We start from the raw sequence: 55161 nt of genomic DNA on the forward strand, positions 1-55161 counted from the left end.
ATGGTTAGTTGAACTAATCGGGCACTTACGGACACTTATCTTCCTCCTTTTACATTTTTGATTTCCCTTAAGCTACAGGAGGAAGATTTGTGCAGGATATATTGAAATTTTTCCAATTAATGGTCGCTGATTGTTTTTGTAAAAATGTGTGAGTAATCCTTTTTCTGTAACTAGCCCACTATCTTCTGTTACATCCTGTTAAAAAAGACGAGTTGACGGATAGACATTACTACCCACTTACTCGTCCAGAACTCCCTTCATAAATATCAATTCATCTCATCCTTTAATTCCAAAACCTCAGATTCCGTTAACTCTGTCATCTTAACGATAAAGTTAATATCTGCACCTTCCATTAACATCTTTTTTGCAATTTCCCGTTTGCCTTCTTTTATGCCTTTTTCTATGCCTTCTCTTATGCCTTCCCCACGAATGGAATTTATATCCTTTAATGCTTTTTCACGGGCTTCCGCCAACATCCGGGCTTCCCTGTCCATACTTACTGTGCGCAACATATCTACCGCATTTTCTATTATCGGGTCTTGATTTGCCATCTCTTCCCACCTCGCATCATCTTCATTTGTTAAAAAGCGTATCCATTTTGCCATTCGGTCATTCGGATGAATCAGATTTTCCTTGTCTTGCCTGACAAACTTCGGCATTTCAATAATACGTAACTTAACTCGTTCCTTTCATTATTTATTAGTCAAAATTTTGGCTTCAATGAATATGACTGAATTTTCGGTCACTTTGAAAAAAATTAGGATGCTTAGTACAGTAAAAAAACGTTGAAGGAAGGAAAATCTTTGGGGAATTTTATGTTTATCTTATTCGACAAAAAGACAAAAAATCCTTCAATTTTTTCAAAAAAATTATATAAAAATTTAAGGAAAAATCCCTACTCATTAAATCAATTAAGTAGGGATTAAGCGTTTATAAAGACATGTTTGTATAAAATTGTTACTTTTTGATTAAAAGTAGTCTTTATAAAAGGTGGATGGTTCGTTAACGGGCTTTTGTCTGCTTCCGGCCTTAAGAATGTAACCGTAGCAGCAAACGAAAAACAACTTTTATAAATTAAAGTTCAATTGTTTCTCCCGGTTGTAGCACTTTTCCATTGCCGTCTTCAAGCAAATTAATAAATCGACCGGGATCTTGTTTTATCACCGGAAAGGTATTGTAATGAATCGGGACAACGGTTTTTGCATGAAGCAATTTGGCTGCATAGGCCGCATCTTCCGGACCCATTGTAAAGTTATCTCCAATCGGTAAAAAGGCCAAATCGATCGGATGTCTTTCTCCAATTAATTTCATATCGGAAAATAGAGATGTGTCCCCTGCATGATATATCGTTTTTCCTTCAATGGTTATAAGAAGACCGGCCGGCATACCTGTATAAATAATCGTTTGTTCCCCCGTTTCTACACCGGTACTATGGAAGGCTTGAGTAAATTTCACTTTTCCAAATTCAAATTCATAAGAACCTCCGATATTCATTCCATGGGTTTTTACACCTTGCCAGCTTAAATAATTTGCCAATTCTACCATTGCTATAACAAGAGCATCTTTCTTTTTTGCCAGTTGAACAGTGTCACCTACATGATCCCCGTGTCCATGGGTTAATAAAATAAAATCCGGACTTTCATTTTCAACTTTTAGATCCGTATTCCCATTTCCGGTGATGAAGGGATCGATAAGAATTTCCTTTCCATCTGTTACTATTTTTACAACTGAATGACCGTGATAGGATACTTTCATTTATAAATACTCCTTTCCAATTATTGAGGGTTATTAAATTACTTCTATATCTGACGGTTGAAATCCTGCTATTTTTCCTTATATTTACTTTTTACTGCATAAGTGCTAACTTAAACTTGTAGTGATTTTGCTAATGATACCAATACATATTCAAATGATACGGATAATAATAAAATGAACAAAATATTGGTAGGCACACAAACAATTTTTATTTTAATACGAGGTGACAAGAAATGAAAAAAAGAATTGAACGATTTGCCAAGTGGCTCGAACAAGAAACGATCGATGCGGCCATTTTGACTTCCACGGAAAACGTCTTTTATTTTAGTGAATTTTATAGTGACCCTCATGAACGTCTGTTAGCCATCGTCCTTTTCCCCCATGCTGAACCATTCCTTGTTTGTCCGCAAATGGAGGAAGAAACCGCAAAAGCAGCCGGTTTTGAACAAATGATTATCGGTTACAAAGATACAGATGATCCTTGGGAAAAAGTTTTTGCTGAAATGAAGAAACGAGCTTCAGGTTCAGTTGCGAAGATTGCCATTGAAAAAAGCCATATGAATGTAGAAAGATATGAAATTTTACGAAAAGCTTTTCCATCTGTACTGTTTATCCAAGCGGAAGAAAAGTTAAACGAGCTTCGAGCCGTTAAAGATCCGGGAGAACTTAAAAAATTGAGGAAAGCGTGTGAGCTTGCCGATTTCGCAATTGACGTCGGTGTACACGCAATTAAAGATGGTGCTAGTGAATTAGCCATTGTAGCGGAGATCGAATATGAATTAAAGAAAAAAGGTGTCGAACAAATGTCTTTCGCAACCACCGTCCTTTCCGGTCCAAAAGCGGCCTCTCCGCACGGTAGTCCCGATTTGACAAAAGTACAAAAAGGGCAACTTGTTCTATTCGACCTTGGTGTCATTTATGAAGGTTATTGCTCAGATATTACTAGGACAGTCGCTTTTGGTGAGATTGATGATGAAGCGGTTCGCATATATGAAACGGTCCGAAAAGCTCAGGAAGCTGCTGTTTTAGCCACAAAGCCGGGGAAGACGTGTGCAAATCTTGACTTAACTGCTAGAAAAATTATTCAAGATGCCGGTTATGGTGAATACTTTACCCATCGTTTAGGGCACGGTCTCGGTATTAGCATCCACGAATTTCCGTCAGTTACCGAAACAAATCCGCTTGTCCTTGCTGAAGGGATGGTTTTTACAATTGAACCCGGAATTTATATTCCAAATCGGGTTGGTGTTCGGATTGAAGATAGTGTTGCCGTTACTGCAACAGGTGTGGAAGTCTTGACAAAATATCCGAAAGATCTGCAGTTCGTGTAAACAGAGCAAATAGAAATTTTTTAAAATGGGGAAGTGTAGGCTTCCCCATTTCTCCTTATTGGCATATATTATCGTATATTACCTTATCCCAAAACCAAGGAATCGTTTTCTTTTTTCATATAATTGTAAAATTTTTGCTTTCAAATTCTCTCATTAATAGTATAATAATAGGTAAAGGAGGGGGTTTTATGTCAAATTATAAAAAAATTATTGTTGCAATTGATGGTTCAAAAGAGGCAGAGTATGCGTTTAAAGAAGCGATAAAAATTGCCAAAAAAAACGATAGTACCTTGCTTCTCGTCCATGTTATCGATTTACGCACCTTTGCGACAATTAATGCATACGATCAATCGATTGTAGAGCGAGCTGATTCATATGCGCAAGAATTATTGGAAACCTATAAAGAAGAGGCGATCAATGCCGGAATTGAAAATGTTAGTATTATTATCGAATACGGTTCGCCTAAAGTGAAAATTTCTAAAGATATTGCGCAAAAATATGAAGCGGATTTAATTTTGTGTGGTGCGACAGGACTAAATGCAGTCGAACGTTTTCTAATCGGAAGCGTTTCTGAATATATCGTCCGTCATGCAAAATGTGATGTCCTCGTTGTGAGAACAAATAAACAATAGCTTAAAAAGATTTTATTATTATTAAGGGTTTCCAAATTTAAAGATTGGAAAGCTATTAAGCAAATGGGACTTATTATTGGCTGAAAAACATTCGCTTTTTTTCGATTTATGCGTCTTGTGCATTTATGGGCTGAAAAAATACTAGCAAAAAAGGGTTCTGACCAACTGTTTGGGTAAGTGGTCGGAACCCTTTAACGATCTGATTTCCCGAGATCTCCGAAACCATCCAATATCTAGTAGTTCAGATTGGTCAAAATCTATCTGGTAACACTCAAAAAGGGTTTATGAAAAATATTTCACTGGATAAGGTCTTGGCTAATCCGATACAACTTAATGAAAGATTTTGAAAAAAATAATTGGTTTGTTAATGATTATCTAGTTTCTCTTGCAATAATCGATATTGATAAAACCTTTTTGCAAATGACACCACTTTTTTTGTAATCGCATAGTTGATACCGGCACTGAATACAATACTGAACAGCGAATTACTCGTTTCTTTCTTTTTATTAAAAAGGTAGATAAACCATCCCTTCAATATTTGCGACAATGGTCGTGTCAGCCAGGAAGCGTCTGTAATTTTTTCATTTCCTTCATATAAAAACGGAATACTTGCATTAGTCACCTCTTCCATTAATTCCTGCCAGAACATTTTTTGAAATCTCTTTGGTAATGTTGCACAATAAAAAACTTTTAAAGCAATCATCATTTCAAACGGATATCTCATATCGTAACCATAAGTCGAGCCAATTAACTGTACGGCACGTAAATTAATGGTTAACATTAACGGCAAATCTGCCCCTAGTAATAAGGTATGGCCGGATCCGGACATCCCTCCTTGAAAAAGCGAAAGCAGTTGATGATTGGAAATTTGTTGATTGGCAAAATGATTCAACTGTTCAATTGGTAATAATTTTAAATCGGCGACGGTTTGAATTTGATTGTTATGTATTTGGGCTTGTGTCAATATAAGTTCTATTTTTTCATTTACATTTTGCGACTGTTGGATCGCATTTTGCACATAAAACAACCATTGATCTAAATTATTGAAAAATCTTTCTCGGAGCTCATCAGGTATCAATTCTATCGACTCTTCCAACCAATAATCATACATCCGCTCAAAATCATTGGTTTCTTCCACAAAAAACGCTTCTTCCCAATTCTGCAATTCACGATACAATTTCAACTCATAATCAGATAACCCCATGCGATTGCCACCTCCAAATGAAAGGTTTTTGCCTATTATATCATAAGCCCAATGGCAAATACTATTAATGGAAAAAGGCTACAGCTATGAGGAGTAAATTTATCAATTTTCGGTAGTATTATGCAATTACGACTTATCCACAGTTGGTAAAATTTTCCAGTTAAATTTATTTACAAAAAGGGTCAAAAAGAACCAATTTTGCTTATTTTTTTCAAAAAATGTGGATAACTTATTTTTGCTTATTTTTTGTTGTGGATAACTTTTTTTCTTTGCCAAACATCACATCCTTTGGTACAATTAAGTCGCGAGGTAAACCTAATTTGCATAGGTTTTCCCAGTTGTGCGATATCCTCGTCTGTTAGTGTTTGCCCGCGAAAGGCTTCTAACAATCGCGAGGATATTTCTTTTATCGTTTTCTTCATGCTTCTCAATATTTGACCCATGCTCATGTAACACCATGATAATCTCTGTAATTTGGGTTAATAGGTAGTGATTTTTCATAGCATTGTAATCTTGGCTGCTTGCGTGTTCAATGTGGTAGCGCAGGTTTTTTTGTCTGTTAAACCCCTCATTCTCTATTCTCCAGCGGCTTCTGCCAGCGTTCATCAGCTTCTTTGCATTGTTTTTTGTGATTTTTATATCTGTGATAAAGGTAAATTTTTGTTTTTTATATTAAAATGACCTTCTACCCTGTAAAAGTCGAGTAGAAGGTCAATTACTTTATTTGCTCAAATTATTTAATTTCTTTGCCAATCGTATAACGTCACGTGCAATCATGACTTCTTCGTTAGTTGGGATGACTAAAACTTTTACTGGTGAAAATGGATAGCTGATAAATCTTTCTCCTCCACCTTCTCGATTCAAATCTTTATCCCAATATACTCCCATAAATTCAAGACCACGTAAGACACGTTCACGTACAGCCGCACTATTTTCACCAATACCTGCAGTGAAGATTATGGCATCCACACCGTTCATTCGTGCAACGTAGGAACCAATATATTTATGAATATGGTTGGCAAAAATAGTTAAGGCAAGTTCCGCACGTTCATTACCTACATTTGCAGCTTCTTCAATATCACGTAAGTCGCTGGAAAAGCCGGTAATGCCTAACAAACCGCTTTTCTTGTTTAACACATTAATAACTTCTTCTGCAGATTGACCGGTTTTTTTCATAATAAATGGAATAAGTGCCGGGTCAATACTTCCTGAACGTGTACCCATTGTAATCCCTTCAAGTGGTGTAAATCCCATGGATGTATCGATGGATTTACCGCCATGTACAGCTGCAATACTTGCTCCATTTCCTAAATGACAGGAAATCAGGCGTAATTCTTCAATCGGCTTCCCTAACATTTCTGCAGCTTTCAAGGTTACATACTTATGACTTGTACCATGGAAACCGTATTTACGAATACCATATTTTTCATAGTATTCATACGGAAGACTATATAAATATGAGCTTTTTGGCATTGTTTGGTGGAATGCTGTGTCAAATACAGCTACTGCCGGAACATTCGGCAAAATGTGACGGAATGCCTTAATTCCGGTTACGTTTGCCGGATTATGCAATGGCGCCAAGTCTGATAAATCTTCAATTTGTTTTAAAACTTCATCCGTAATCAGGACAGAATCATCAAAGACTTCGCCACCGTGAACAACTCTATGACCAACTCCATCAATTTCATCAAAGGAATTAATGATACCTGTCGAAATTAATTGATCTAAAAGAATTTGTACGGCTACATCATGATCCGGAATATCTTGTACTAATTTTACTTTTTCCCCGTTTACCGAAATAGTAAAAACTCCATCATTCAAACCGATTCGTTCAACAAGTCCTTTGGTAATTACTTCTTCCTCAGGCATTTCAATTAATTGAAATTTAAGAGATGAACTCCCGGCATTAATTGCTAAAATTTTTGACATGCTTTTCGCTCCTCATTATAAAATCATTATATCATTATTATGTGCGTTTCTTGAAGAAAGATTTAAGTGTGAATGAATATACAAATGATACCATCCTTCATTTAACCACGATAAAAATAATTATTCAATCATTTTGGGTATTTTTTACCTAGATATTCACAAAGTAATTTAATTGTGATATTTTTAACAAAAACTAGTATTGAATGAATTCTGAATCGCTAAGAAAAATCTATAATTACTGTAAAAAAACGCTTGGAACCTCCAAGCGTTTTTTTAACCAGATGAGCGATTATCTAACTCATGGCGCCATGTGCTTTCTTGTAACACGCATTTAACGAGCTTTATTTTCTCGAAACCAAATGTCGATTTTCGCCATAATTGTTTCCATTTGAAATTTGTTACTTAGGGAAGGCAGATTAACCAGCAAAACCTCTTTCGGGGGTTTTACTCCTTCCTTTTGTTTTTGTAAAACTAAAATACTTTTTGCGGCCTGTTTGTTTTTGAACATTGATTCCGGCAACTGCAACAAAGCTTGAATATGCATATGCTTTTTCATATATATGTGGAGTTTCATTGCCTCCGGACTTTCAAATAACCCATTTGGAATAACAAAAAATAAATAACCGCCGTCAACCGTATGCAGACAGCTTTTTTCAATAAAAAGATGGTGGGCATAGGAGTGACCGGAGTCAGCCTTTAATTCATATTCTGCAGCCCTTATATCATTTGGATAATATCCAACCGGTAAATCACAAACAACGACGTCCACCGGGTCAATAAACAACGGTTCAAGGCTATCCTGACAATCCAGTTGCAACGGATGTTCTTGTAAATTTGCACTGACATAAGCAAGTCTGATTAATACATCATCGACATCCACACCATAAGCATCGATTGTATGGTTAGGCAAATAATTCATAATGGTTGTTACAAGATTTCCGGTACCGATCGCCGGATCAAGCAGTGTAAATGTTTTTTTCGCACCAATGAATTTGTTAATTAAATAGCTGAGGAAAATTCCGATTGAATCCGGAGTCATTTGGTGGTTAGGTTGGACATTTTCCCGCATCCCTTTTAAACAAGCTAATTGGAACGCTTTGCGAATATCTTCGGCCGAATAGTTCATTTTTACTAAATCACGATAATACTTCTCTAACCGTTTCTTCGTCATTTCACTAATGTTCTCTTGCCTTATATCATCTTGAAATATATTCTCACCCGTCTCCGCCAATGCCTCAAGATAGGTACATTCCAACTCATTGACAAGCAGCCGGGTGGTTTCATTGAATGTTTGAAATAATACTTCTACAGGTGTTTGTGTCAAATTTGAAGCCTCCTTACTTCCATTTACATATTCCAATTTATTTTAATAAATTTGGCATAAAATAACAAAGGAATTTTTGCATAAAGAAAACTCGCTGGTGGGCGAGTATTAGGATGAGTATGACCACTGTTCATCGAAAAACACTACTCGATATAAGTAGATAAAATGGCCACTAATTCTCTTTAAAAAGCCTTTAATCAATGAAATATTCGATTCACCTCATTTAATAAAAGCGGGAAACTTTCTCTTTAAAAAAAGCCTTTAATAAATGAAACCCCGATTAAGATCGGGATTACTCGTTTTTATATGGTATATGCTTAACACTGGTGGTCATGTACCGGATTTTTTCTATAGTTCACTTGGATCGTACAATAAACAAGAAACAACTCCTATTTGGCTTGTTTCGCTGCTTCAATTGCTGCTGTATAATTTGGATGGTTCGTAACTTCATTAACAATTTCTTTATATGTAATCTTTCCTGTTGAATCAACAACAAAAATGGAGCGAGCTAATAATCTTAACTCTTTCATAACAACCCCGAACGCTTCACCAAAGGAAAGATCGCGATGGTCGGACAGCACTTGTACATTTTCAATACCTGCTGCAGCACACCAACGTGCTTGTGCAAACGGTAAATCACAGCTGATTGTCAAAATTTTAACCCCCGGAAGGCTGGCCGCTTCTTCATTAAAACGACGAGTCTGTGCATCACATACACCTGTATCAATCGACGGAACTACACTAATTAATCGAACATGTCCTTCACTATCGTTTAAAGTCACTTCAGATAAATCATTGGCCAATACGGTAAAATTTGGAGCCGTGTTCCCCACCTTTACTTCATTTCCTACTAAAGTGACCGGGCTACCTTTAAATGTAACTGATGTCATTTTTTCCAACCTCCAATTTTAAAAAATCCTTCAATATTTATCATAAACAAATTCAATTCTTCTTTCAAATTATTACCATCGTATTAACAGTAATTTGGAATATAACCGAGTAGTTTGAGCAGATTTTAGGAGGTTCCCTTCCAAATTCACACCTGCTTTTAGGGTATCTGTTAATCCTTCATGAAAAAGAGGGTGCCCAGTCAATCGGAGCAACCTCTGCTTATTTTTACCGCAATTTTCGCTAAAAAACTTGAAATCTTCATATCAGAAGTCAGATTTGGCGATTTGCCATTGCCCAATTCTGATCGTCTCTTTGTTTCAAAAACGAGCAACAATTTTTAAATAATGAAATCCGCTTATTGTGATGAATTTCCGGAATTATTCGATTGCTGGTCACTTTTTTGGTTTCCATCTTGTTTTGTTTGATTTTTTGACAACATTTGTTGAACTTTTTCAACTGCACTAGGAGCAAGATCTAAGATTTTTTCAACAAGATGAGTACTTTCATCAATATGTAACATTTTTACTCCCTGACTGTTAACAATTAAAAATGCTATTGGGGTTATTGACACACCGCCACCACTACCGCCGCCAAATGGAAGCTCATTTTCTTTGCTTGACCCGTCAACGGAAAACTGTGAGCCGCCAGCTGCAAATCCAAAACCAACTTTTGAAACAGTTAAAATTACACTGCCATCCGGAGTTTCAACCGGGTCACCTATGATTGTATTTACATCAATCATATCTTTTAAATTTTCCATCGCCGTTGTCATTAGACCCTTAATTGGATGATCAGACATTTTAATCCCTCCTGATTATATTGATTGATCCTCTCTTTTTGATTCAGTTTGCATAGTCTTATAATCGGCATAAGCTTCTGAAACCTGCCGCCAATATTTAAATAATTTCATTCCTGCTAAAATAGCATGCCCTATCCTTATCTGAATCATACATCTTAAATATGTTTGAGAAGCAATATGATTAAATACGGGAGTGATTTGCATGTCCGGGTACACTTTTAACGTAAAATAGTGGCTGATTACACCGATTACATTACCTTTTAATGCCCACCCCGCCCCGCAAGCGATGGCAGACGAAGCGGCATCCCCTGTACCGATAGCTGATTTCCATTCAAACTGAATAATTTGTAACTTTTTTAAAAACGATTTCAAAATTTTGTACAGTTCTTGTAAATGGGGAAGAAGTTGTTTAATCGGCGCCAGTGATGATAATCCGTCTTCATTATCGGTCTCTTGAACCATTCCATTCATTCCTTTATCCCCATGATCCGCTTGTTTTTGCCGGTTTATTTTTTCAGAAGGAATTTTGATTCTGTATCGGAAAAGACCAAACAATGCTTTAATCTGAATTGTTGCCCACTGTTCTTTAGGCTCAAATTTATATGTGCAATCAACTTTTAGTTTGGTAAAAATGAGAATCATAAGTAAGAACATAAGTATGACAATCATGATTCCAATAATTTTTAGTATAATCACATTCCACACAACCCTTCAGCCTATTAGTATCGTCAGACTAAACGGAAAATAAACGCATGTATGGAAATAACTTGAATGGTCAAACAAATCGATGAACTTGGTGGGATAGGGGAAGCTGGAAACATTTTATGGTCTTTCGCTTAATGGGTCTTGAAATGTCACATTTCATCTTCGCCTGACTAATTACCGTATAAAAAAGGCCAAGGGAAACCCTGGCCAGCGCCAAAATTATTAAGAAACAGCTGCATTTTTTCTTGTTATATTTTTTCTTACGTAATTTTCATGGATCACGGTTGTATCTGCAAAATAATCATGCAATCCTTGTTTTTTCGGTAAAAAAGCTACTAATGCATATAGAATAAAAATACTTGCTGATATGTACCTGCCGATCCACTCCCGAAATAGGACCGTTTGCCATGACAATCGTTTTTCCTTTAAAGGGATAACTTTTATTCCAAAAATCATTTTCCCTAATGTTTGACCAAAATATTTAGTCAGCAAAACAAAGTATAAATAAAATACGACGGCCGATAAAATATTTGGTAAAGAAAAGATTCCATCAGCAGATTCCTGATCTAGAAAACCAAGAATGGGGCTTACGATTAATTGTCTCAATCCTGCAATAACAATAAGATCGACCAAATACGCCCAAAACCTCATCCAAAATCCGGCATAGGCATACAAATCAGCTGATTCTTCATTATCATTAACTAATTTGGTGCTGTTCATTTTGATGCCATCCGAATCATCCACAAAATCTTGATTATTCGTATCAAGTAGTTCCTCGTTCTTGCTCTCTTCATTGGTTCCGGTAACTATTTCATTTTCTTCTAACCGATCATCGCCATTATTCATGAAGTTACCCCCTATTCCGAATAAAGATACATTAATCGCGGTGAATTTCGATGGGACAATAACTGGATAAGGGAAGCCGTCTCAGCATCTTTTCCAAACCACTTGCCAACATTCATACCGAGGAATGAGCCTAATCCCCAGTAATCATCGACATAGCGAACCACTTGTGCATCATTTAGCTTTTGTTCCTTTTTCATTGCAGCAATGGTATCATCTAAATAACCAAATTCATCAATCAAATTAATTTCCTTGGCTTGTCGTCCATCATAAATCCGTCCATCTGCAATTTGTCTCACCTGTTCTTCAGGCATTCCGCGCCCGTTAGCAATTACCTTAACAAAATCACCGTAAGCATTGTCTATCATTTTTTGTAAAATCGCCCGCTCTTCATCGGTCATTTCTCTAGTAGAACTCATTATATCTTTATATGGACCGCTTTTTATTGTCACTGAATCAATACCTAGTTTATTTGCAAGTTCGGTCACGTTATAACTTTCCATAATAACACCAATTGAACCTGTCATCGTGTCTTTACTGGCAAATATTTTTGTGGCAGGTGCGGATATGTAATAACCCCCGGAAGCGGCCATTGAACCCATTGAAACATACACCGGTTTCTTTCGTTTTTGTGTTATTTCAACTAATTTATCATAGATTTCTGCACTTTCAACAACCCCACCACCTGGGGAATTAACACGTAAGACAATGCCTCTAACCGTGCTGTCTTCTTCAATCGCTTCCAGTTTTTCCATAAATGATTGATGATTGTAAGTTCCAGTGTCCACTAGAGAACCTGCTTCACCCGTATCTTGAATAACTCCTTCTACGTTCAAAACAACTATTTTTTTCATCGGGTTTCCTTCTTCAATTACTTCTTCGGTGTATTCCGTTTCAGGAAAAATTAATTTTGATAATGCTTGTTCTCGTTCACTGGAAACAACGGATTGAACAATGGATACACCTGTTGAAAAGATTAAAATGACGGCCGCAATCCCCAATGCAGCCCAGCGTTTACCATTCACTATAAAACCTCCCAATACAAATTGAATCTTCCCTTTTCATAAAAACTTCCCGAACTATCATTATACACGAATTTTTTTATAATTGTAGAAAATATTTACAGTGTTAAGGTAAAATTTTATAAGAAAAGCGCAGGCAACTGTCCATCCTGGCACCGGACCCGAGCAGTCGACCTATAACACTGCTTGGAAAACATTCATCTGCATATTTATATGTACTCATTATTCTATTAACAATAAAAGGACGGAGATTTTATACTCCGCCCTTAAGCCAAATATATCATGTTGTATTTAAGAAAATCGACCACTCATTTGTTGTTGTGCCATTGAAACAAGGCGTTTTGTGATTTCTCCTCCAACGGAACCATTAGCACGAGAAGTTGTTTCAGCACCTAAGTTTACACCAAACTCTTGAGCAATTTCGTATTTCATTTGTTCTAAAGCTTGTTCTACTCCAGGAACAAGAAGTTGGTTACTGTTATTGTTGTTTGCCATTGTGTTTCACCTCCTTGTGCTATTATAGTGTGTCGAAACAGGAGGATTCATTCATAGCATAAAAAGGTAAATGTTAGCAGCCAATCATCATTTTGCCAAACTTACACATGTAGGATGGTTCATTTCACTTGAAAGTTGACAGCAACCAATAATTTGCCTAGCCTCACCCGGTTAAACGTTAAAACAAATCAGCAAAAACATTTTGTTGATTTTCTTCTTGGCTAGACAATTTGATCGTTTCTATATGATTTACAGCCTTTTGAAGCAATGGCTCGAAATTAAAATGGGTTTCATATTGATTGGCTTTATCCCGTTTTGGTTTTGTTTTTGGTTGTGCCGGGGTAAAAATCGTACAACAATCTTCATACGGTCGATTGGATATTTCCAATGTATCAATATCTTCTGCAATTTTAATAATATCTGTTTTATCCATTGAAATTAACGGGCGAATAATTGGCGTATTTGTTACTTCATTAATCGTAAACATACTATCTAAGGTCTGACTGGCTACCTGGCCTAAACTTTCCCCTGTTACAATCGCCAATCCTTCTTGTCTTTCCCGAATTTCATCAGTAATCCGGAGCATCATTCTTCTCATAATCGTCATCGCATAATTTTCATGTACTTTTTCGTATATTAATTGCTGAATTTCGGTAAAAGGTACAATGTGCAAGATAAACTGCCCGTTCACCCCGGCTAATTTTTTACCTAGATCAATCACTTTTTGTTTCGACCGTTCACTTGTAAATGGTGGGCTATAAAAATGAACACCTTCCAGTAACAGTCCACGCCTCATTGCCATGTAGCCGGCAACAGGACTGTCAATACCACCTGATAACATAAGCATGGCTTTTCCACTTGAACCGACCGGAAGACCACCTGCACCTTTAATCACTTCACAAGTTAAATATACCGCATCTTTCCGCACTTCAACCTTCAATTCCAAATCCGGATGATGCACATCGACTGTCAAGCCCTCTATATTTTGTAAAAGATGGCCCCCTAACAAATTATTCATTTCGTCAGAGTGGTATGGGAATTCCTTATCTGCTCTTCTGGCTTGAACTTTAAAAGTTTTTCCTTGCGCATGAAGTTTTTGAAATAATTTCAATGAACTTTCTTTGATCAATTCCATATCTTTGTTTACACGGACGACAGGACTGAACGATTGAATGCCAAAAACATTTTTTAACCTTGTACTTACTTCATCAAGTTTTTCACCGTTCAAAATAATATACATCCGGTCGCGATTTGCTTTTATTTTAATCCTAGGAAAATCGCGGAGGACATATTGGACATTTTCTCTCAATTTATCTACAAAAAGACCACGGTTTCTCCCTTTCGTAGATATTTCACCGTAGCGTACTAATATTTGATCATATATCATGTTATCCCCTCATTATCGGTTTTAAATTCTTAATACTTTGTTTGATTATAGCTACTGCTTGTTTTGCCTCTTCCTTTGTATTGTCAAATGATAGACTTATACGGATTGATGTCGTCGCCCGTTCTTCACCTAAGCCCATGGCAAGAATCGTTCGACTTGGTTCATTCGTTCTGGATGAACAGGCACTTGTTGTGGAAACATATAACCCATGTTGTTCTAATTCGTGTACGAGTACTTCCGCTTTAAATCCTTGAACAGAAAAATTAATAATATGGGGAGCCGTATTTTGTTTAGGGGTATTCATTTTCACCCCTTCAATTAATTGCAATTCGTTTATTAAAAAGTCCCGAACACCCATCATTGTATCAATTTTTGCTTCATAATCCAACATGCCGAGTCGCAAAGCTTTTGCCATTGCAACGATACCCGCGAGATTTTCTGTGCCACTTCGGAAACCTCTTTCTTGTCCCCCACCGGCAAGCAATGGTGCAAGTTTTAAGCCTTTTCGGATATAAATTGCCCCGGTTCCTTTTAACCCATGAAATTTATGGCTGGAAATGGATGCAAAATCAACATTGCTTTCATGGAAGTCGAGAGGTACTTTCGTTACGCCTTGAACATGGTCGACGTGAAATAATGTTTTCGGATGGTTTTTCAACAATTCTCCAATTTTTTCGATCGGTTGAACGGAGCCAATTTCATTATTAACATGCATAATGGAGACGAGAATTGTATCTTTACGAAGAGCCTTTTTTACATCTTCTACTCGAACTCGCCCTGTTTCATCCACAGGTAAATAGGTGACATCAAAGCCGCTATTTTCCAATTGAATACAAGTATTTAATACAGAGGGATGCTCAATCATCGTCGTAATCATATGATGACCCCTATTACGGTATTTCTCTGCAACGCCTTTGATTATAAAATTATTTCCTTCTGTACCCCCGGAAGTGAAAATAATTTCCTGTTCATCGGTCTTAAGCAATGTTGCGATTTGATTTCGTGCCTGACTTAACAAATTCTCTGCTTGTAGACCTAGATGGTGAACAGAAGACGGATTACCAAAATAATTTTCTGCTACTTTATAAAATGTATCTAAAACCTCTTTTTTCGGTTTCGTTGTCGCACTATTATCAAAGTAAATCATGAATGATCTACCCTCCTTATATTTTGTCTTTTATCCGAACTTAAAATACAGAAAGCCAAATAAAATGCACTTCAAGCAGTGGGGGTTTCTTTATCTCTACTGATTTTTTGGTCATTTCGTAAAATTTCGGCCTTTTCCAGTTTTTAACGTATAAAAAAAGGAAATCACATGGACGTGACTCCTTTCATTTATCAATACACGAAAACACAATAGAATAACTTTATTTCATTCGATGGTAGAAAAATATTGAAGATTATTCAATGCACATCTTGCTGATATTCTTCGTTGATTAACTCTTCAATTTTCTTTAATGCACCGGGTTCAGCCTCTTCAACTGCGGCAGCTGCTTCTTCAAACGCACTACTATAATCATAACGCCTAAATGCTTCTTCTGCAACAGTTAATCGCTTATGAACAGCCGGATATTTTCTCCGGTATCTGTTTCCGTATTGAATAATTTTCTCAATAAAATAGACGTTTTCAACCATTTCCACTACTTGGTTATGAATGTCATTAACAATCGACTCCGCTTTTTGTAAAGAAGTCTGGACAAACTGCATTCTTAATGGTTTTTCATCTAAACTATTGAAGCAATCTTGGATGACCTCCTGTGCGTCTAATAATTTTGTTTCTATGTCTTGTGGAACCCCGGGAAGATTACTCCGTTCCAACAATCTTGCAGTATCTTGAAACAATTTCCTCAAATTTTTAATTTTTTCCCTGGCTTCCATTTCGTCTTTACGAAGAGCTTGCAGTATTTCTAACAGGGATTGTTGTTTATCCTCTACCTCTTTCATGTTTGCAAAAATTTCTTCAACCTTGTCTCTTAATACGGAATAGGCGGCCGATGATAAATTTTCATTTGTTAACATGAGTTCAGCCATTTTTTTCATTGTTGCTGTCTTTTCTTCAAGTTCACTTAAGATTTCCAGTTCGGCTTCAGACATGTGATAGGTCTCTTTTACTTGTTCAACTTCATTTTTAAGGGATTCGTTTTTAGCGGTAATATTCGCCAAAGACTCGGTAATTTGTGATTGATTCGATAAAACATATTTTTTCGCCGTAACTTCTCCCTCTAATAAATCGTATATCACTTCAATTTGCCCTTTTATTTCTTTTAAACCATCTTCAATCCCGTCAATTTCAGCCGTTTCAATCGAACGAGTATACGATTGGAGCGTATCTTCCAGTTTTTTAATGACTGCAGAAAGCCCAAGATGTTCAAGATGATATCCCTCTTCCACCATCTCATTTATTCCGTTTTTTATTTCCTTCAATTGCTCCGGTATTACATGGAGACATTCATTCAATAAAAGTGGTATGGATTCCATTTTTACATTTAGCGATTCAAGTTCTTTCTTCAACTCCATGATTATTTCCCGTGCAGTTAAGTAATTTCCATTTTCCGTTTCCAAACCAAATTGATCCATTTTTTCGGTAGCGGATACGATTTGCTGTTCTAAATTTTTACTCGCTTTTCCATACGCATATTGATGAGCAAGTAATTCCTTTTTCAATTTCTTGTATAGTTCTTGTAAACCGATTATATCTTCTCGATTTTTTTCTTCACTGCCTATGATATCATGTAAATTTGCTACCATTTCATCAATTTTCATTTCCGCTTCCTTTAAGGAAGTTTCAATTTTTGTATAAACTTGTTTGGCTTTGGAAAAACGGTATTTTTCAACCAAGTCTTCTGCCTCATATAGCATCTCTTCAACATTTGGTAATTCTTCTGTTACAATTTCATCCCAGGCAGTCCGCCAGCGTTCAAAATATTCTTCCGTTTCCCCTGCCATTTTTAACTTCTTAATTTTGCTGACCTCGTCTAGTACCGGTCGGTTCATTAATTCAATTTTCCATGCTTCTAATCGATCAATATAAGTAAAGTTCTTTCTTTTTACAAAATAACCGATTATATATAAGACAATAAGTATCAAAATGATTCCAATTATGTATATCATCGTATGCCCCCTGTCAAACCCATACTATCTATGTCAATGAATGGAAAAATCTTATTATTGCTTATATGATACCATGAGAATGACAATTTTTGACGTTATTTTTCAATTTTTTTTGCGTTTTTTTGAAAAAACTACCCAGTTAAGGGAAAGGACAAACACCTTCATGAGGACGTCAAATCGGGGGCAATCCGCTTCTTGCTTCAAACATTCCCCGTTAATGAAACATTTTCCGTTTCAACCAGGGTATTATCAATCCAGTGGATAATATGGTCTTTATATTTTTCTAAATAATATTGTTCTTGATAATAAATATTCCAAACTTCCGACGTATAAATAGAATTTAAAAACGGCATCATCATGATTCCCTTTAATTGGGTGATGATTACTCCAACGTGAACTTTTTTCAATTCCTGACTTTTCATCCCTTTTTCGAGAATGGATTGTAGTAAATATCTTTCTTTACGAAAATAGGTCGTCATTGTTTCCCTGACAATTTGTGAGTCGATGGAAACTTCGCGCCAAACGAAACGAGATAATTCAAAATTTTGATATTGATAATTCATCAATTGATTAATTACATATTTTAAACAAGCCAGTACAGGCTGTCGCTCAAATTTTAATAGGGAGTCTTCGATAATATTGATATACGGTTCAAAAAAGGAGATAAAGGCATATTTCAATAATCCGTGCTTTCCTTGGAAATAATAAGAGATGGTGGACACGTTCATATTGGCGGCTGTAGCAATTTCACGTATCGATGTACCACTATATCCTTTAATATTAAATTCAGATAGGGCAGCTTTAAAAATTTTTTCTTTCGTCTTTAATGTATTGTTCAAAATGTACACATCCCTTCTTTTATTGTAAAGTAATTAAATGCCATATATATTAAAAATTATTCGAGCCATGACCTCTTTCTTCCTTTAAAAATTTATCGACAAGTTCTTTCTTTCTTTGCTAAAATGATTAATAAATTGAAGAAATAAGGTGATTTTCCATGTTTGCTGTCGAAAAATATAAGGGACCAAAGGAAGAACAATTTAATCTTGTTGTTAAACAATTAACAGCTTTAATTGAAGATGAAGATAATATGATTGCCAACTTAAGTAATGCTTCTGCGTTATTAAATCAATTTTTAGAACGGATTAACTGGGTTGGATTTTACTTATGGGATGAAGAAAAAAATGAACTCGTACTCGGACCGTTTCAAGGGTTGCCGGCATGTGTGCGAATTCCGTTTGGTAAAGGAGTGTGCGGGACGGCTGCGGAAAAGAGGGAAACTTTGGTTGTTCCGGATGTAAACCAATTTCCCGGACATATTGCCTGTGATGCAAATAGTCAATCAGAAATCGTGATCCCAATGATAAAAAACGATCAACTAATCGGGGTCTTGGATATTGATAGTCCGGAAGTAAATCGTTTTGATGAAATAGACAAGAAGAAACTGGAAGAATTTGTCGCCGCATTAGTTAATCATTTATAAGAGTAAAAGAAGCGTGAGAGCCTATTTGCGATGTGCAGACTGGCCGGCTATGTTGCAACTCATGGCTAACCACGTCCTGTAGCCGAGCGCCCCGATGAGAACAGATTTGCTTTCTAAACGTATAAACCGAAAAACGACCTCTCATATGTTGAGGCCGTTTTTTGATGACGAATTAGAAGCTTTGGATTATGATCTTTTGCTTTCAAAAGGAAGTATAGACGAAAGACAAATGCCTGTTATCCGATTGGTTTGGGAGGGCACGATGTTGGTTACATAAGTTTTGCCATAAGGACGTGGGAGATTTACTGTGTTCCTTCACCACTAACACACCGAAGTTACACTATTTTACACTGGCAATCGCCCGGTTTTTTCCTCGGTTTTTCGCCAAATAAAGGGCCTCATCCGCTTTTTTAAACAACGAAAAAGGACTTTCTTTATTTTTTTCGTTCCAATGAGAAATACCACATGAAATTGTAACCGGGGGATCAATCGAATTGGATGTCTCCAAAACCAATTGTTCTCCTAAAGAAAGGCCTTCTTCCAAAGAACAATTTGGCAAATAAATAGCCAGTTCTTCTCCGCCCCAACGTGCACCGACCTCATTCATCTTTAGATTTTTTTTGATAATCTTAGCAATCTGGATCAAAATTTGATCACCGACTTGGTGGCCGAACGTATCATTGATAATTTTAAAATTATCAATATCAATTAGCAAAAATGTACCTTGTTTATCTTTTTCTATTGATTTTTGCATTTGTTCATCCAGATAATTACGTGTATATAATTTTGTTAAATAATCCGTGATAACAAGCTGCTCCAACCTTTCACGTAATATCGTGTTTGTAAAAGCTAATGAAACATGCTGTGTAATCGATTGAAGCAATTTAAAGGTATTAAAAGAAAACTTGTAAGGAATACGATGTAAAACAATGATGAAACCGATTTTATGTTGTTCCCGTTTTAACGATTCAGCCATAATTGAACGAAAGGGACTAACCAGATCGTTATCATCAGGTTCAAAATTCCCGATAAATAGAGACTCCTCCCTTGTGTCCAAAAAGTCTTTAACAAATTGAAGGAATGGGAAACAGTCCTTATCATTGAAAAAGGGTGTGCTTCCGGTTAATACATTAAATTGATTTTCCTCAAATAAGATAATTCCTACCTCTTCCGCATAAAAAGCAGACTGTAACTCTTCGGAAATATTATGGACAAGTTCTGTCAGGCGTAAATTGGCATTTAATTTTTTTGTCACTTTCGTAATCAATTGTAAATCATTGACCAGTTGTCTGGACTGTTGATACAAATGGGCATTTTCCATCGCCGTACTTGCTGTCCCAATAAGTATGGAAATAAATTCAATGTCCTGACCGGATATAAGGATCGTCTTTCGGGCCTCGATCTTTAAAACCCCGTATATTCCTTGTTTCCCTTTTAATGGAAAATATAAATAACGTTTTGACAGTTTTAATTCATGTTCAATTTTATAATTACCGGTTATAAAAGTTTCCATGATCGCTGCATTACTTTTGGTATAATCAAGCGGTTGAATTCGGGAATCATCGTTATCTATATTATTATAGTTTGATAAGAAAATTTGGTATTGAAAATAAGGATAGAACTCCTCCAATGAATCCAGCACTTTCCTCAATACCGCATCGATATCAATGGTCGAATGTAGTTGACTTGTTACATTTTGCAATAATTTATAACGTTTCTTTTCATGTTTTAAAATGCACAATTGCATGACCTTTTCAAAATATTGATAGACAGTTTTTGATAATGTTTCCCAAAAAGAATCTGAGAAATGATGATTTTTATCTGGAAGTTTAAACAGTAGGATGCCAACTAAATCATCATGTTGACCAAAGACAAAGAGGGATTTATCGAATGGAACTTGGTCATACCTTTCCATAGGGAAATTAACTATAAATGCTCCTTCCCTTAAATATTTGGTATACATATCTTTTTGCCATGTATCAAAGAACGACAAAGAAGGCGTTTTAAAAGAAAGAAGGAACTGTTCGTTTTCACTTAAAACATTTTTATAGATTAAAAAATGGACATGACTCAATTGAAGTTCACACTTTAAAGCATTAAAAAAAATTGAAAAATAATTAAAATCATCCTGTTCTTTTTCCAAAATCTTAAAGTCTGTAAATATTTTACTTCTAAGTTTTAAAATAACCCTTTCTTCTAATTTATCCATAGGCCTCACCTAAAATATATCATTTTTATATGAAACAAAAAAACAGCCGTTATTTTAGAACTAGTACTTTTATATCATTTTTCAACAAGACAAACAAGAGATTACCATCAGATAGTGAATAAATACCGGTAATATTTTCATAATCCGCAATTTCAAATTGAAAAGATTCATTTTTTAATTGAAATTTTACTTTGCCATCAGATTCAAGCCGGTAGGGAAGTGTTTTATTTGAGTGATCATCACGATAAAATTTATCCCGCTTTTCCTTGATCAAGTCGGCATTATAAAATGTCCATTTTTTCTGTACCAAAGTCCATACGCCATTTTTATTCCGGTCGGCCAGCAGACGAATTGGTTCATTATCGATTTCGACTTCTTTTATAGCTTTAAACCGATTTTTATCCATTCGGTCAATTTCATATAGTATCAATAAGTGCTTTCCATTCAATCGGCGATATACTGCAACTATAGGTGAATCCTCAAGTTTTTCAGATCGATGGATGACAACAGCCTTCATCTCATATTCTGTATTTTCTGTTTCTTTTTGTTGTAAAAAAAATCCGATTCCCACAAGGATGATGGAAAGGAATATAATTGTTATTCTAGTTGCCCTTTGCCTGTTTGTTTCATTCATAACATTCACTCAAAACTATCTTTTTTATTGTCTATTATATCATGTTATTGAGAAATTATGGTCATTTGCTACCGTAATCTTTCATATTTTTATTGGGAATTGTTGGTAAATAGCGAAAACAGGTAATTGCGAAGCCGCTGTAGAAGTGCTGAATTCCTTTAGATTACGTGCTAAAATAATATCTAGATGTATTATCAGTTTATTCTACAACATATTGTGAAAGTGTACTCATTCAAATTGTTTTTCATGTCTCGCAATTGTCTGGGGACAAAGAAAATCCTCATTGGTTGAGATTCACTTTATTTCCTTGACTTCTTTTGTTGTATCCCATATAATATTCGTTGTGTAAAATATGGCAGCCTATGTGTACATGTTTATGCGTACATTTTGTTGGTCATATAAAGAAAGCAGGATTCCGCGGCTTTAAATGATCCTGCATAAATATAGCAATTTTGATGACTTTATATGAGCTGTATCGTGTAACCCTCTGCTGCTAGGGCGATGGTACATGAAAACAAAATGGCGGTAAATGATGTATACATCTGTTTTTATTTTACAAAATAAAAACATTAAAGGAGGAGCTTTCATGGCTCGTTATACAGGTCCAAGCTGGAAAATTTCCCGTCGTCTTGGTATTTCTTTAAGCGGAACCGGTAAAGAATTAGAAAAACGTCCATATGCCCCGGGGCAACATGGTCCAAACCAACGAAAAAAATTAACTGAATATGGTTTGCAATTACAAGAAAAACAAAAATTACGTTTTATGTACGGCTTGAATGAACGTCAATTCCATAACACATTCATTAAAGCAGGTAAAATGAAAGGTGTTCACGGTGAAAACTTCATGATTTTACTTGAATCTCGCCTTGACAACCTTGTTTACCGCTTAGGATTGGCTCGTACTCGCCGTCAAGCACGCCAATTGGTTAACCATGGTCACATTCTTGTTGATGGTCGTCGCGTTGACATCCCATCTTACATTGTAAAACCGGGTCAAACTATCGGTGTCCGTGAAAAATCACGCAATTTGCAAATCATCAAAGAAGCTATTGATGTGAACAATTTCGTTCCTGACTTCTTAACTTTCGATGCGGAAAAATTAGAAGGTACTTACAGCCGCTTACCGGAACGCTCTGAACTTCCAGCAGAAATAAACGAATCGTTCATCGTTGAGTTCTATTCACGTTAATAATTTTTTTAATACAAAAAAGCCCACAAAGTCTCGGTATACGAGTTCGAAGTGGGTTTTTCTAGTGATCCTGTATTAATTTTACTCTTTCAAACTCCTGATCTCGTCGGCTGATAACCCGGTAAGCGAAATAATCAGGTTTATGTCTAAACCGCTATTGATCATTTTTATTGCCATTTTTCTTTTTTCCATTAATTGACCTTCCATAATCCCTTTGTTCAGTCCCTCTTTGATCCCTTCTTCTCGCCCTTTTTCTCTACCTTCCTTTATTCCTTCTTTGATTCCCTCTTTGATTCCCTCTTTGATTCCTTCTTTGATTCCTTCTTTGATTCCTTCTTCTCTTGCTTCTTTTTTCCATCTTTCAAATAACTCACCAAATGTAATGACTTCTTTTGTTTTTTCAGCTTGAGCCATATCGACACCCTCCTCCTTAAATATTCTGAAAATTTCTTTCATAAATTTTTCATGTAAATCGTCAGGCAAGTATATAAGTGACAAATCCTTCATTTAGTATTTGACTCCCATATTCCTGTTACAGATTATCGTTTTTTTTAATCTTTAGCGACGTCTACATATAAATTCCAACAGAAGAGTCTATTTCCTTCTCAACGCTCTTCGTTCAGCGTATTCCAGGCATAGTGGACAAACTTTTATTGGTCTTCCACTATCATCCAAATAATTTATCATATTGCTCCTATTTTTCTTGCAAAAGTAACATGTTTTCCTGCTAAAAAGTCCCTTAATTATTTTCATATTGCAACCCCCTCTTCTCGATAAATTTCGACAAAAAGAGTTAAATTCCTCCAATCCCACAGGAAAAATATTACGGATGATAATTTTATGCATAGATTTTCCGTAAACTACCAAAGTTTGATGAATACCATAAAAGTACTTAATTTTGTCACGAACACAAAAGTCCTCAATTGTATAACTTTTGTGTTCGTATTTTTCCAAACTGTAATTAGAATCTTATTCGTGTGAGATTAGTTGAAGCTTTTGCAAAGATTACCCATTTCTATTGCTCCAACAGCTGCTTCGTAACCTTTATTTCCTGCTTTTGTACCCGCACGTTCGATAGCTTGTTCGACTGACTCTGTTGTTAAAACACCAAACATAATAGGGATTCCACTTTGCAACCCTATATTTGCTACACCTTTCGCTACTTCACTGCTTACATATTCAAAATGCGGTGTAGCTCCTCTTATGACTGTTCCTAGTGTAATAATTGCGTCAAAGCCACCTTGGTCTGCTAATTTTTTTGCTGCAAGGGGGATTTCAAAAGCTCCTGGTACCCACACGACTGTCACATCATCCTCAGTGACACCATGTCTCTTAAGGGCATCTTCTGCTCCATCCAGTAATTTACTCGTAATAAACTCATTAAATCGCGAAACGACAATTCCAATTTTCAGACCTGTACCAACTAAGTTTCCTTCGAGTACTTTTTTCATAATTATATTCCGCTCCTTCAAAAAGTTAATAAATGTCCAAGTTTTTCCCTTTTTGTTTTTAGATATTGTTCATTTTCTCTTTTTGGTGGCATTTGCAGAGGAATGCGTTCGACAACCTCTAAGCCATACCCAGCAAGACCTGTTATTTTTCGAGGATTGTTCGTTAATAAACGCATCTTTTTCACTCCAAGATTTCGTAATATTTGAGCACCAATCCCATAATCACGTAAATCATCTTTGAAACCCAATTTATGGTTCGCTTCAACTGTGTCGTAACCTTCTTCTTGAAGTTTGTACGCTTTTAATTTATTGATGAGACCAATCCCTCTTCCTTCTTGTCTCATATACAGAAGGATGCCCTTCCCTTCCTTATGTATTTGAGAAAGAGCAGCATGAAGCTGAGGTCCACAATCACAACGATTAGAGCCAAACACATCCCCCGTTAAGCATTCTGAATGGACTCTTATAAGAATAGGCTCTTCTGCACGAATTTCTCCTTTCACAAGTGCAACATGCTCCTTGCCATCATTTTTACTCGTAAATCCGATAGCTCTAAAGTCGCCAAATTCAGTAGGAAGATTGATTTCCACTTCCCTTTTTATTAATGTGTCATGTTTGAGTCGATACTTAATCAAGTCTTTGATTGTAATTATTTTTAAATCAAACTTACTCGCAACCGCTTTTAAGTCGTCCACTCGCGCCATTGTTCCATCATCATTCATGACCTCGCAAATCACACCTACTTCTTTTGATTTTGCTAATCTAGCTAAATCGATGGCAGCTTCTGTATGACCAGCGCGCTGTAACACTCCACCTTTCTTCGCCACAAGTGGAAAAATATGTCCGGGTCGTCTGAAATCACTTGGAAGAGCGCCTTCATTAAGTAATTTTTGAACGGTTAGAGCCCTCTCATGTGCACTAATGCCTGTTGTAGTTTCAATATGATCAATGCTAATGGTAAAGGCCGTTTCATGATTATCTGTGTTGACCTCGACCATTGGTTTTAATTCAAGTTTTTCAGCTATTGCTTCAGAAATGGGTGCACAAATGAGTCCTCTTCCCTCTTTGGCCATAAAGTTAATCATTTCCGGCGTCGCAAACTCACCCAACCCCACAAAATCTCCTTCGTTTTCACGATCCTCATCATCACAAACAATAATCACCTTTCCTGCCTTTAAATCTTTTAATCCATCCTCGATTTTATGGAACATCACTCGATTACTCCTTCCCAATTGTTTCAAATAGAAGATTTCCACCTATTTACATAAATCCGTTTTCTTTTAGAAAATCAATTGAAATCTTATCTTTATAATTGTGTGGGTCTTTCCTTTCCATAAAGGAATATACATACTTGCCGATCAAATCGAATTCGATGTTCACCTTATCCCCAACCTTTTTCGTACCCAGGACACTTTCCTTTGCGGTATGAGGGATAATGGACACGGTCAATTGATTATTGGATGTCCCAAATATAGTTAAGGAAGTGCCATCAAGTGCAATAGAGCCTTTATAAAGAGGTAGATGGCTGTATTCATAAGGAAACTGAATGTCAAAATATACAGCATTTTCTTTTCGTTCTCTTTTGACAATTTGTCCAACTGTGTCAACATGGCCCGTAACAAAGTGACCTCCAAAACGTCCATTGGAACTCATGGCCCTTTCTAGATTAACTAGTGAACCTTGTTGCAGGTTAGATAAAGAAGTGCTGTGAAAGGTTTCAGGCATAACATCCAGGAAAAATGAATCATGGGTAAGCTCCGTTACGGTTAAACAAACACCATTAACTGAGATACTATCTCCAAGCTTTAGATCTTCTAAGACCTTCTTTGCCTGAATATTCAGGACAAGTGTGTTTCCTCGGGACTTTACCCTTTGAATGGTCCCTAATTCTTCAATGATTCCGGTAAACATTTCTCTGTCTCCTCCTGATTAAGAGGTTTGGCTGTAATTTTGATATCTGGACCGAGCTGTTTAATCTCTGTAAAGTGGAGGTGTTTTCCTAACTTCACAAGCTCCGAACCAACCCCACCGACAAAAGGAAAAGCATCTCTTCCGCCAATAATTTTTGGAGCAACATATGTAATGATTTGTTGAAAAGCGTTTTCCTTGATGAAAGAAGCATGAATTTCTGATCCGCCTTCTACAAGAACGGACATCATCTTCTGCTCTCCTAACGTCTTCAGTACTTGCTGCAGTGATAGAACAGGTCTATCTTGGGAAATAATAGTTACACCAAACCTTTCAAGTTCTTTCTTCTTTTCTAAATCAATCTGATTTCCTGTAAAAATGATGGTTCTCGCAGAGCGATCTTGCACGACATTTGCCGACGTTGGAATTTTTAATTTCGTGTCTAATACAATTCGAATGGGATTTATTCCACCTCGGGGTCTTCTGGTGGTTAAAAGAGGGTTATCTTGTAAGATGGTGTTAATTCCTACTAATATTCCATCATGTTCATGACGAAGATGATGTCCATCTTGTCGTGACTCAGGAGAAGTAATCCATTTACTATCTCCAGATTTTGCTGCTATTTTTCCGTCTAATGAAATGCCTGCTTTAATTGTTACGAATGGAGTGTTTGTTTGGATAAAATGAAAAAACTTTTCATTGAGCTGTTTCGCTTCTTCTTTGCATAACCCGACCTCTACCTCAATGCCTGCCCTGGTTAACTTTTCAACACCTTTGCCTGCAACAAGGGGATTTGGATCTAGAGTTGCTACAAAGATCTTTCGAATACCAGTTTTAATAATAAGGTCAGTACATGGAGGTGTTTTTCCTTGGTGGCTACACGGCTCAAGTGTAACATACATAATGGCTCCCTCAGCAGAGATCCCAGCTTCATTGATTGCATGAACTTCTGCATGAGGAGTCCCAGCTTTCAAATGTACACCCGTCCCCACCAACTTGCCATCCTTCACTAACACTGCACCAACACTCGGATTTGGACTGGTTTGACCTAAAGTAGCGCGTGCTAGCGAAAGAGCAAGGTTCATATATTCATAATCATTCATTTAAAAAAAATGCTCCCCCTTTCAAAAAATCTCTCCAAACAAACAAATCTCCCTTACCTATTTTGGCAAGGGAGAAAAAAAGCATTAACAAATAAACGTCAAAAAACAGCATTTTTGAACAATTTGTTTTTCCTTCTCCCATCCAGACTTTTACTGTCGGCTTTGGAATTTCACCAAATCCACCGTTTTCATATGATCTATGAATCCGGGTCACGGGCTAAGAGGCATGCCTCATCACCGTCGGTTGGGAATTACACCCGACCCCGAAGGAAATCCTATTGAATTGAAGAAATAATAACATAACCAAACCAATTATTCAAGGGTTACACTTTATTGAAAATATGGAGTCCCTGCAGGCAACAATTCCTTTACGAGAAGTTAAGAAGCAACGGCCTTTTAAAGAATAGACCTTAACCGAAAATATATGATATTTTTTTGTAGAACTACGCATCACCGGAATCGTGCCAGTTTAAGGAAGAATGGGGTCCAATTTTTAAAATCGTCAGCACTCATCTAGGTGAATGAAATAAACGACAAAGTGTTATTGTATTGCCCCTAGTAAGATATGTTATATGTTACTTTGTTTCTTATTTTTTGTTATCTTTTTTCATTCCGGCTGCTATGAGCCTAATTAATCTGGTTTTTGGCTTATCAGATGGAAATATTTTGATCGATATAGATATTCTGACTTTCGTATGTAGAACTTGGAGATACCCCCCCCTTTTACATTTTCTCAGATAAATTTACTATCTGAATCCATGTTTGAAAATAATTTGACTTCTTTCTGTATCCAATGTAATATATAGTTTGCATATGCAAACTATATTTAACATTGAGTAGGGTGGGAAATGAAGAATAATGTGAAAATAGCAAGGATTAAAGCCTCTATAACCCAAGAACAATTAGCAAAAAAAATTGGTGTAACTAGACAAACTATTGGTCTTATTGAAAAGGGCGAATATAATCCTAGTCTAAAATTGTGTATTGCAATAGCCAAGGAACTCAATAAAACTTTAGATGAATTATTTTGGGAGGTCGATACTTAATGAAATCTTGGATATCCTTCTTATTACCAAATGATGAATATAAGGAAAAAAAGATGTTATATTTTTTCTCGGAGGGTGCAATAATTCTTTTCTTATCCCTTATTGTTATGATTATCTGCAACAAGTATTTTAATCTAGACGTAGAAACTGTCTTATTGGCAGCCATTGCCATCTTTCTCTTTTATGTTTCAGGAAGATATATAATATCAGGTATTGAATATGCAGACATCACAACGGAGAGTGCTTACAGAAAAGAGTTAAGAGTTATATTCATTAGAACAATTGGGTTTGTTGTTATTTTTATGATATGCTATTTGATTTTCACAAACTCCCCCAAGAATCTCGACGAATGGTTTGAAATTTTGAGTTTATTAATAGGTGTTAGTGTAATATGGTTTTTATCTAGTTATATCTCTTTAAAGCGTTCCTATAAGAAAAACAAGGAACTATTATAAATCCCAATTTACGAACGTATTGGACTAATAAATGATGAACAGGTAAAGGAAAGGAAAAATTGTTAAATAATCTTGAGTTTTGCATCCGAAAGAAGCGTTGACGTTTCATAAACAAAAAAAGGGGGATGCTCGCTTAAAATTTGCGACGAGAATAAGTCTGTCGTCAAAAATGGAGTTTTATGGAGTTTTTGCCTTAAAATGGTGACAAGAACGGGTTTCGTCAATTTTATTGATTTTCTAAGGTATGAAACGTAAGTAATAAAAATTCCGAGATGGAGGGGGATGTATTTTGATCAGGAAAATTTGGATTTTATTTTCAAGCTTTTTAATCATTCTGCTCATTGCATGTAATAATACTGACAATAAACCAATAACGAGTGACGTTACATCCACATTTACAGGAACTATTACTGAAATATATGATCAAACTGCTCTTGTTCATATTGACGAAGGGGAAATCACTAAATCCGGAAGCAGAGTACATGTGGATCTTTCAAAGAATAGTGAAACCACTTTTCATGTCGGGGATAAAGTTAAAGTCGGGTATGACGGAGAAGTGCGTGAATCTGACCCACTTCAAATCAATGTGGTGTTTATTGAAGAAGTTGAATGACTATTCTTTAGAAAAAGACCCTATGTGCATAATCAACGCAGTCACAACAAAAGAATGAAAAAACGGGAAACTCATAAAACAAAGTTTCCCTTCTTGCAGATATTGCAGAACTTAGAATTAAGTGTGATCCCACAATCACATAAATCAATTCATTACTTCATGTTAATGTTCTCACTTTTTCGTTGCATTAGTTCCAAATTTTTCCAGATTTAGGACTAAGGTCAACGATCAAATTATTCTCTTTCTCTTGCTTTCTGTGTATCTCGAACATTCTTCTGAACCGTTATCGCAGCAAATAAACTTAATATAAATGCCATATTTTTTCGTTTCATAATTTGCAACCTCCGAACATGCCCCATCCAAGGACCAATAGTAAAAACAGAGAAAAAGAAACAATAAAACTCGGTACGTTTGACCTACATAATATTTTGCATAATTTTTTACTTATAAATTATTTCTCCGCTTATAATTTATTGTTGATTAGCACCCAAAAATTCGATTTTCCAAATTTAGTGCATGGTTTTTATTTGTTTGTCCGGACGAAACTTTTTGAAGCTAATCAGCTTTTCATTCTCCACCTTAATGAAAGATACCCGACTCTTTTGCCTTTCTTCTTAAACTTTTTGTCTTTTCATTAATAAGATTTTTTAGATAACCACCAAAAATGAAGGCAAACAATCCAAAAATTAGAAGATAAAGAAGATCAATTCCAACTCTTCTCCATAGTATACCACCCGTTGCCTCACGCATAATATCAATTGCATATGTGAAGGGCAAGAACGGGTTTATTTTTTGGAAAAACTCAGGTAATAACACGACTGGATAGGTTCCTCCCGATCCTGCAATTTGAAGTACTAACATAATAATTGCTAAGGCTTTCCCGACATCGCCAAAAACGGAAACTAAAGTATACACAATCGTTATAAAAATAACACTACAAAAAACCCCAAATAAAACAAACCAAAAAGGTTCAACAAGTTTCACATGTAGTATAAATATATCTCCTAATGTCACAATTATTGACTGAAGAAATCCAATACTTAAAAACGTTAATAAACGACCGATATATATATCTTTTGTTTTAAATCCTTCTGTATGATGAATATCTGTGGATATAAGCGAGATTAATAATAACCCACCGACCCAAATTGCAAGTACTGTATAAAATGGAGTCATTCCCGTTCCATAATTTGGAATAGAAAAGACACTATTTTCTTTTAATTTAACAGGTTCAGCAAAAAAATTTTTTTCTGATTCCGGGTCATGTTGAAGGAGATCAATAATTTCATTAATATCTGTTTCACCTTTTATTTTTCGTAATTTATCAGCTAGATGTATCACTTTATCGTTAATAAACGGAAATTGATTTGTAACATAGGTGAGCATTTCTCGCCCTTCCGAGAGGTTTTTATCCGTTCGATTAAGTACACCCTGTACTTCCGGTAATGTTGATTGGATCTCAGTTAATATATTTCGTGCTTCCGTTAATGTTGATTTCACATCCCCTACCGTCTTCGTTATGAATGGTTCCAGTACATCTCGGTAATCTTTAGCAAACGCTTCTACATGACCTTTTATTGACTCTGCATTTCCTTTCATTGCTTTAAAAAATTTATCTATTTCATTTTGATGGTCTCGAATCAATGTATCTAATTGCTCTGCTTGATTTTTAAGTACTTGGTAATTCCCTTTTACATTATCCAAAGAAGATAATGCCTCATTTAATTCAGGTAGTTCTGTTTGGTTCAGGTCTTTTAGGTTATTTAATGTGGTTTCAATCGTTTCAATTGCTTGGCCAATGGATTCATTTTTCTCTATGATCGTTCGACTCAACGATTGCTCCTTATCTGTCGGTATTGTTGATAAATCAATATTTTGTATTAATTCATTCGTTTTATCATGCAATTTCATGATTTTAGCGATATTTTGCTCGATTATAGGTTTCATTTCATCTAATCTTGCTTCGGCTTGGTCAATAAATTGTGAAGTATCATCTATAGTTCGTAGACTTTTATTTGTTGCTTCCTTTACTTGCGGCAAAATGGTTTTGGCTTTTGTTATCAATTGACTGGCTCGGTTGGCATCATTTGTTGTATTATTTAAAAGTTGGTAAATCTCCGGTAAATTACTTTCAATTGTAAAGAGATAACTTTCAAATTTTTTAATATCAGGTAAGTTTTTTTGCAATTCAATTCCTAATTCGTTAAAAATATCGAAAATGGTCTTATTTACAAGAGAAATAAAATTACTACTTATTTGTTGAACAATCACACTGGCACCTTTCTCTGTAATTTTTGGAGCAATCGCATTTATTTTCTCATTCACATAGTAATCTATTTCTGCTTTTTGCGGTTTTTTGCTTATTACTGTTGCCAACCGTTTTGAAAAATTTTCCGGTATAACAATGACAGCATAATAATCACCATACTTCAGTTTTTCCATTGCTTTTTCGCGATTAACAAAGCGCCAACCCATTTTTTTATTGTCTTTTAATGTCTGGACTAGCTCATCGCCTACTTCAATTTTTTTCCCGCGAACTTCTGCCCCTTTATCTTCATTGACAACACCAATTGGAATTTGACCGGTTTGTCCATACGGATCCCAGGATGCTTTAATATTGAACCAAGCATAAAGAGAAGGTAATATGATTAGCCCGGCGATAATGATTGCAGCAACCCAATTTGTACAAATACTTTTTATATCTTGAGTAAAAATCTTCCACCCATTTCTCATCATTAATAACCTCTCAGAAACGATATTTTATGTCAATTTACTAATAAATGCTTCCACTATCTTCCAAACATTTTTGGAAAGGCAGCTTTGATTAGTTTATCCTGTTGTTTCTGAATCATTAAAAGAAATAGGTACCATCTTTTGTCAAATTTTTTATTGAATTTTCCGGAACCCCCCCTGAGGGAAATTGCCAAAAGCAAGGTAAAATGCGACGCCACTGAAAAACAATTCGAATAAGTTCACTTACACAGTATAAATTAGTATAAACCACAAAAACACGTCTAAATATGCTGTTTAGCAAGTAATTTTATAATTATTTACCGCTTTTTCAGTGACCTCGTAAAATGCCAATTAAGTGTTTTGAAAGGCGTCGTCACATCCCTGCTCCACCTTGCCTATCAGATCTGCAATTCACTTTTACGTCTTGCACCATACTAAAATAGTTAAAACCTAAAATTACATATAATTGTTTTGGAATAGGACAAAAAATTGACCGTTGGGATGATGTACTTATTAATTTTGGTATTTGATCGTGCAAGTTTAACTTAATTTGTTACAGAAGTTTTTATCGGTAGGGAATGATACGAGGCGCTTAGGCATAGAAAAAGCACCTCCTTATAATGATAGTCCTATCATATAAGGAGATGCTTTATGCTTTGTTTGAATTCGTCTTATAACTATTACATTAAGTGGATTAAGTGGAAGACGATACCAACCACGAACAATCCTAGAATCATAACAATTGGAGAAACTTTCTTCTTAAGTAACCACATGCAAAGAAGTGTTAACAGCAAACCGGCTAAACCAGGAATTAAGCTATCTAAGTTGTCTTGTAAAGTTGTTACTTTCACATCACTCAATGAAAGACCTGCAGCTTGCTGTTCCAAAGCAGTTCTAATTCCTTCCGCTCCAGAAGGTAATTTATCCCAATCAATATAAGCGCCTTTGTCAAGTTTTACTTCAGATACTACTGGCGTGAATTGTACAGATACCCATCGGTTAACTAATGAACCAAGGATGAACATACCGAGGATCGATGCACCTTTTGTAATATCTTGCAGCAATCCGCCAGATAAGTCGTCAGTAATTCTTGAACCGGCTTTATAACCAAATTCTTGCGTATACCACATAAACAGCATACGAATAACGTTCCAAAGAACAAAGTAAAGAATTGGTCCAAGTATGTTTCCGGTCATTGCAAGAGAAGCTGCTAATGCACCAAGGATTGGTTTTACCGTGAACCAGAAAACCGGATCTCCAATACCTGCTAAAGGTCCCATCATCCCGACTTTAACCCCTTGAATGGCTACATCATCAACAGGGGCGCCATTTGCACGTTCTTCTTCAAGTGCTAAAGTAACACCTATTATAGGTGAAGCTACGTACGGGTGAGTGTTAAAGAACTCCAAATGACGTTGTAGTGCAGCTGCACGATCTTCTTTTGTTTTATATAATTTTTTGATGGCTGGAATCATTGTAAATGCCCAACCACCGTTTTGCATACGTTCATAGTTCCAAGAACCTTGAATGAAAGTTGAACGCCACCAAATAGAAATACGATCTTTTTTAGATAATTTTATTTGTTCTGCCATTTCTATGTCCGCCTCCTTCTTAGTAATTATCAATAATGTCGCCTAATGGATCACCAAAATTACCGTTTCCTCCATTACCTGAACCGCCTTGTTTAGAAAGAGCAATATAGATTAGTGCAAGAGCAACACCGATAGCACCAAGACCGATAAGTGTAATATCTGAAACAGTTGCTAATACAAAACCAATGGCAAAAAATGGCCAGACTTCTTTTGTTGCCATCATGTTAATAACCATTGCATAACCAACGGCTACAACCATTCCCCCACCGATGGCCAAACCATCTGTCAACCAAGTTGGCATTGCTTCAAGCATACTTCTAACCGGACCTGCACCAACAGCCACAATTAATATAGCTGGAATTGCAATCCGCAATCCTTGCATACAGATAGCAATGATATGCCAAAATTCAACCTTTCTGAAGTTCCCCTCTTTAGCTGCAGCATCCATAAAGTGGACGAACGCTGTTGCAATCGTACGGACAATGATTGTCAATAATAAACCTGCAACGGCAAGCGGAACGGCAATCGCAATTGCAGAAGATACACCTTCTCGACCTTGTCCACCTAAAACTAAAATAATTGCAGATGCGACTGAGGCTAATGCAGCATCCGGTGCTACGGCAGCTCCGATGTTTGCCCAGCCTAAAGCGATCATTTGAAGGGTACCGCCTAAGATAAGACATGGTACTAAGTTTCCTGTTACTAAGCCGATTAGCGTACAGGCAATGATTGGTTGGTGGAAGTGGAATTCATCCAAAATTCCTTCCATACCGGCTAAAAACGCTACGATAAAGACTAATATTATTTGAATAATATTCAGATCCATATTATTAATCCTCCCTTTTCTTCTAATAATCAGGATTATTTTTTCTTGTTTAACTCCTCTTGAGCCTTCTTGAGAATTGCATCCATGTCGCCTTTTGTATCGTTCGGAACTTTACGTACATCGAATTTCAAACCAAGTTCTTTTAACTTATTGAAAGTATCAATATCATCTTGGCTAAAGGCTAACACCTTATTCGGTTGAACTTTACCAGGTGAGTGTGCCATCGAACCAACATTAATTGTCTTTAATGGAACGCCACCTTCAACCGCTCTAAGCACATCTTGCGGGTTTTCAAAAAGAAGCATTGCGCGCTGGCCGCCGAAATGTTGATCATCTTTTGCAAGTTCGATCATTTTCTTGACAGGAACAACGTGTGCCTTGACTCCCGGTGGAGCAGCCTGTTTGATTAATTTCTTACGAAGCTCATCCTTTGCTACCGCATCAGATACAACGATGATACGAGTAGGTTGTGTTGTTCTTGTCCAAGTAGTTGCTACTTGTCCGTGAAGTAAACGAGTGTCAATTCGTGCCAACACGTATTCAAATTTACCAGGGGCACCTGCATTCGATGGTCGACGAGCAGATGCAGCAGATGGTGTTGCCGGTTCTAATTCTTCAGGTCTTACTTTAACCCCTTCTTTAGCTGTGTCCAAAATATGTGCAGCAATTTCACGTGCTGAGTTCATGGATAAACGTGATGCAAAAACTTCAATCAACATTGGCAAGTTCATACCAGCAACAATTGCCCATTTGTCTTTGTGTTCTTCAAACAAGCTATTGGCCTGGTTGAAAGGGGTTCCACCCCAAAGATCGACTAAAAATAATATTTCGTCTTGGTTGTCGAAAGAGGCGATTGCTTCTTTCATTTTTGCTTTTACATCATCAGGTCCTTCGCTTGGCATCAATGTAACTGCTTTTACATTTTCTTGTTTTCCAAAGATCATCTCTCCGGATTGCAAGATACCATTGGCGAAATCACCGTGACTAGCAATGATAATTCCTACCATCTTCTTACCTCCTCTATGATTATTGGTACAGTAAAAGGACATGGTAAAATCTACCAAAGTACTTTTTTAGCTGTATCTTTTCAGCTCATCTAAAGCGATTACAGTTTCAACTAAAAACAAAAAAGCATGAGTAAAAAGCCGATTAAAATGAAGTTATGTTTATAGAATGCCCATAATTTTCATTTCAATCAAAACTATTCACTCATGCCTGATCGAATCAGTAACACGTAAAATATAATAGCTAAAGTATTCAATTGTTTTTTGCAAACACTGTAAATAAAGGAACGGTAAACAGCCTTTGCAACAAATAGATTCTTTTTAAATGTTCAATGTATCACTTTAATGAGCTTCCATAAAAATTATAGCACACCAAATATTCTTCTTTCAAGAGGAAAAATATTTTCCGTTTTCCTCCCTGTCAAATTTTTATCTTTGCTAGGAGTATATCCTTTCACGTTTAAAACAAAAATTCTTCTAACCTGTCTTGCCATGTAAAACAATTACTTTTTAAATTTACTCTTTAGACCGCGTTTAACAACATCAAAGAAACTTAATGATTGGACCATTTGATTCGGGTCAACGTATTCACGAATTGCCCGCAATACTTTTTTCGGTTCTTTTGAGGAAAATGAAAACGTTCCATTTCGCTTCGTTTGGATCGCGTAACGTGGGATCCATTTCCCTTTGAACATGACGGAAGCGATCACGTAATCAACTTCTTCCCAAGGAATTTGAATAAACTTACGGGCATCACGATCATTGTAGAATTCAAATCCCTTGTCTCCGATCATGATCTTACCATACTCCGGAAGTCCCAAATGCGAGGTTGCATCAATAACTAAATCGACTTTTGTATTGATTGATTGGACCATTTAATCTGCTCCATTTCTTTCTCTTAATAAAAATATTATACTGTGTCTTACTACTTTAAGCAAAAAATATTTTGGGACAATAAAGAACTGCTGGGACACCGGAGCTTGACAATTAAACGAATCTAAAGTTTTTCACCCGTATTTATACTTTTGTATGAAAATAAAAATCGTTTACTTATATCCATCATAAAACAATGAATACCGGTAACCATGAAAATAAATCTTTTTCATGGTAGTTAGTGGTCCTAGTAGCTGCATCGGCATCTGGATATAAGTGAAATGAAAATAAACATTAACATAGTAGTTGGTGATGGCGTGATTTCGGCTGCCCTGCATGTTGGTTTCTTATTCTTTAAAAAGAGAACAAAAAAAGTATCACACTGAAACTGCGATTGTCATCTATACTTTCTTCCTCATCCATCAGGCACCGACCATTTCAGTTAAACTAGCACCGATAACAGCAAAGATAATGCCAATAATAACCACCCTTCCAAAGGGTGGTTTGCAGAAAGGCTATAAGCCTAAACTACCGGCCGGCGTCTCAAGGCGCTAGCTTTCATTTAGCATTCAAGCCTCATTGCCTTTGCCTCTTTTGCATACCCCTTAAAGGAATGTTTGTATTACTTACTACCCTTAAAAGAGTCCTCATATTCTTTTACGCTTAATTTATCAAGTGCTATATCATTTCTTGTTCACGTATATATTTTATTGTTTCTTCGTTAAGATCGACGGTACTAGCATAGTATCCTTCAGCCCAAAAATGTCGGTTCCCGAACTTATATTTTAAATTTGCATGTTTGTCAAAAATCATGAGTGCACTTTTTCCCTTTAAATAGCCCATAAAACTTGATACAGATATCTTTGGTGGAATACTCACTAACATGTGTACATGATCAGGCATGAGATGTCCTTCAATAATTTCTACTGCTTTATATTGGCAAAGTGTCCTCAATATTTCACCAATACTTTTTCTATATTGATTGTAAATTATTTTTCGTCTATCCTTTCTATAAATTAAATGCTTGAACAATCTCTATTATAGATAATAGTGGGGTTTTTTGGTATAACCATCGTCGCGCACCTGCATAGCAGGTGGTTTATTGTTTCGCACGTTATCGCGAGCGAAACTGACTAAAGTCGTAATGAGATAAACAACGCAAGCGAAGAAAACTCCGCTTGCGTTATTTTACGAATTAGAAAAGCCAGTCTACTCAAATGGAAACGTGTTTTGTTAATTCTTTAAAGCTTTTCTTTTTCTCCTGAAGTATAAAAAGCTACCGGAACATATTAACGTACCACCTAATAACAATTGATTAAATATTTGAGTTGATGGACTAGGTAGTTTGTCTCCATTGCTCGGTTCACCCGGTTGACTTGAATTATTTGGGTTGCTTGGTTGGCCCGGATTATTTGGGTTGCCCGGGTCATCTGGATTGTTATGGCTTTATTTATGTCGACAAAGATAATGTTGGAAATGGAACACTTGAAAGAAAGAAAAAATTATCATTTTATTGGTACAAAAAAGTTATCGAAACAAATGGGGAGGATCTGTCACTATGAGAAAAATTGTTTTATTGTGTAATGCCGGAATGTCAACTAGCTTATTAGTAAATAAAATGAGGAAAGCCGCAGAAGAAATAAATTATCATTGTACAATTGAAGCTTATCCAGTAAATGAAGCTGAAGAACGTGCAAAAGATGCCGATATTGTCCTTCTTGGACCACAAGTTCGTTTTGAAGAAAAAAGAATCCAATCAAAACTGAATTGTCCTGTAAGAGTTATCGATATGAGTGCATATGGAATGGTAAATGGGAAAAAGTGTTAGAAACAGCAAAAAAGGAATTAGGTGATTAAATGGAAGACTTAGAACTTACATGCTTCAATATTATTTCTTTTGTTGGAAGCGCAAAATCCAGTTATATCGAGGCAATTCAATTTGCAAAAAAAGGAGATTTTGAACAAGCCGAAACACTCATGGAAAAGGGAGTAGAAATGTTTCAGAAAGGGCACAAATCACATGCAGAGTTAATTCAAAAAGAAGCTTCAGGAAATAAAACAACTATTACACTTTTATTAGTCCATGCAGAAGACCAATTAATGGCAGCTGAATCATTCCGTACCATTGCTCAAGAATTTATCGATGTATATAAAAATAACCGGATATAAAAAGAGGATTTTAAAAAATAGGGGGCTGACCGTAAAAGTTATTAAATACTACCTTTTTGAGGTCAGCCCTAATCCTCTTATAAGCAAGCGCCTTTAATTCTTCTTTTTAGTATGATGCAACTTATTAATTCGCATCAATCCGGGAAAAACGGGTTATTTATTTTTTATGGTGGTCTTGTTTTTTTCGATACATTGTCCATTTGCCGATATCCTGAAATCCGAGACGTTTGTAAATTCTGCCCGCCGCAGGGTTATCATAAAACAAGCAAAGGATTCGACCTTCAGCAAGTACATCCCCGATTAATTTTTGCATGATTGCTGTTGCCAGTCCGTTATTGCGGAAATTTTTATGAGTACAAACACCGACAATCATCGCAGAGACAGAATTTTCCGCTGCAGTTGAGGCACAGGCAATGATCTCGTTATTATCCTCAATAAAATAAGTTCGTCCGGTCCCGTTTTCGATATCTTGGACAATCATTTTTCTCCCCTCTTTGCTTAAAGAAAACTCATCAATTTGCATCCGCAGATTTAAAATTCGATCAACATCATCGATTGTAGCAATCTTTATATTATATTCAGTATGATTAATGGGAGTGAGTTCCCGGCACTCCGCAAAAAAGGTGGCCTTCTTCGGACCCAATTCAATCCCTTTCACATGTTCAAATTGCTCAACAATAGAAGCTTTCCCGGACATGATCGGTGTTGCTGAGTAGTTACAAATAAGATCGGCAAACCCTTGAACGTCAAATTCACCTTTTGCATAAGGGATGAATGATTCGAAATATCGTAAAAGAACAGCATTAAGTTTGCCATCTTCATGAAATTCTCCCCATAATTCTTGGAAATCCGTCTCATATCCAAATGCCTCGATATCCCCAATAATAAATAAATTGATGGACGGTTCTTCACTTAAAAAATCCATAACTGTTTTATGGTCTTGGACTGTCAGTTTTCTAATCATTCAGCTTCACCTGTCTTATTAATGATTGTCTTTCAGATTAAGAGTTGATTTTTATTATAATATAGAATTTGTGGAAAATACATAACTAGTCTTCTAATATACTTTTAAAAACACAAAAATAGAGTTTTTTTCATTTGAAACAATAACCGCCTTATAATTTACGGGGAGCGGGCATATAGAAGCTAAACGAGGTGGACGAGCCTACGAACAAATTTCTTCGCCTTGTAATTCATCGGGAGCGGGAACATAAAAGTCTGTCTGATGAAGTGAAATCCACTTTGATTTATAACTTTTACTTAAAATAATGGGGATAAAATTTGTATAAGATACATCAATGTTTTATTTATAGAACAGTATTATACAATTGTTTGGAAATTTTCCCGAAATACCGGTGGCCAAGACAACATTCATTCTGCCCATTTTCTTGTCGCAAAACATCAAAATGAAGAATATGGTAATAAGAAAGTTCTTTTGTGAGGTGACAGTAATGAAGATACATGTTGTTCGAAGCGGAGATAATCTTTGGCGCATTGCACAAATGTACGGGACAACGGTTAATCAAATCGTGGCAGCAAATGGACTCTCGAACCCGAATCAGTTGGTCATTGGTGAAGCATTGGTCATTCCTCCGCCATATCAACAATATGTCGTACAGTCCGGTGATACGCTTTGGTCAATTGCTAACCGTTTTGGGGTCGCATTACAGAGTCTAGTTGAGGCAAACCGATTAACAGACCCATCAAGAATCTATGTCGGGCAAGTGTTAACGATACCGGTCACCTATCACACGGTTCAACCGGGTGAAACATTGTATTCGATTGCAAGTCGTTACGGAACAACAGTTGCCGCAATTGTCCAAGCGAATAATATCCAAAATGCAGCACTTATTTTTAGCGGACAAAGATTAAGAATTCCTGAGGTTCCAAAACCTACGATTGAAGTCAATGCTTATGTAACAACGATGAATGAAGCAGGAGCCAATCTTGTTGCACCTTTAACACCAAGTTTTACTTATATTAGTCCTTTTAGTCACGGGGTAATGGAGAATGGTCAAATTTCCACATTAAATGATGAACCGATTATTCGTGTAGCTCGAAATAACAATGTTGCTCCACTTCTTGTCCTTACTAATTTTGTCGGCAGAAGGTTTAGCTCCGACCGGGCAGCGCTCATTTTAAGAAATCCCGATCTCCAAAATACTTTAATCACAAATATTTTACAAACGTTGAGAAGCAAAGGATATACAGGCTTAAACATTGATTTTGAATATGTGTATCCGGAAGATCGGGAAAATTATAATAATTTCCTTCGTCGGATGGTTGCCCGTCTACACCCGGAAGGATTCACGGTCTCCACAGCGCTGGCACCGAAAATTAGTGCTGATCAACCGGGATTGTTATATGAAGCACATGATTACGCTGCCCATGGTGAACTGGTTGATTTTGTTATACTCATGACGTATGAATGGGGTTGGGCCGGTGGGAGACCTTGGGCTATTGCCCCGATAAATCAAGTTAGAAGAGTACTCGATTATGCGGTAACTGCCATTCCTCGCAACAAAATTCTTATGGGTGTCCCGCTCTATGGCCGTGACTGGAAAATCCCGTGGGTTCAAGGAACTTATGCAAGAACAGTCGGTCCAAGAGAAGCCGTCAATCTTGCAGCAAAATATGGCGTTCCGATTCAATATCATGAAACCTATCAATCTCCGTTCTTCCGCTACACAGACGAATCGGGTCAACAACATGAAGTCTGGTTTGAAGATGCCAGAAGTATACAAGCAAAATATGACACTGTAAAGGAATACAATCTTCGCGGGATAAGTTATTGGGTACTTGGTCCGGAATTTCCGGAGAATTGGACCCTATTACATGCAAACTTTCATATAAGAAAGAGGGTTTAAGTGTAGCCACTCTTGAGCTAAGTGAATCTCGTAAAATTACATGTAAATTTTCATAATTAGGAAAGAGGTTGTAAAACGGTATCTTTTGAGCCAAGTAAACCATGCAAACTCATATAAGAATGAGGATTTAAGGGCTCTCACGGTTAATTAAGGAAAAATGAGAACTGTTTTTGAAGCGGTAACAGTTCTCATTTTTATGTGTGTTTACATTTTATAATCCATTCTTTTGTATTATTGTCTTCCTATAATTTTTCGGTCCTTATCAATTCCGCTACTTCAGCTAAATCTGAACTCGTGCAAAAGTGCTTGAATTCGTTTTGCTGTCCAGCCCATTACGACGCGTGCTTTTCTTAGTCTTAATATGCGAAAATGGATTACCTGCTTATTCAAATAATCATTGCATGTAGGATATTTAATTATTAGGTTACCGCTTTCATAAATATTTATTTTTTAACTTAAAAGGTTTACGTTAAATCAAATAGTAACTATTCTCTAGGTTTTTTTAATATCCTAAGACATCATCACCTTTTTTATCATAGCATAAAATTGAATTAAAAATATGAAAAAATTTTGATTATCAGTAGTATTTCATCAATCAAAAGTAAAATTGTCAAAAGGTTTTTACCCTAAGATTTACCATTTTTATTACAAAATAGGTAAATTTTTTCTCACGTTGAATAAATAAAACTAGTTTGTAGCAAACGATACACTTCCGATCACGCAATAATTAATAATTGCTCGAGAATTTTTCAAATCAAGTTGATTTACTTTTAACAAGCATAGCAATAGATTAAAAATAAATCACTAATCTCCCTTACTAACTAATAGACACCCAAGAATGTTGACCAATAATAACATTCTTGGGTGTCTGCTTCCAATTCCAGTGTATTATTTAGGTAACGAATGTACTCGATTTGCTACATCATGATAATATCCGTAAATGGAAAAATAACCGGGTGTATTGGATCCAATAAAATTAATAAAATCCATATGGTCCCAGCCTTCCATTACAGGGAATGAATTCCAAACACCTTGTTTTATCGCACCGTCATATGGGCTATTTGGATGACCAAACGGATATTTTGCAGATACCACATTTACAATTCCATCATTTGGTAACCAGCTGCGATCAATGACAGGTGCCGGGCTTTGTCTGGTATATGAGCCCATTTGCATACTAATCAGTGTAAACAATGGATGCATTGTTCCGATTGGATAATAGTTTCCGGTAACAACCCCGCGATAAGAAGCGTTTCCTGTGTAAGACAAATAATAAACATCCGGATACGTTTTCATCCATTGATTCAATTCTTGAGCCCCAAAGGTAGTTAAGTCATAGGCACTAATATCGTTACTTTGCCAAATCGGACTTGTCATTACACGATTCATATATGCATGAAAAGATTCACCCGGTTGACGTTTTAATCCCCATTGGTCTAATTTAAAATCATAGATTAAACTTTCTTGTTTCTGCCCGGCTGCACTTGCTAGATGAATAATGAAATCTTTAATAAAGGAAACGATTTGTTCTTGATCTGCAAAAGTTGAACCATTATGCGGAGTTGCCAGGCTCGTTACACTGTGAACCCAATTTTTTCCACCTGTAAATAAAGGAGAGATTCCTTCTTCAGGATGTTGACTGTAATATTCTTGTTCCTTTTGACTACCACTTTTCAGCAATTCTACTAACATTCTAGATGTTTGTCCACCCATACTGTGACCAATCAGATGAATTTTATTCGTTTCATCCCATTGGCCGTATATTCCCGGATATGTTCGTCCAAATCGAGCATGACCGTGTTCCTTTGCGTGAGCAGCACCATAATCAACCGTACCGCCTTTAATATAATAATAGAGTTCTACTGCACGGTCCCAGTTACTTGAAACCGGACCAACTGTTGCTACATACGTTCTATGACCGGTTTGGTTTAAATAAAACTCAATATCTTTCAATCCTCCCCAGTACCGATAACCTAAAAATTCACCTTTTCCCCACCCTCCTAAACCGTGAACGAGGACAATCGGATAATCATTTCCACTCGTTTCCGCACGGACTTGTTGTTCCGGCTGAATAGATAAGGAAACGGCAAAAACAGAAAATAAGAACACTGCTGGAATGAATAGTTTCTGCAATGTTTTCAAATTAAAACCTCCTCTACTATTTTAATTTTTAGAATATACAGTACTAATAATAACTATTTTTGGAAGCGTTTTCAACATTAAATTTAAAATTGAGTCAAAATTCCTATAATATCAATAACTTAGAATGAACCATTTTTCCCTTGCAATTCTGTAATAGATGAATGATATTTGTTCTATTTGCCAAAATAAACATAAAGGTGGTGAGGATCATGGCAAAAAAAGGAATTCAAAACTCAAGTATTGAGCAAATTCGTAACGATCATGAAGAGGAAACTGCTTTTTTAGCTGATAATCCGAAGAAAAATAAAAAACAAAACAAGAAGTAATTTTTTGATTCATAGGTATTAAAAAAGGGCTATTCCAAAAGTAAGGCTTAACTCGTAAATCAAACCCGTTTCTTTTGGATGGCCCTTTATGTAATTTAGGATTATTTTCAAGAAAAAAGAGATGTTGAAACGGCTTTACCTAATATTTATGAAATTTCTCTACGGCTTCATCGCCATCAAAGCTTGGACTACCTCATAATCTACCTTTTGAAAGATGCCTTTCATACTTGTCTAATTGCATATTCATCTTCAACGACTATAATTTTCATCGGTGCTACCTCCTGAAAACCTAATGCAATTCCGTACTCTTTCTTTTCCTTCTATACATTATCACACAAATAAGTCAGTAAAAAGTCAAAGTAATTTTAATTTGATGTATGCTATGTGCTGTCTGCCAATATTATGTAAAAGTCTTCATATAAATTCGCTAACGAGAAATAAATTAAACAAAAAATGACAATCAATCTAAGTTACATATTAATTTTATCTATTTTTTATATTGATTAGATTAATCTCTAGTTATAAAATTTTTCCATACACAAAATTTTCAGACAGACAAATTGTATGAAAAAACGCTCATGAAATAATGAATTCACATAATATATAACGAGGAGACTGATTCACTTGAGTACAACATCAATAATCAATGACGAATTAAAAGTGGCGACTGAATATGTCAACAATGTTTTTGAAACAGTTAAAAAACGAAATGCCTATGAATTTGAATTTCAACAAGCCGTAAAAGAAATATTTGATTCCCTTATTCCTCTTTTTGCTAAAGAACCGCTTTATATACAACATAATATTTTGGAACGAATTGTTGAACCTGAAAAAATGATTACTTTCCGGGTTCCTTGGGTAGATGATCAAGGAAATGTACAAGTGAATCGCGGATTTCGTGTTCAATTCAACAGTGCACTCGGTCCCTATAAAGGCGGGTTACGTTTCCATCCTTCTGTAAATGGGAGCATTATTAAGTTTTTAGGTTTCGAACAAATATTTAAAAATGCTTTAACCGGACAACCAATTGGCGGTGGAAAAGGCGGTTCGGATTTTGATCCTAAAGGAAAATCCGATGCTGAAATTATGCGTTTTTGCCAAAGCTTTATGTCTGAATTATATCGCTATATCGGACCAGATGTGGATGTTCCTGCCGGTGATATCGGTGTGGGGGCGAGAGAAATCGGCTTCTTATTTGGACAATATAAAAAATTACGTGGTGCTTTTGAAGCAGGTGTCCTAACCGGCAAGAGCCTTGGATTTGGCGGAAGCATCGTCCGTAAAGAGGCAACAGGTTATGGTCTTGTCTATTTTACTCAAGAAATGTTAAGAGAAAAGGGACTCGATTTTAACGGTTCAACTGTTGTCGTTTCCGGTTCAGGTAATGTGTCCATTTATGCCATTGAAAAAGCACAGCAATTCGGTGCAAAAGTTGTTGCCTGCAGTGATTCCAACGGCTATGTGTATGATCCGGATGGAATTAATCTTGACACGGTAAAACGTTTGAAAGAGGTAGAATGCAAACGGATTAAAGAATATGTTGATTTCCATCCGAATGCTGAATACTATGATGGATGTACTGGAATCTGGTCGATTCCTTGTGATATTGCCCTTCCTTGTGCGACCCAAAATGAAATTGATGAAGAATCAGCAAAAACGCTTGTCACCAATGGTGTGAAAGCTGTTGCAGAAGGTGCCAATATGCCATCCACAATTGAAGCAATCAATGTTTATTTAAATAATGGTATCTTGTATGGACCGGCAAAAGCTGCCAATGCCGGTGGGGTTGCCGTCTCCGCCTTAGAGATGTCTCAAAACAGCATGCGCTTGTCTTGGACTTTTGATGAAGTTGATCAAAAACTGCAACAAATCATGCACAATATATATCAAGCAAGCATGGAAGCTAGTGTTGAATACGGTCATCCCGGTAACTTAATGGTCGGTGCCAACATCGCCGGCTTCAAAAAAGTTGCTGAAGCGATGATTTCGCAAGGGGTGATTTAATTTCCTCCCTAATTTCAGGGACTGGTTCCTTTAATTTTCAAAGGGACCGGTCTTTTTTTAAAAAGGGTTGGCAACCACCCGGGAATATGAAGGTCGACTTCAAAATTTGTTCTACAGATGAAACCTCCTCTGATGAAGTGGCGCCCTTACTTTTGAACTGACTACTGAAAATTGTTCTTTTTCCTGAATTCGTAAGGAGTCATATGGAAAATCTCTTTAAATTTTTTATAGAAAAAGGTAACACTGGAATAACCAACTTCTTCTACAACTTCCGGGATAGGTAAATCGGAGTTCATCAAAATCATTGCTGCTTTATTAATTTTTTGCAGCTGCAACAAATCTTTGAACGATTTACCCGTCCCTTTTTTCAACAAGTTCGATAAATAATTCGGATGAAAATTAAATTGTTCAGCCATACTCGTTAATGTACAGTCCTTATAATTTTCCTCGATGTACTGCAGGAAGGCGATCAGTGAAGCGTTGTTTTGTTCAGACTGAATCGTATATTTCGCAACTATTTCATTGTTCCGAATCAGTTCAGAAAATAAAATAATCAAATACGAGTTGATAATTTCATCCGCATACAAACCTTTATCGAAGTATTCGCACATAATTTGATTTACAATATCCGCAATTTTCCGGTTATGTCCGGTATTAAACAGTAAATAGCGGTTACTTTTACGTTTATCCAATAATGAATTAACTAAAAAATTTGAAATGATACTTTAAGTGGATAATCGACTTAAAAATGCCGGCGAAAGGTAGTCCCTCTTTAATGTAATATTCTTTATTATGTCATTTTTGGTTGTTTCTTTTACTAAATGAGGAGTCTTCTTATCAATCATTATAAAAGAGCCCTCTTTTAAATGAATAGGTCTGGAATCAATCTCAACTGTACATTGACCTTGATATACATAATTCAATTCAATTCAATAAATTCATGCATGTGAAGCGGGATATATGATTCATAAGGCTGTTGGGTAATTACAATACTGTCTTCGATAAAGGTAAATTTCGAATCGTCTATCGTATAATTAAATAAATATACTTCTTCCCCATCTATTTCTACTTTCTCCAGATGTAAGACGGATTCAATTTGCACCGATTGTCGATATCGATATGAACTGGCGGAACCCGATTACAAATTTGCGCACATACGGTTCCGACCCCGAACGAGTTTTACAGATGGCTCGTGCCTATAAAAAAGGATTCGACCTGTCCGGCGGTGCTGTCAGTATTAAGCATTTTCCAGGGGACGGTGTGGACGAACGTGATCAGCATTTGCATGTCACCTATAATACCCTTTCTGTTGAGGAATGGATGGACACGTACGGAAAAATTTATCGGACCTTAATAGAGGACGGGGCACATACCGTCATGGTCGGCCATATTGCATTTCCCGCGTATTCACGCTCAAAAGGTGTGCCGGATAAAGAAATTAAGTCGGCCACATTATCACCAGAGTTGTTGCAAGATTTGCTAAGAGAAGAATTAGGTTTTAATGGCATGATTACAACTGATGCGACACCAATGGTCGGCTTCGGAACTGATGTAAAACGGGAACATGCCATTCCGCTCGCACTGGCTTCCGGCTGCGATATGATTTTATTTAATCGGAATTATGATGAAGATTTACAATTTTTAAGACAAAGCCTCAAGGAAGGCATTGTCAGTGAGGAACGTTTGGAAGATGCAGTAAGAAGAATTCTTGGTGTAAAAGCATCCCTCGGTCTCCATAAAAAGAAAGAATTAGTACCAAGTGTTGATGGTGTGGTTGGCTGTGAGGAGCATGTCCAAGCTGCCAAAGACCTTGCTGATCGCTGCGTTACACTTGTTCGTGACCACGAAAACATCCTTCCGATAACAAAGGATAAGCATAAACGAATTTATTTAATGCCACTCGGAGTACCGGCAGACGAACAAATCATTCAGTATTTCAAGGAAAGCTTAGAGAAAAAAGGATTTATTGTTCAAGTACAAGACGTACGAACTTACGGTTTCGAAAAAGCAGACCAATCGATACAAGATTTGAAGGAGAATTTTGATTTAGCTCTATTCGTAGCCGTTGAAAGGACGAAGAGCAATCGTACTCAAGTGCGACTTAACTTCAATCCATTCATTGCCATCGATTCACCATGGTTCTCTAAAGACATTCCGACCGTATTCGTTTCCCTGGCAAATCCATATCATTTAATCGATGTCCCGTACGTATCTACATTCATCAATGGATACTCGGACAACACATATACAGTCGATGCGATCGTGGAAAAAATGATGGGAAATTCAGCATTTAAAGGAATTAACCCAGTTGACCCATATTGTGGCAATCGTTGGGATGTTCATTTGTATGATTAAACTTCTTTTTGCTATCAAGAGATTTAAGTCAATGTGTTCCTTGTCAAGATCTTTTAACAGAGTAAATTCAAGAGTTGAAACGAGTATAGATGAACATAAACAAGCATGTGTTGAGAAAAACGGAAAATTTGCCTGTAATTATTTTCCAACTGGTGGAGAAAAAACACTCAAATCAAACTGGACAATTGGCAAAGATTTACAAATATGGTGGTTTAATCCTAGAGACGGAAAATGCTATTTACAAAATAATTCCATTACCTATAATTCCAATGAGGATTTCTGTACTATCAAAAATTGACTTACTAAAAATTAAAACTCCGACCTCTGGGGATGAACAAGATTGAATATGCATGATTGAACACACCGACAATAGTACAACAATTCTGGAAAAGGCACAGATTTATGGTGAAACACCTGTACCTCCTGGGATTAAAAAAGTTTTTGCATGGTAACAAAATCATTTTTAGGTTATAGATAACTCTCAATTCTTTAAGCTCCGGTTAATTTCGGGGCTTAAAGCATTTTTATCCAAGATGCATGAAAATAATTAAAGCTTCTAAAGGCATTTGTGAAATTGACTTTACACTTTATTAGCAAAAAAAATAAAGCCTTCATTGGCTTTTTTATTGTTGGCTTATCCGCTCCATCTCAACTTCAAGCTTATAAACTCTTTTATTTAATACTTCTGTTTTGTTATCAACATATTCTTCTAAATTTTTCGAATACTGACTAAGACTTGTAGAAATATCTTTAATTATCTGTTGCTTAACTTGTCTGATTTCAACCAGCAATTCCTGTTTAACATTCTCTAAACCCTATTTAACATTCTCTAAACCCTGTTTAACATTCTCTAAATCTTTTTTAACAGGCTCGATTTCTTCTTTTATTACGGTTCGTAAAGCTTGCAATAACTCTACATCCATAAACCCTTCTCCCCTCCTTTTTTCCTATTATATCACCTATTACATCACCGGCAACCGATGCACGCAGCGAACGGCTAATGATTTCAATCGCTTTAAGATGGAACATGTCTGTAAGTTCCCAAGCTCCTTTTGTGATGTATCCTTCAATTGCATGAGTTAATGCATCCATTCCGGTTGCGGCAGCAAGTCTCTTTGGCATCGACATCATCATGTCACTGTCAACGAATGCGACAACCGGAATATCATGGGCGTCCACACATACAAATTTAAGGTGGTTATTTTCATCGGTAATCACATAATTGATTGTTACTTCCGAAGCTGTTCCGGAAGTTGTCGGGATAGCAAAAATTGGTGCACTTGGATTTCTTGTTCCCGGATCTCCTTCAAGACTTAACACATCCGCATGTTCAGGGTTTGTTATGATAATTCCGATTGCTTTTGCCGTATCGATTGGTGAACCGCCACCGATAGCAATGATGTAATCTGCTTCTGCTTGTTTATAAGCTTCCACTCCTGCTTTTACAACAGCAATGGTTGGGTTTGGTAGCGTTTGGTCAAAAACTTCATAGGCTAAGCAGCTCGCATTTAATAAATCGGTAATTTTACTGACAACATGAAATTTGACTAAATCAGCGTCTGTGACAATCAATGCTTTTTTGAATCCCCTTTTTACAGCTTCTGTCGGGATATGTTCGATTGCACCTTTTCCATGATAGGATGTTTCGTTTAAGATGATTCTGTTTGCCATTTGCGTTTCCTCCTTGTGATTATTTTCACATATATGTTGATAGGTAAATCCCGAAAAAAGGACCGGCATATAAAGAACCGGGATTCGGGATTTTCCTGAACATAAATCATTTCGGTTTATCATACGAATAGAGCTATTTCTGACAACTCCCACCACTAAAGAAGCGGGCTTACTCGTTTGGAAAATTTTCAAAGGAACAACCCGAAATTCGTTTGTACGGACGGGCGTTCAGAATTTTTCATCAAATTAAAGCTCTAAAAAACCTTCCCTCGGTGTAACGCCAAAAGCATCAGCCAAGTCTTTCAATTGCTGATCGGTGATGGCTTGTTTCGCACCACCTTGAGCTTGCACATAGGTGTATACTTTTGCCGCTTTTTCTGCCGTTTCAATGAGGCCAAACACCTCATCCATATTACGACCGGCACCGTAAATACCATGAAACGGCCAAATCACCAGATGAAATTCATGCATTTTGGCTGCGGTTGCTTCACCAATTTCGTTTGTGCCAGGAACGAGCCAAGGAATAATTCCCACCCCTTCAGGAAAGACAACAAGACATTCGGTACACATTTGCCATAATGTCCGAGTTAATGCTTTTTCTTCTAATGGATGGGTAAATGTCATTGCCAACAGGTGAGTCGCATGAGTATGCATAACGATTCGATTTTCCGGATCGACTTTCATCCGGGCAATATGGCTCATAAAGTGAGAAGGCAATTCACTTGTCGGTCTTCCGCCATCTTCTAAGCCCCATAATAATTCAAGATTTTTTCCATCTGCTGCAACACGGATAACACCAAGGTTTACAGCCGGATCATCAATGACATTTTTAAAATATTTACCGGATCCCGTAACGATAAAATATTTACCGGCCAATTCTTTTCCATCAAATTGCATCGGGATTGTCCGAACCACTTTTTCAATATCTAAATATGCCGCCACTTCTTCTTCCGTTAAAAGATAGCTAATGTTTCCGCCATTTCTTTCATCCCAACCAAGGCGATACATATTTGCTGTTACTTTCATCATTTCTTGTGTAAATGATGCGTCAATTATATTCAATTTTGTCATCGTATATACTCCTTCCATTCTTGCTGCCAAAAAATTATGCTCTATTTAAAAGAATTTCTTTTTCATATTGTTGTACTTCTTTAAACCAATCGAATCCGACAGGTACATTATTTTTTACACAGAAGTAGTTCCAAACATCACCAAACGGGAAGTCTTTTAATTCTTCTGTATACGCTAACCGTGTTGTAAAGTCACCTTCTAATTCTTTTTGTTTTAAAAATGCTGTAGGTTCAAGCAATGCTCTTAACAATGCTTTTTGTGTGTTTCTTGTCCCGATGACCCATGCTGCAATTCGGTTGATGGTAGCATCAAAGAAATCCAGTCCGATATTGGTTCTTTCCAGTAAATTATTGCGGACAATTTCCCTGGCAATAGCTTGTAATTCATCATCCATAATAACAACATGGTCACTGTCCCAACGTACCGGACGGCTGACATGAAGCAAAATTCCTTTACTGAATAAGGAAAGTGCACTTAGTTTATTAGAAATCACTTCAGTTGGATGAAAATGTCCGGCGTCTAAGCAGACAAGTTTATTTCTGGAAATCCCGTAACCCATGTAAAATTCATGGGAACCGACCGTATAAGCTTCAGCTCCAATACCGAATAATTTACTTTCAACCGCTTCTTGGGTAAAGTCTTCATTTAATTGTTCGGCAAAAATTTCATCCAATGCTTCCATTAACCGTTGTCTTGGTGCCAAAGTATCAACGGGATTGTCTTTAAAACCATCCGGAATCCAAAAATTGTTAATGCTTGTTTGACCGATTTCTTTCCCGAAGTATTCGGCGATTTTTCGAGTACGTTTCCCATGTTCAACCCAAAAATCACGAACTTCCTTGTCCGGAGACGCAAGGGTAAATCCGTCTTTATACATTGGATGGGAGAAAAATGTCGGGTTAAAATCAAGTCCTAAACCTTGTTCTTTTGCCCAATCAACCCAAGCTGTAAAATGCTTCGGTTCGATTTCGTTTAAATCTACTTTCCCGTCTGTATCAAGATAAATCGAATGAAGGTTTAATTTATGTTTGCCCGGAATTAAAGAATACGCTTTTTCTAAATCTTGCCGTAATTGCTCCGGTGTCCGTGCTGCTCCCGGGTAATTGCCGGTTGCCATAATTCCACCGGTCAGTTCGCCGTTCGGGTTTAAAAAGCCTTTTACGTCATCACCTTGCCAGCAATGGACGGAAATTTTCATATCCTGTAATTTTTTTAATGCTTCTTCCGTATCTACACCGATTTCTGCATATCGTTCTTTTGCAACTTCATAATTGCGGACAATTTGGTCTTGATTTGCCATTATTTGCAACCCTCTTTCAATGTTTTTTAATAGAATGTAAAAATTGTTTGTAGTCGACAATGACTTCTTGCCAGTTTCCGTCTTGCGGTTTATATGTGGTCATTTCAAATGATTGCCTTGTCATTGCTCTTGCTTCTTTTATATTTGAAATTTCGTTTTTTGAAATCATTTGAACGAGTAGATTCCCTATTGCGGTCGCTTCCGACGGACCGGCATAGACATGAATATTTGCCAGATTTGCTGTCAGTTGATTTAAAAAATGAACATTGCTGCCGCCACCGACAATATGCAAGTCCTGCACTGACCGATCTGTAATACGCCTAAGTTTTTCCAACTCAATTGCATAACAAAGTGCTAAATTACTATAAATACAGTTCGTCAATTCGCCAATTGTCTCCGGTACTTTTTGCCCGGTTTCCATGCAATAATTTTGAATTTCTTTTACCATATTTTCCGGGTTGTTAAAACGTTGATCATTGACATCGATAAATTGTTGAAAAGGTTCGCATTTTTCTGCTTGCTCGGCCATTTCGGCAAAACTGTATGTGTAGTCAAAATTTCTGGCAATTTCTTGGACAATCCACAGTCCCATAATATTTTTCAAAAAACGGTATGTGCCATATGCGCCCCATTCATTCGTATAATTTTCTTTGTAGGCTACCTCACTTGTATTTGGGACCGTTAATTCCATGCCAAGCAGTGACCAAGTTCCGCTGCTCAGGAAAGCCCAGTTATCACCGAACCCCGGAGTTCCAAGTACGGCTGATGCGGTATCATGGGAAGCAACAGCAATCACTTCGCACTTTGGAAGGTCATATTTTTCATACCATTCTTCCTTTATCCCACCCAGCGAAGTTCCTGACTCTACAAGGGGAGCAAATTTGTCCTCAGTTACATGTACATGGTTGAGTAAATCTGTATCAAACAATTTTTCACGTAAATTCAGCATTTGTGTTGTCGAAGAATTGGTTACTTCACTGACGGCTTTTCCGGTAAGAACGTATCCGATATAGTCGGGAATGAGTAAAATTTTGTCTGCCAGTTTAAGTAACTCTTTATCTTCTGTATATAGTTGGTAAAGTGTATTGAATTCAAGAAACTGAATTCCGGTTTTTTCATAAATATACTGTTTCGGATAGGTTGATGTTAATTTATCAATAGCACCGATTGTCCTTGTATCACGATAACTTACCGGATCAGCAAGTTTTTTTCCGGATTTATCGATCAGTACATAATCAACTGCCCATGTGTCAATTCCTAAAACGCATTCATTGATACCCGCTTTTTTTACTTTTTCTAATCCGATGAAAATTTCGTTAATCAATTTGTCGATATCCCAGCGGTAATGTCCGTCTGTTTTTGAAAAACCATTTTTGAAGCGATGGATTTCTTGAATTTCGATTTTACCGTCTCGAACATTTCCTAAAATCAATCGGCCGCTTGAAGCCCCAATATCAACTGCAAGATAATTTCGCATCACCTGTTCATTCACTCCTTTCGACAACTTTAATTGTACTTTCTTTCCAAGGATCATAGTTTTGATTAATATCTTGTTTTTTGAATTGTTTTCTTCCTACACAAATATCGTAAACGTTATCAAAAGAAAAATCATGATACATTATTGGTATTTTATTGTACTATCTTGGTAAGTTAGAAATGTTGTGGCATAATGAGGAAAAAGGAAAATTGGAGTAGTGATTATTATGGAGAAATATTGGGAAAAAGCAGATCATTCATGGACGGATGATTCCATTCGAATCTTTAATACTCCTTCTACACGGGCAAAACAACTATTTTACTATATTCAGGAGATCGGCCATTTTAAGGCAATGAAACCTTATTTTACGGAGAGACAAAACTTGAAGTCATATTTATTGAAGTTTACTTTTGGCGGGAAAGGGCGGCTCCGCTATCAAGGGCAGGTGTATACGATTGAAAAAGATGATATTTTTTTTATTGATTGTATGAATTATCAGCATTACGCGACTGTCAGTGATGAACCATGGGAGATGGACTGGATTCATTTTTACGGTCCGAATGTTGAGGCCTTTTATGAAGAATATATAAAAAACGGCAGTAATGTTTTTAAGGCCAAAAACGATCGGATCCATAAGATCATCAAAGAAATCATGGACTTGCAACAAACGCGTAATGCCAAAACAGAATTTCAAATTTCGTTGTTAATCCATGAAATGTTAAATGAAATCTTGATGCAAAAATATGATCTTGGTTTTGAGGAAAAAAATATCCCGGACTATATTTTACAAATAAAAAATTATTTGGAAGACAATTTTAAGAAGAAAATTAGTTTACAAGATCTAGAGCATATGTGTAGTTTAAATAAATTTCAATTAAGCAAGGAATTTACTCATTTTATTGGGATTCCACCGATTGAATATTTAATTAATTTTCGAATTAACATAGCAAAAAGCCTGCTTCGTTATACCAATAAAAGCGTAAAGGAAATAGCTTATGAGGTCGGCATTGAAGACACCCCTTATTTCAACCGGCTGTTCAAGCGGAAAACGGAAATGACACCGTTGGAATATCGGAAGAACGGGTAACTGATGAATAAAGATGAGAGACCGGCTCGACCAGTTTGACGCGAGAAACACCTTATTTTGGCGACGAGACTCTTTCTCGTCACCACTTTGAGCCGGAAATTGCTCGTTTTTGACGACGAGGACCCTTCTCGTCGTCTTTTTGAGC

The 55161-nt window shown here is 36.5% G+C and carries 49 protein-coding genes, 4 pseudogenes and 1 riboswitch; of the genes and pseudogenes, 16 read left to right on the forward strand and 37 right to left on the reverse strand.

Going from position 1 to position 55161, the window contains the following annotated elements:
• Positions 1-266 precede the first annotated feature (266 nt).
• Both LIZ98_RS04470 and LIZ98_RS04475 read right to left on the reverse strand, forming a co-directional pair.
• Positions 267-674, reverse strand: a pseudogene (locus LIZ98_RS04470) (Rpn family recombination-promoting nuclease/putative transposase); the annotation flags it as partial.
• A 400-nt stretch (positions 675-1074) separates the two neighbouring features.
• On the reverse strand, positions 1075-1755 hold the full coding sequence (locus tag LIZ98_RS04475) for a metal-dependent hydrolase (RefSeq protein ID WP_108898429.1): 681 nt from the start codon (positions 1753-1755) through the stop codon (positions 1075-1077).
• 233 nt (positions 1756-1988) lie between these two features.
• Here LIZ98_RS04475 and LIZ98_RS04480 point away from each other — a divergent pair, with 233 nt between their 5' ends.
• Both LIZ98_RS04480 and LIZ98_RS04485 read left to right on the forward strand, forming a co-directional pair.
• A complete protein-coding gene (locus LIZ98_RS04480) occupies positions 1989-3086 on the forward strand; it encodes a M24 family metallopeptidase (RefSeq protein ID WP_227139074.1) in 1098 nt (365 codons plus the stop codon).
• Positions 3087-3274: 188 nt separating this feature from the next.
• Positions 3275-3718 carry a universal stress protein gene (locus LIZ98_RS04485; protein WP_034771675.1) on the forward strand — a complete coding sequence of 148 codons (444 nt, stop codon included), beginning with the start codon at positions 3275-3277 and terminating at the stop codon, positions 3716-3718.
• Between the two features lie 364 nt (positions 3719-4082).
• Here LIZ98_RS04485 and LIZ98_RS04490 read toward each other — a convergent pair whose 3' ends face one another.
• The 13 genes from LIZ98_RS04490 to refZ form a co-directional block, all read right to left on the reverse strand.
• Complete coding sequence (locus tag LIZ98_RS04490) at positions 4083-4922, reverse strand: EcsC family protein (protein WP_227139073.1); 840 nt, start codon at positions 4920-4922, stop codon at positions 4083-4085.
• 720 nt (positions 4923-5642) lie between these two features.
• Complete coding sequence (locus LIZ98_RS04495) at positions 5643-6851, reverse strand: acetate kinase (protein WP_108898437.1); 1209 nt, start codon at positions 6849-6851, stop codon at positions 5643-5645.
• Positions 6852-7182: 331 nt separating this feature from the next.
• Complete coding sequence (locus LIZ98_RS04500) at positions 7183-8175, reverse strand: class I SAM-dependent methyltransferase (RefSeq protein WP_227139072.1); 993 nt, start codon at positions 8173-8175, stop codon at positions 7183-7185.
• A 389-nt stretch (positions 8176-8564) separates the two neighbouring features.
• Positions 8565-9065, reverse strand: coding sequence for a thiol peroxidase (tpx, locus tag LIZ98_RS04505; RefSeq protein WP_227139071.1), 501 nt, complete (start codon positions 9063-9065; stop codon positions 8565-8567).
• Positions 9066-9421: 356 nt separating this feature from the next.
• A complete protein-coding gene (gene ytfJ / locus LIZ98_RS04510; protein WP_034771683.1) occupies positions 9422-9865 on the reverse strand; it encodes a GerW family sporulation protein in 444 nt (147 codons plus the stop codon).
• 15 nt (positions 9866-9880) lie between these two features.
• Positions 9881-10561, reverse strand: a complete 681-nt coding sequence (locus tag LIZ98_RS04515; protein ID WP_227139070.1) for a DUF2953 domain-containing protein — start codon at positions 10559-10561, stop codon at positions 9881-9883.
• A 231-nt stretch (positions 10562-10792) separates the two neighbouring features.
• Positions 10793-11290 carry an RDD family protein gene (locus LIZ98_RS04520; RefSeq protein WP_034771727.1) on the reverse strand — a complete coding sequence of 166 codons (498 nt, stop codon included), beginning with the start codon at positions 11288-11290 and terminating at the stop codon, positions 10793-10795.
• A gap of 137 nt (positions 11291-11427) precedes the next feature.
• Positions 11428-12438, reverse strand: coding sequence for a signal peptide peptidase SppA (gene sppA, locus LIZ98_RS04525; protein WP_227139069.1), 1011 nt, complete (start codon positions 12436-12438; stop codon positions 11428-11430).
• A gap of 288 nt (positions 12439-12726) precedes the next feature.
• A complete protein-coding gene (locus LIZ98_RS04530; protein ID WP_034771687.1) occupies positions 12727-12930 on the reverse strand; it encodes an alpha/beta-type small acid-soluble spore protein in 204 nt (67 codons plus the stop codon).
• 178 nt (positions 12931-13108) lie between these two features.
• Complete coding sequence (gene thiI, locus LIZ98_RS04535; protein ID WP_227139068.1) at positions 13109-14317, reverse strand: tRNA uracil 4-sulfurtransferase ThiI; 1209 nt, start codon at positions 14315-14317, stop codon at positions 13109-13111.
• Between the two features lies 1 nt (position 14318).
• A complete protein-coding gene (locus tag LIZ98_RS04540) occupies positions 14319-15464 on the reverse strand; it encodes a cysteine desulfurase family protein (RefSeq protein WP_227139067.1) in 1146 nt (381 codons plus the stop codon).
• Positions 15465-15721: 257 nt separating this feature from the next.
• On the reverse strand, positions 15722-17428 hold the full coding sequence (ezrA, locus tag LIZ98_RS04545) for a septation ring formation regulator EzrA (RefSeq protein ID WP_227139066.1): 1707 nt from the start codon (positions 17426-17428) through the stop codon (positions 15722-15724).
• Between the two features lie 200 nt (positions 17429-17628).
• Entirely contained in the window at positions 17629-18267 is a 639-nt protein-coding gene (gene refZ, locus LIZ98_RS04550) for a forespore capture DNA-binding protein RefZ (RefSeq protein WP_227139065.1), read from the reverse strand.
• Between the two features lie 158 nt (positions 18268-18425).
• On the opposite strand from refZ, the gene LIZ98_RS04555 reads away from it, so the two are divergent.
• On the forward strand, positions 18426-18911 hold the full coding sequence (locus tag LIZ98_RS04555; protein WP_034771692.1) for a GAF domain-containing protein: 486 nt from the start codon (positions 18426-18428) through the stop codon (positions 18909-18911).
• A 340-nt stretch (positions 18912-19251) separates the two neighbouring features.
• Here LIZ98_RS04555 and LIZ98_RS04560 read toward each other — a convergent pair whose 3' ends face one another.
• Positions 19252-21120 (reverse strand): sensor domain-containing diguanylate cyclase, encoded by a 1869-nt coding sequence (locus tag LIZ98_RS04560; RefSeq protein WP_227139063.1) that lies wholly within the window; start codon positions 21118-21120, stop codon positions 19252-19254.
• A gap of 49 nt (positions 21121-21169) precedes the next feature.
• Positions 21170-21754, reverse strand: a complete 585-nt coding sequence (locus tag LIZ98_RS04565) for a hypothetical protein (RefSeq protein WP_227202957.1) — start codon at positions 21752-21754, stop codon at positions 21170-21172.
• Positions 21755-22340: 586 nt separating this feature from the next.
• Here LIZ98_RS04565 and rpsD point away from each other — a divergent pair.
• Positions 22341-22943: a 30S ribosomal protein S4 gene (rpsD, locus tag LIZ98_RS04570; RefSeq protein WP_041847920.1), complete on the forward strand. Its 603-nt coding sequence runs from the start codon at positions 22341-22343 to the stop codon at positions 22941-22943.
• 81 nt (positions 22944-23024) lie between these two features.
• On the opposite strand, the gene LIZ98_RS04575 is transcribed toward rpsD, so the two are convergent.
• The 5 genes from LIZ98_RS04575 to ribD form a co-directional block, all read right to left on the reverse strand.
• Positions 23025-23357 carry a FliH/SctL family protein gene (locus LIZ98_RS04575; protein ID WP_227139061.1) on the reverse strand — a complete coding sequence of 111 codons (333 nt, stop codon included), beginning with the start codon at positions 23355-23357 and terminating at the stop codon, positions 23025-23027.
• Between the two features lie 569 nt (positions 23358-23926).
• Positions 23927-24394: a 6,7-dimethyl-8-ribityllumazine synthase gene (gene ribH / locus LIZ98_RS04580; RefSeq protein ID WP_034771701.1), complete on the reverse strand. Its 468-nt coding sequence runs from the start codon at positions 24392-24394 to the stop codon at positions 23927-23929.
• Positions 24395-24411: 17 nt separating this feature from the next.
• On the reverse strand, positions 24412-25605 hold the full coding sequence (locus LIZ98_RS04585) for a bifunctional 3,4-dihydroxy-2-butanone-4-phosphate synthase/GTP cyclohydrolase II (RefSeq protein WP_095142545.1): 1194 nt from the start codon (positions 25603-25605) through the stop codon (positions 24412-24414).
• Positions 25606-25654: 49 nt separating this feature from the next.
• Positions 25655-26305 (reverse strand): riboflavin synthase, encoded by a 651-nt coding sequence (gene ribE / locus LIZ98_RS04590; protein WP_216406620.1) that lies wholly within the window; start codon positions 26303-26305, stop codon positions 25655-25657.
• Positions 26278-27405, reverse strand: a complete 1128-nt coding sequence (ribD, locus tag LIZ98_RS04595) for a bifunctional diaminohydroxyphosphoribosylaminopyrimidine deaminase/5-amino-6-(5-phosphoribosylamino)uracil reductase RibD (RefSeq protein ID WP_227139060.1) — start codon at positions 27403-27405, stop codon at positions 26278-26280. Before ribD ends, ribE begins: the two co-directional genes overlap by 28 nt.
• A gap of 126 nt (positions 27406-27531) precedes the next feature.
• A riboswitch (FMN riboswitch) is annotated at positions 27532-27680 on the reverse strand.
• A gap of 573 nt (positions 27681-28253) precedes the next feature.
• On the opposite strand from ribD, the gene LIZ98_RS04600 reads away from it, so the two are divergent.
• From LIZ98_RS04600 to LIZ98_RS04610, 3 genes are all read left to right on the forward strand, one after another.
• Positions 28254-28451, forward strand: a complete 198-nt coding sequence (locus LIZ98_RS04600; protein WP_034771709.1) for a helix-turn-helix transcriptional regulator — start codon at positions 28254-28256, stop codon at positions 28449-28451.
• Positions 28451-28906 (forward strand): DUF3278 domain-containing protein, encoded by a 456-nt coding sequence (locus LIZ98_RS04605; protein WP_095142548.1) that lies wholly within the window; start codon positions 28451-28453, stop codon positions 28904-28906. The genes LIZ98_RS04600 and LIZ98_RS04605 overlap by 1 nt, the downstream gene beginning before the upstream one ends.
• Before the next feature lie 289 nt (positions 28907-29195).
• On the forward strand, positions 29196-29519 hold the full coding sequence (locus tag LIZ98_RS04610) for a DUF3221 domain-containing protein (protein WP_227139059.1): 324 nt from the start codon (positions 29196-29198) through the stop codon (positions 29517-29519).
• 233 nt (positions 29520-29752) lie between these two features.
• Here the strand turns inward: LIZ98_RS04610 and LIZ98_RS18260 are convergent.
• The 7 genes and pseudogenes from LIZ98_RS18260 to tnpA form a co-directional block, all read right to left on the reverse strand.
• Positions 29753-29836 (reverse strand): annotated as a pseudogene (locus tag LIZ98_RS18260) (inner membrane protein YiaA); the annotation flags it as partial.
• A 262-nt stretch (positions 29837-30098) separates the two neighbouring features.
• Positions 30099-32252 (reverse strand): YhgE/Pip domain-containing protein, encoded by a 2154-nt coding sequence (locus tag LIZ98_RS04615; protein ID WP_227139058.1) that lies wholly within the window; start codon positions 32250-32252, stop codon positions 30099-30101.
• A 680-nt stretch (positions 32253-32932) separates the two neighbouring features.
• Entirely contained in the window at positions 32933-33844 is a 912-nt protein-coding gene (locus LIZ98_RS04620; RefSeq protein WP_227090581.1) for a PTS system mannose/fructose/sorbose family transporter subunit IID, read from the reverse strand.
• A gap of 19 nt (positions 33845-33863) precedes the next feature.
• Positions 33864-34670, reverse strand: coding sequence for a PTS mannose/fructose/sorbose transporter subunit IIC (locus LIZ98_RS04625; protein WP_227139057.1), 807 nt, complete (start codon positions 34668-34670; stop codon positions 33864-33866).
• A 35-nt stretch (positions 34671-34705) separates the two neighbouring features.
• Complete coding sequence (locus tag LIZ98_RS04630; protein ID WP_041847658.1) at positions 34706-35677, reverse strand: mannose/fructose/sorbose PTS transporter subunit IIA; 972 nt, start codon at positions 35675-35677, stop codon at positions 34706-34708.
• 500 nt (positions 35678-36177) lie between these two features.
• On the reverse strand, positions 36178-36549 hold the full coding sequence (locus LIZ98_RS04635; protein ID WP_034771736.1) for a DUF956 family protein: 372 nt from the start codon (positions 36547-36549) through the stop codon (positions 36178-36180).
• Between the two features lie 620 nt (positions 36550-37169).
• A pseudogene (gene tnpA, locus LIZ98_RS04640) lies at positions 37170-37579 on the reverse strand (IS200/IS605 family transposase).
• A 407-nt stretch (positions 37580-37986) separates the two neighbouring features.
• Here tnpA and LIZ98_RS04645 point away from each other — a divergent pair.
• From LIZ98_RS04645 to LIZ98_RS04655, 3 genes and pseudogenes are all read left to right on the forward strand, one after another.
• A pseudogene (locus LIZ98_RS04645) lies at positions 37987-38109 on the forward strand (family 1 glycosylhydrolase); the annotation flags it as partial.
• Positions 38106-38375, forward strand: a complete 270-nt coding sequence (locus LIZ98_RS04650; RefSeq protein ID WP_152641312.1) for a PTS sugar transporter subunit IIB — start codon at positions 38106-38108, stop codon at positions 38373-38375. The pseudogene LIZ98_RS04645 and the gene LIZ98_RS04650, both read left to right, overlap by 4 nt.
• Positions 38376-38404: 29 nt before the next feature.
• A complete protein-coding gene (locus tag LIZ98_RS04655) occupies positions 38405-38716 on the forward strand; it encodes a PTS sugar transporter subunit IIA (RefSeq protein WP_041847661.1) in 312 nt (103 codons plus the stop codon).
• 157 nt (positions 38717-38873) lie between these two features.
• Here LIZ98_RS04655 and LIZ98_RS04660 read toward each other — a convergent pair whose 3' ends face one another.
• Positions 38874-39680 (reverse strand): GNAT family N-acetyltransferase, encoded by an 807-nt coding sequence (locus LIZ98_RS04660; RefSeq protein ID WP_227139056.1) that lies wholly within the window; start codon positions 39678-39680, stop codon positions 38874-38876.
• A 487-nt stretch (positions 39681-40167) separates the two neighbouring features.
• Here LIZ98_RS04660 and LIZ98_RS04665 point away from each other — a divergent pair, with 487 nt between their 5' ends.
• Entirely contained in the window at positions 40168-41583 is a 1416-nt protein-coding gene (locus LIZ98_RS04665) for a glycoside hydrolase family 18 protein (protein WP_227139076.1), read from the forward strand.
• Positions 41584-42471: 888 nt separating this feature from the next.
• Here LIZ98_RS04665 and LIZ98_RS04670 read toward each other — a convergent pair.
• On the reverse strand, positions 42472-43716 hold the full coding sequence (locus LIZ98_RS04670; protein ID WP_375293567.1) for an esterase/lipase family protein: 1245 nt from the start codon (positions 43714-43716) through the stop codon (positions 42472-42474).
• A 218-nt stretch (positions 43717-43934) separates the two neighbouring features.
• On the opposite strand from LIZ98_RS04670, the gene LIZ98_RS04675 reads away from it, so the two are divergent.
• Positions 43935-44051 carry a hypothetical protein gene (locus LIZ98_RS04675; protein ID WP_034771741.1) on the forward strand — a complete coding sequence of 39 codons (117 nt, stop codon included), beginning with the start codon at positions 43935-43937 and terminating at the stop codon, positions 44049-44051.
• A 624-nt stretch (positions 44052-44675) separates the two neighbouring features.
• The gene (gene gdhA, locus LIZ98_RS04680) at positions 44676-46055 is read left to right on the forward strand and encodes an NADP-specific glutamate dehydrogenase (RefSeq protein WP_255602007.1); all 1380 of its coding nucleotides are present in this window, start codon (positions 44676-44678) and stop codon (positions 46053-46055) included.
• 161 nt (positions 46056-46216) lie between these two features.
• On the opposite strand, the gene LIZ98_RS04685 is transcribed toward gdhA, so the two are convergent.
• Both LIZ98_RS04685 and LIZ98_RS04690 read right to left on the reverse strand, forming a co-directional pair.
• The gene (locus LIZ98_RS04685) at positions 46217-46747 is read right to left on the reverse strand and encodes a helix-turn-helix domain-containing protein (protein WP_227139055.1); all 531 of its coding nucleotides are present in this window, start codon (positions 46745-46747) and stop codon (positions 46217-46219) included.
• 33 nt (positions 46748-46780) lie between these two features.
• Positions 46781-46978: a cupin domain-containing protein gene (locus tag LIZ98_RS04690; RefSeq protein WP_227139054.1), complete on the reverse strand. Its 198-nt coding sequence runs from the start codon at positions 46976-46978 to the stop codon at positions 46781-46783.
• Positions 46979-47144: 166 nt separating this feature from the next.
• On the opposite strand from LIZ98_RS04690, the gene LIZ98_RS04695 reads away from it, so the two are divergent.
• Together LIZ98_RS04695 and LIZ98_RS04700 are read left to right on the forward strand one after the other, a co-directional pair.
• Positions 47145-48410, forward strand: coding sequence for a glycoside hydrolase family 3 protein (locus LIZ98_RS04695; protein ID WP_227139075.1), 1266 nt, complete (start codon positions 47145-47147; stop codon positions 48408-48410).
• Positions 48403-48708 carry a putative collagen-binding domain-containing protein gene (locus LIZ98_RS04700; protein WP_227202959.1) on the forward strand — a complete coding sequence of 102 codons (306 nt, stop codon included), beginning with the start codon at positions 48403-48405 and terminating at the stop codon, positions 48706-48708. Before LIZ98_RS04695 ends, LIZ98_RS04700 begins: the two co-directional genes overlap by 8 nt.
• A 563-nt stretch (positions 48709-49271) precedes the next feature.
• Here LIZ98_RS04700 and LIZ98_RS04705 read toward each other — a convergent pair.
• From LIZ98_RS04705 to rhaB, 4 genes are all read right to left on the reverse strand, one after another.
• Positions 49272-50081: an iron-containing alcohol dehydrogenase gene (locus tag LIZ98_RS04705; RefSeq protein WP_255602004.1), complete on the reverse strand. Its 810-nt coding sequence runs from the start codon at positions 50079-50081 to the stop codon at positions 49272-49274.
• Between the two features lie 246 nt (positions 50082-50327).
• On the reverse strand, positions 50328-51152 hold the full coding sequence (gene rhaD / locus LIZ98_RS04710) for a rhamnulose-1-phosphate aldolase (RefSeq protein ID WP_227139051.1): 825 nt from the start codon (positions 51150-51152) through the stop codon (positions 50328-50330).
• Between the two features lie 34 nt (positions 51153-51186).
• A complete protein-coding gene (gene rhaA / locus LIZ98_RS04715) occupies positions 51187-52452 on the reverse strand; it encodes an L-rhamnose isomerase (RefSeq protein ID WP_227139050.1) in 1266 nt (421 codons plus the stop codon).
• A gap of 16 nt (positions 52453-52468) precedes the next feature.
• Positions 52469-53929, reverse strand: a complete 1461-nt coding sequence (rhaB, locus tag LIZ98_RS04720) for a rhamnulokinase (protein ID WP_192878731.1) — start codon at positions 53927-53929, stop codon at positions 52469-52471.
• Between the two features lie 226 nt (positions 53930-54155).
• Between rhaB and LIZ98_RS04725 the strand changes: the two genes are divergently transcribed.
• Positions 54156-55016 carry an AraC family transcriptional regulator gene (locus LIZ98_RS04725; RefSeq protein ID WP_108898457.1) on the forward strand — a complete coding sequence of 287 codons (861 nt, stop codon included), beginning with the start codon at positions 54156-54158 and terminating at the stop codon, positions 55014-55016.
• The last annotated feature ends 145 nt before the right edge of the window (positions 55017-55161 follow it).

The sequence above is a fragment of the Caldibacillus sp. 210928-DFI.2.18 genome (genome assembly GCF_020554505.1).
Classification (GTDB): domain Bacteria; phylum Bacillota; class Bacilli; order Bacillales; family Caldibacillaceae; genus Caldifermentibacillus; species Caldifermentibacillus hisashii.

What these genes read in the sequence shown, in the direction of transcription:
- LIZ98_RS04480 (WP_227139074.1), top strand. Translation starts at nt 1,989, where the DNA reads ATGAAAAAAAGAATTGAACGATTTGCCAAGTGGCTCGAACAAGAAACG.
- LIZ98_RS04705 (WP_255602004.1), bottom strand. Translation starts at nt 50,081, where the DNA reads ATGGCAAACAGAATCATCTTAAACGAAACATCCTATCATGGAAAAGGT.
- LIZ98_RS04605 (WP_095142548.1), top strand. Translation starts at nt 28,451, where the DNA reads ATGAAATCTTGGATATCCTTCTTATTACCAAATGATGAATATAAGGAA.
- LIZ98_RS04575 (WP_227139061.1), bottom strand. Translation starts at nt 23,357, where the DNA reads ATGGCTCAAGCTGAAAAAACAAAAGAAGTCATTACATTTGGTGAGTTA.
- LIZ98_RS04585 (WP_095142545.1), bottom strand. Translation starts at nt 25,605, where the DNA reads ATGTTCCATAAAATCGAGGATGGATTAAAAGATTTAAAGGCAGGAAAG.
- LIZ98_RS04560 (WP_227139063.1), bottom strand. Translation starts at nt 21,120, where the DNA reads ATGGATAAATTAGAAGAAAGGGTTATTTTAAAACTTAGAAGTAAAATA.
- LIZ98_RS04655 (WP_041847661.1), top strand. Translation starts at nt 38,405, where the DNA reads ATGGAAGACTTAGAACTTACATGCTTCAATATTATTTCTTTTGTTGGA.
- LIZ98_RS04495 (WP_108898437.1), bottom strand. Translation starts at nt 6,851, where the DNA reads ATGTCAAAAATTTTAGCAATTAATGCCGGGAGTTCATCTCTTAAATTT.
- LIZ98_RS04635 (WP_034771736.1), bottom strand. Translation starts at nt 36,549, where the DNA reads ATGGTCCAATCAATCAATACAAAAGTCGATTTAGTTATTGATGCAACC.
- rhaB (WP_192878731.1), bottom strand. Translation starts at nt 53,929, where the DNA reads ATGCGAAATTATCTTGCAGTTGATATTGGGGCTTCAAGCGGCCGATTG.
- LIZ98_RS04675 (WP_034771741.1), top strand. Translation starts at nt 43,935, where the DNA reads ATGGCAAAAAAAGGAATTCAAAACTCAAGTATTGAGCAAATTCGTAAC.
- ribE (WP_216406620.1), bottom strand. Translation starts at nt 26,305, where the DNA reads ATGTTTACCGGAATCATTGAAGAATTAGGGACCATTCAAAGGGTAAAG.
- rpsD (WP_041847920.1), top strand. Translation starts at nt 22,341, where the DNA reads ATGGCTCGTTATACAGGTCCAAGCTGGAAAATTTCCCGTCGTCTTGGT.
- ezrA (WP_227139066.1), bottom strand. Translation starts at nt 17,428, where the DNA reads ATGATATACATAATTGGAATCATTTTGATACTTATTGTCTTATATATA.
- LIZ98_RS04485 (WP_034771675.1), top strand. Translation starts at nt 3,275, where the DNA reads ATGTCAAATTATAAAAAAATTATTGTTGCAATTGATGGTTCAAAAGAG.
- LIZ98_RS04555 (WP_034771692.1), top strand. Translation starts at nt 18,426, where the DNA reads ATGTTTGCTGTCGAAAAATATAAGGGACCAAAGGAAGAACAATTTAAT.
- LIZ98_RS04665 (WP_227139076.1), top strand. Translation starts at nt 40,168, where the DNA reads ATGAAGATACATGTTGTTCGAAGCGGAGATAATCTTTGGCGCATTGCA.
- LIZ98_RS04650 (WP_152641312.1), top strand. Translation starts at nt 38,106, where the DNA reads ATGAGAAAAATTGTTTTATTGTGTAATGCCGGAATGTCAACTAGCTTA.
- LIZ98_RS04725 (WP_108898457.1), top strand. Translation starts at nt 54,156, where the DNA reads ATGGAGAAATATTGGGAAAAAGCAGATCATTCATGGACGGATGATTCC.
- LIZ98_RS04600 (WP_034771709.1), top strand. Translation starts at nt 28,254, where the DNA reads ATGAAGAATAATGTGAAAATAGCAAGGATTAAAGCCTCTATAACCCAA.
- tpx (WP_227139071.1), bottom strand. Translation starts at nt 9,065, where the DNA reads ATGACATCAGTTACATTTAAAGGTAGCCCGGTCACTTTAGTAGGAAAT.
- rhaA (WP_227139050.1), bottom strand. Translation starts at nt 52,452, where the DNA reads ATGGCAAATCAAGACCAAATTGTCCGCAATTATGAAGTTGCAAAAGAA.
- LIZ98_RS04490 (WP_227139073.1), bottom strand. Translation starts at nt 4,922, where the DNA reads ATGGGGTTATCTGATTATGAGTTGAAATTGTATCGTGAATTGCAGAAT.
- LIZ98_RS04630 (WP_041847658.1), bottom strand. Translation starts at nt 35,677, where the DNA reads ATGGTAGGAATTATCATTGCTAGTCACGGTGATTTCGCCAATGGTATC.
- ribH (WP_034771701.1), bottom strand. Translation starts at nt 24,394, where the DNA reads ATGAAAAAAGTACTCGAAGGAAACTTAGTTGGTACAGGTCTGAAAATT.
- LIZ98_RS04615 (WP_227139058.1), bottom strand. Translation starts at nt 32,252, where the DNA reads ATGAGAAATGGGTGGAAGATTTTTACTCAAGATATAAAAAGTATTTGT.
- ytfJ (WP_034771683.1), bottom strand. Translation starts at nt 9,865, where the DNA reads ATGTCTGATCATCCAATTAAGGGTCTAATGACAACGGCGATGGAAAAT.
- LIZ98_RS04620 (WP_227090581.1), bottom strand. Translation starts at nt 33,844, where the DNA reads ATGGCAGAACAAATAAAATTATCTAAAAAAGATCGTATTTCTATTTGG.
- LIZ98_RS04540 (WP_227139067.1), bottom strand. Translation starts at nt 15,464, where the DNA reads ATGATTTACTTTGATAATAGTGCGACAACGAAACCGAAAAAAGAGGTT.
- LIZ98_RS04700 (WP_227202959.1), top strand. Translation starts at nt 48,403, where the DNA reads ATGATTAAACTTCTTTTTGCTATCAAGAGATTTAAGTCAATGTGTTCC.
- rhaD (WP_227139051.1), bottom strand. Translation starts at nt 51,152, where the DNA reads ATGACAAAATTGAATATAATTGACGCATCATTTACACAAGAAATGATG.
- LIZ98_RS04625 (WP_227139057.1), bottom strand. Translation starts at nt 34,670, where the DNA reads ATGGATCTGAATATTATTCAAATAATATTAGTCTTTATCGTAGCGTTT.
- thiI (WP_227139068.1), bottom strand. Translation starts at nt 14,317, where the DNA reads ATGATATATGATCAAATATTAGTACGCTACGGTGAAATATCTACGAAA.
- LIZ98_RS04660 (WP_227139056.1), bottom strand. Translation starts at nt 39,680, where the DNA reads ATGATTAGAAAACTGACAGTCCAAGACCATAAAACAGTTATGGATTTT.
- LIZ98_RS04565 (WP_227202957.1), bottom strand. Translation starts at nt 21,754, where the DNA reads ATGAATGAAACAAACAGGCAAAGGGCAACTAGAATAACAATTATATTC.
- LIZ98_RS04520 (WP_034771727.1), bottom strand. Translation starts at nt 11,290, where the DNA reads ATGAACAGCACCAAATTAGTTAATGATAATGAAGAATCAGCTGATTTG.
- ribD (WP_227139060.1), bottom strand. Translation starts at nt 27,405, where the DNA reads ATGAATGATTATGAATATATGAACCTTGCTCTTTCGCTAGCACGCGCT.
- LIZ98_RS04475 (WP_108898429.1), bottom strand. Translation starts at nt 1,755, where the DNA reads ATGAAAGTATCCTATCACGGTCATTCAGTTGTAAAAATAGTAACAGAT.
- LIZ98_RS04530 (WP_034771687.1), bottom strand. Translation starts at nt 12,930, where the DNA reads ATGGCAAACAACAATAACAGTAACCAACTTCTTGTTCCTGGAGTAGAA.